Origin of the sequence: Chengkuizengella marina (assembly GCF_009910845.1) — a bacterium.
GTDB lineage: Bacteria > Bacillota > Bacilli > Paenibacillales > KCTC-33759 > Chengkuizengella > Chengkuizengella marina.
Map to the genome: position 1 here is coordinate 1 of NZ_SIJB01000030.1, position 57671 is coordinate 57671.

Annotated in this window: 57 protein-coding genes and 1 pseudogene (1 of these 58 running past the window's edge); 42 read left to right on the forward strand and 16 right to left on the reverse strand. The window is 31.5% G+C overall.

What is annotated here, in order from left to right; genetic code table 11:
- The first annotated feature begins 179 nt into the window (after positions 1-179).
- The gene (locus tag ERL59_RS14640) at positions 180-929 is read left to right on the forward strand and encodes a class I SAM-dependent methyltransferase (RefSeq protein ID WP_160646975.1); all 750 of its coding nucleotides are present in this window, start codon (positions 180-182) and stop codon (positions 927-929) included.
- A 135-nt stretch (positions 930-1064) separates the two neighbouring features.
- On the opposite strand, the gene ERL59_RS14645 is transcribed toward ERL59_RS14640, so the two are convergent.
- Positions 1065-1301, reverse strand: a complete 237-nt coding sequence (locus ERL59_RS14645; protein WP_160646976.1) for a helix-turn-helix domain-containing protein — start codon at positions 1299-1301, stop codon at positions 1065-1067.
- An 823-nt stretch (positions 1302-2124) separates the two neighbouring features.
- Here ERL59_RS14645 and ERL59_RS14650 point away from each other — a divergent pair.
- The 4 genes from ERL59_RS14650 (at position 2125) to ERL59_RS14665 (ending at position 5139) form a co-directional block, all read left to right on the forward strand.
- Positions 2125-2514 (forward strand): BlaI/MecI/CopY family transcriptional regulator, encoded by a 390-nt coding sequence (locus tag ERL59_RS14650; protein WP_160646977.1) that lies wholly within the window; start codon positions 2125-2127, stop codon positions 2512-2514.
- 50 nt (positions 2515-2564) lie between these two features.
- Positions 2565-3965, forward strand: a complete 1401-nt coding sequence (locus tag ERL59_RS14655; protein WP_160646978.1) for a M56 family metallopeptidase — start codon at positions 2565-2567, stop codon at positions 3963-3965.
- A gap of 233 nt (positions 3966-4198) precedes the next feature.
- Positions 4199-4396, forward strand: a complete 198-nt coding sequence (locus ERL59_RS14660; protein WP_160646979.1) for a hypothetical protein — start codon at positions 4199-4201, stop codon at positions 4394-4396.
- A gap of 251 nt (positions 4397-4647) precedes the next feature.
- Positions 4648-5139: a small multi-drug export protein gene (locus ERL59_RS14665; protein WP_160646980.1), complete on the forward strand. Its 492-nt coding sequence runs from the start codon at positions 4648-4650 to the stop codon at positions 5137-5139.
- Between the two features lie 1208 nt (positions 5140-6347).
- Here the strand turns inward: ERL59_RS14665 and ERL59_RS14670 are convergent.
- From ERL59_RS14670 to ERL59_RS21445, 3 genes are all read right to left on the reverse strand, one after another.
- Positions 6348-6986 carry a YdeI/OmpD-associated family protein gene (locus ERL59_RS14670; protein WP_235929910.1) on the reverse strand — a complete coding sequence of 213 codons (639 nt, stop codon included), beginning with the start codon at positions 6984-6986 and terminating at the stop codon, positions 6348-6350.
- Positions 6905-7846 carry an alpha/beta fold hydrolase gene (locus ERL59_RS14675; protein ID WP_160646981.1) on the reverse strand — a complete coding sequence of 314 codons (942 nt, stop codon included), beginning with the start codon at positions 7844-7846 and terminating at the stop codon, positions 6905-6907. The genes ERL59_RS14670 and ERL59_RS14675 overlap by 82 nt, the downstream gene beginning before the upstream one ends.
- 97 nt (positions 7847-7943) lie before the next feature.
- Positions 7944-8933, reverse strand: coding sequence for a helix-turn-helix transcriptional regulator (locus tag ERL59_RS21445; RefSeq protein ID WP_328699958.1), 990 nt, complete (start codon positions 8931-8933; stop codon positions 7944-7946).
- Positions 8934-9456: 523 nt separating this feature from the next.
- Between ERL59_RS21445 and ERL59_RS14685 the strand changes: the two genes are divergently transcribed.
- The 15 genes from ERL59_RS14685 to ERL59_RS14755 all read left to right on the forward strand — a co-directional run bounded on the left by ERL59_RS14685 (position 9457) and on the right by ERL59_RS14755 (position 21517).
- Positions 9457-9606, forward strand: a complete 150-nt coding sequence (locus ERL59_RS14685; RefSeq protein ID WP_160646983.1) for a hypothetical protein — start codon at positions 9457-9459, stop codon at positions 9604-9606.
- 309 nt (positions 9607-9915) lie between these two features.
- Positions 9916-10083: a DUF4083 family protein gene (locus ERL59_RS14690; protein ID WP_160647120.1), complete on the forward strand. Its 168-nt coding sequence runs from the start codon at positions 9916-9918 to the stop codon at positions 10081-10083.
- Positions 10084-11020: 937 nt separating this feature from the next.
- Positions 11021-11506 (forward strand): GNAT family N-acetyltransferase, encoded by a 486-nt coding sequence (locus tag ERL59_RS14695; RefSeq protein ID WP_160646984.1) that lies wholly within the window; start codon positions 11021-11023, stop codon positions 11504-11506.
- Between the two features lie 320 nt (positions 11507-11826).
- Complete coding sequence (locus ERL59_RS14700; RefSeq protein WP_160646985.1) at positions 11827-12312, forward strand: HIT family protein; 486 nt, start codon at positions 11827-11829, stop codon at positions 12310-12312.
- Between the two features lie 190 nt (positions 12313-12502).
- A complete protein-coding gene (locus ERL59_RS14705) occupies positions 12503-13072 on the forward strand; it encodes an adenylate kinase family protein (protein WP_160646986.1) in 570 nt (189 codons plus the stop codon).
- Between the two features lie 86 nt (positions 13073-13158).
- A complete protein-coding gene (locus tag ERL59_RS14710; RefSeq protein ID WP_160646987.1) occupies positions 13159-13407 on the forward strand; it encodes a hypothetical protein in 249 nt (82 codons plus the stop codon).
- A 488-nt stretch (positions 13408-13895) separates the two neighbouring features.
- The gene (locus tag ERL59_RS14715; RefSeq protein WP_160646988.1) at positions 13896-14036 is read left to right on the forward strand and encodes a hypothetical protein; all 141 of its coding nucleotides are present in this window, start codon (positions 13896-13898) and stop codon (positions 14034-14036) included.
- Positions 14014-14232, forward strand: coding sequence for a hypothetical protein (locus ERL59_RS14720; RefSeq protein ID WP_160646989.1), 219 nt, complete (start codon positions 14014-14016; stop codon positions 14230-14232). The genes ERL59_RS14715 and ERL59_RS14720 overlap by 23 nt, the downstream gene beginning before the upstream one ends.
- Before the next feature lie 912 nt (positions 14233-15144).
- On the forward strand, positions 15145-16341 hold the full coding sequence (locus ERL59_RS14725; protein WP_160646990.1) for a DUF4085 family protein: 1197 nt from the start codon (positions 15145-15147) through the stop codon (positions 16339-16341).
- A 702-nt stretch (positions 16342-17043) separates the two neighbouring features.
- Positions 17044-17646, forward strand: coding sequence for an RNA polymerase sigma factor (locus tag ERL59_RS14730; RefSeq protein ID WP_160646991.1), 603 nt, complete (start codon positions 17044-17046; stop codon positions 17644-17646).
- Entirely contained in the window at positions 17643-18050 is a 408-nt protein-coding gene (locus tag ERL59_RS14735; protein ID WP_160646992.1) for a zf-HC2 domain-containing protein, read from the forward strand. Before ERL59_RS14730 ends, ERL59_RS14735 begins: the two co-directional genes overlap by 4 nt.
- 44 nt (positions 18051-18094) lie before the next feature.
- Positions 18095-18391 carry a hypothetical protein gene (locus ERL59_RS14740; RefSeq protein WP_160646993.1) on the forward strand — a complete coding sequence of 99 codons (297 nt, stop codon included), beginning with the start codon at positions 18095-18097 and terminating at the stop codon, positions 18389-18391.
- A 6-nt stretch (positions 18392-18397) separates the two neighbouring features.
- Positions 18398-18640: a hypothetical protein gene (locus ERL59_RS14745; RefSeq protein WP_160646994.1), complete on the forward strand. Its 243-nt coding sequence runs from the start codon at positions 18398-18400 to the stop codon at positions 18638-18640.
- Between the two features lie 73 nt (positions 18641-18713).
- Complete coding sequence (locus tag ERL59_RS14750; protein ID WP_160646995.1) at positions 18714-19400, forward strand: DUF4386 domain-containing protein; 687 nt, start codon at positions 18714-18716, stop codon at positions 19398-19400.
- 1067 nt (positions 19401-20467) lie between these two features.
- Positions 20468-21517, forward strand: a complete 1050-nt coding sequence (locus ERL59_RS14755) for a hypothetical protein (protein ID WP_160646996.1) — start codon at positions 20468-20470, stop codon at positions 21515-21517.
- 258 nt (positions 21518-21775) lie between these two features.
- Here ERL59_RS14755 and sph read toward each other — a convergent pair whose 3' ends face one another.
- Positions 21776-22726: a sphingomyelin phosphodiesterase gene (gene sph / locus ERL59_RS14760; RefSeq protein ID WP_160646997.1), complete on the reverse strand. Its 951-nt coding sequence runs from the start codon at positions 22724-22726 to the stop codon at positions 21776-21778.
- 1012 nt (positions 22727-23738) lie between these two features.
- Here sph and ERL59_RS14765 point away from each other — a divergent pair.
- Both ERL59_RS14765 and ERL59_RS14770 read left to right on the forward strand, forming a co-directional pair.
- On the forward strand, positions 23739-24464 hold the full coding sequence (locus ERL59_RS14765) for a hypothetical protein (RefSeq protein WP_160646998.1): 726 nt from the start codon (positions 23739-23741) through the stop codon (positions 24462-24464).
- Positions 24465-25019: 555 nt separating this feature from the next.
- A complete protein-coding gene (locus ERL59_RS14770; RefSeq protein WP_160646999.1) occupies positions 25020-25667 on the forward strand; it encodes a peptidase inhibitor family I36 protein in 648 nt (215 codons plus the stop codon).
- A 418-nt stretch (positions 25668-26085) separates the two neighbouring features.
- Here the strand turns inward: ERL59_RS14770 and ERL59_RS14775 are convergent, their stop codons facing one another.
- On the reverse strand, positions 26086-26373 hold the full coding sequence (locus ERL59_RS14775) for a hypothetical protein (RefSeq protein WP_160647000.1): 288 nt from the start codon (positions 26371-26373) through the stop codon (positions 26086-26088).
- 575 nt (positions 26374-26948) lie between these two features.
- Between ERL59_RS14775 and ERL59_RS14780 the strand changes: the two genes are divergently transcribed.
- Positions 26949-27380 (forward strand): VOC family protein, encoded by a 432-nt coding sequence (locus tag ERL59_RS14780; protein ID WP_160647001.1) that lies wholly within the window; start codon positions 26949-26951, stop codon positions 27378-27380.
- Here ERL59_RS14780 and ERL59_RS14785 read toward each other — a convergent pair.
- Positions 27369-28322, reverse strand: a complete 954-nt coding sequence (locus tag ERL59_RS14785) for a helix-turn-helix transcriptional regulator (protein ID WP_160647002.1) — start codon at positions 28320-28322, stop codon at positions 27369-27371. The genes ERL59_RS14780 and ERL59_RS14785 overlap by 12 nt on opposite strands.
- A gap of 83 nt (positions 28323-28405) precedes the next feature.
- Here ERL59_RS14785 and ERL59_RS14790 point away from each other — a divergent pair, with 83 nt between their 5' ends.
- Complete coding sequence (locus ERL59_RS14790; protein ID WP_160647003.1) at positions 28406-28849, forward strand: VOC family protein; 444 nt, start codon at positions 28406-28408, stop codon at positions 28847-28849.
- 106 nt (positions 28850-28955) lie between these two features.
- Here ERL59_RS14790 and ERL59_RS14795 read toward each other — a convergent pair whose 3' ends face one another.
- Both ERL59_RS14795 and ERL59_RS14800 read right to left on the reverse strand, forming a co-directional pair.
- Positions 28956-29993 (reverse strand): ketopantoate reductase family protein, encoded by a 1038-nt coding sequence (locus ERL59_RS14795; protein ID WP_160647004.1) that lies wholly within the window; start codon positions 29991-29993, stop codon positions 28956-28958.
- A 114-nt stretch (positions 29994-30107) separates the two neighbouring features.
- Positions 30108-30986: an acetoacetate decarboxylase family protein gene (locus ERL59_RS14800; protein ID WP_160647005.1), complete on the reverse strand. Its 879-nt coding sequence runs from the start codon at positions 30984-30986 to the stop codon at positions 30108-30110.
- A 418-nt stretch (positions 30987-31404) separates the two neighbouring features.
- On the opposite strand from ERL59_RS14800, the gene ERL59_RS14805 reads away from it, so the two are divergent.
- The 4 genes and pseudogenes from ERL59_RS14805 to ERL59_RS14820 all read left to right on the forward strand — a co-directional run bounded on the left by ERL59_RS14805 (position 31405) and on the right by ERL59_RS14820 (position 34434).
- Positions 31405-32370, forward strand: a complete 966-nt coding sequence (locus ERL59_RS14805) for a helix-turn-helix transcriptional regulator (RefSeq protein WP_160647006.1) — start codon at positions 31405-31407, stop codon at positions 32368-32370.
- A gap of 72 nt (positions 32371-32442) precedes the next feature.
- Positions 32443-33072: pseudogene (locus ERL59_RS14810) on the forward strand (type 1 glutamine amidotransferase family protein).
- A gap of 594 nt (positions 33073-33666) precedes the next feature.
- Positions 33667-33912: a hypothetical protein gene (locus tag ERL59_RS14815; RefSeq protein WP_160647007.1), complete on the forward strand. Its 246-nt coding sequence runs from the start codon at positions 33667-33669 to the stop codon at positions 33910-33912.
- A gap of 12 nt (positions 33913-33924) precedes the next feature.
- Positions 33925-34434, forward strand: a complete 510-nt coding sequence (locus ERL59_RS14820) for an AAA family ATPase (RefSeq protein WP_160647008.1) — start codon at positions 33925-33927, stop codon at positions 34432-34434.
- A gap of 272 nt (positions 34435-34706) precedes the next feature.
- Here ERL59_RS14820 and ERL59_RS14825 read toward each other — a convergent pair whose 3' ends face one another.
- The 4 genes from ERL59_RS14825 to ERL59_RS14840 all read right to left on the reverse strand — a co-directional run bounded on the left by ERL59_RS14825 (position 34707) and on the right by ERL59_RS14840 (position 40707).
- Positions 34707-35852 carry a Vps62-related protein gene (locus tag ERL59_RS14825; protein WP_160647009.1) on the reverse strand — a complete coding sequence of 382 codons (1146 nt, stop codon included), beginning with the start codon at positions 35850-35852 and terminating at the stop codon, positions 34707-34709.
- Positions 35853-36282: 430 nt separating this feature from the next.
- Complete coding sequence (locus tag ERL59_RS14830; RefSeq protein ID WP_160647010.1) at positions 36283-37251, reverse strand: alpha/beta hydrolase fold domain-containing protein; 969 nt, start codon at positions 37249-37251, stop codon at positions 36283-36285.
- A 177-nt stretch (positions 37252-37428) separates the two neighbouring features.
- Complete coding sequence (locus ERL59_RS14835; RefSeq protein WP_160647011.1) at positions 37429-37707, reverse strand: hypothetical protein; 279 nt, start codon at positions 37705-37707, stop codon at positions 37429-37431.
- Between the two features lie 591 nt (positions 37708-38298).
- Positions 38299-40707, reverse strand: coding sequence for a fibronectin type III domain-containing protein (locus ERL59_RS14840; protein WP_160647012.1), 2409 nt, complete (start codon positions 40705-40707; stop codon positions 38299-38301).
- 543 nt (positions 40708-41250) lie between these two features.
- Between ERL59_RS14840 and ERL59_RS14845 the strand changes: the two genes are divergently transcribed.
- Positions 41251-41745 (forward strand): GNAT family N-acetyltransferase, encoded by a 495-nt coding sequence (locus tag ERL59_RS14845; protein ID WP_160647013.1) that lies wholly within the window; start codon positions 41251-41253, stop codon positions 41743-41745.
- Between the two features lie 197 nt (positions 41746-41942).
- Here ERL59_RS14845 and ERL59_RS14850 read toward each other — a convergent pair whose 3' ends face one another.
- On the reverse strand, positions 41943-42422 hold the full coding sequence (locus ERL59_RS14850) for a DinB family protein (RefSeq protein ID WP_160647014.1): 480 nt from the start codon (positions 42420-42422) through the stop codon (positions 41943-41945).
- An 861-nt stretch (positions 42423-43283) separates the two neighbouring features.
- On the opposite strand from ERL59_RS14850, the gene ERL59_RS14855 reads away from it, so the two are divergent.
- From ERL59_RS14855 to ERL59_RS14865, 3 genes are all read left to right on the forward strand, one after another.
- Entirely contained in the window at positions 43284-45260 is a 1977-nt protein-coding gene (locus ERL59_RS14855; RefSeq protein ID WP_160647015.1) for an alkyl sulfatase dimerization domain-containing protein, read from the forward strand.
- A 452-nt stretch (positions 45261-45712) separates the two neighbouring features.
- The gene (locus ERL59_RS14860) at positions 45713-46165 is read left to right on the forward strand and encodes a GNAT family N-acetyltransferase (protein ID WP_160647016.1); all 453 of its coding nucleotides are present in this window, start codon (positions 45713-45715) and stop codon (positions 46163-46165) included.
- A 119-nt stretch (positions 46166-46284) separates the two neighbouring features.
- Complete coding sequence (locus ERL59_RS14865) at positions 46285-46821, forward strand: ATP-binding protein (protein WP_160647017.1); 537 nt, start codon at positions 46285-46287, stop codon at positions 46819-46821.
- Positions 46822-46890: 69 nt separating this feature from the next.
- Here ERL59_RS14865 and ERL59_RS14870 read toward each other — a convergent pair whose 3' ends face one another.
- Positions 46891-47418 (reverse strand): CueP family metal-binding protein, encoded by a 528-nt coding sequence (locus ERL59_RS14870; RefSeq protein ID WP_160647018.1) that lies wholly within the window; start codon positions 47416-47418, stop codon positions 46891-46893.
- A gap of 400 nt (positions 47419-47818) precedes the next feature.
- Between ERL59_RS14870 and ERL59_RS14875 the strand changes: the two genes are divergently transcribed.
- The 3 genes from ERL59_RS14875 to ERL59_RS14885 all read left to right on the forward strand — a co-directional run bounded on the left by ERL59_RS14875 (position 47819) and on the right by ERL59_RS14885 (position 49592).
- On the forward strand, positions 47819-48097 hold the full coding sequence (locus ERL59_RS14875) for a LysM peptidoglycan-binding domain-containing protein (protein WP_160647019.1): 279 nt from the start codon (positions 47819-47821) through the stop codon (positions 48095-48097).
- Between the two features lie 142 nt (positions 48098-48239).
- Positions 48240-48695 carry a staygreen family protein gene (locus ERL59_RS14880; protein ID WP_160647020.1) on the forward strand — a complete coding sequence of 152 codons (456 nt, stop codon included), beginning with the start codon at positions 48240-48242 and terminating at the stop codon, positions 48693-48695.
- Positions 48696-49025: 330 nt separating this feature from the next.
- Complete coding sequence (locus ERL59_RS14885; RefSeq protein WP_160647021.1) at positions 49026-49592, forward strand: hypothetical protein; 567 nt, start codon at positions 49026-49028, stop codon at positions 49590-49592.
- 275 nt (positions 49593-49867) lie between these two features.
- On the opposite strand, the gene ERL59_RS14890 is transcribed toward ERL59_RS14885, so the two are convergent.
- Entirely contained in the window at positions 49868-50686 is an 819-nt protein-coding gene (locus ERL59_RS14890; RefSeq protein ID WP_160647022.1) for a DUF1259 domain-containing protein, read from the reverse strand.
- A 479-nt stretch (positions 50687-51165) separates the two neighbouring features.
- On the opposite strand from ERL59_RS14890, the gene ERL59_RS14895 reads away from it, so the two are divergent.
- The 7 genes from ERL59_RS14895 to ERL59_RS14925 all read left to right on the forward strand — a co-directional run.
- A complete protein-coding gene (locus ERL59_RS14895) occupies positions 51166-51549 on the forward strand; it encodes a MarR family transcriptional regulator (protein WP_160647023.1) in 384 nt (127 codons plus the stop codon).
- A 323-nt stretch (positions 51550-51872) separates the two neighbouring features.
- Positions 51873-52541: an RNA 2',3'-cyclic phosphodiesterase gene (gene thpR, locus ERL59_RS14900; protein WP_160647024.1), complete on the forward strand. Its 669-nt coding sequence runs from the start codon at positions 51873-51875 to the stop codon at positions 52539-52541.
- 358 nt (positions 52542-52899) lie between these two features.
- Positions 52900-53727 (forward strand): isocitrate lyase/PEP mutase family protein, encoded by an 828-nt coding sequence (locus ERL59_RS14905; RefSeq protein ID WP_160647025.1) that lies wholly within the window; start codon positions 52900-52902, stop codon positions 53725-53727.
- Between the two features lie 15 nt (positions 53728-53742).
- Positions 53743-54795, forward strand: coding sequence for a bifunctional transcriptional activator/DNA repair enzyme AdaA (locus ERL59_RS14910; protein ID WP_160647026.1), 1053 nt, complete (start codon positions 53743-53745; stop codon positions 54793-54795).
- A 261-nt stretch (positions 54796-55056) separates the two neighbouring features.
- Positions 55057-55662 carry a YdbC family protein gene (locus ERL59_RS14915; RefSeq protein ID WP_160647027.1) on the forward strand — a complete coding sequence of 202 codons (606 nt, stop codon included), beginning with the start codon at positions 55057-55059 and terminating at the stop codon, positions 55660-55662.
- Positions 55663-55897: 235 nt separating this feature from the next.
- The gene (locus tag ERL59_RS14920) at positions 55898-56614 is read left to right on the forward strand and encodes a hypothetical protein (RefSeq protein ID WP_160647028.1); all 717 of its coding nucleotides are present in this window, start codon (positions 55898-55900) and stop codon (positions 56612-56614) included.
- Positions 56615-56971: 357 nt separating this feature from the next.
- A protein-coding gene (locus ERL59_RS14925) for a LuxR C-terminal-related transcriptional regulator (protein WP_235929911.1) crosses the window boundary here: on the forward strand, positions 56972-57671 show its beginning. The gene runs 1844 nt beyond the window's last position; the window shows 700 of its 2544 coding nt (coding positions 1-700); it begins with the start codon at positions 56972-56974; its stop codon lies off the right edge, out of view.

The following is a 57671-nucleotide window of genomic DNA, read 5'->3' on the forward strand; positions in this document are numbered from 1 at the left end:
TAGTTCCATATGATTTTAGAAGACAACAATCAAATGTACTTACTGGGAATCCTAACATTTATGGGCTTTGAACAGTGTCGACAGTGATTAACATATTTTTAAAACCAAGGCACTGGACTGTTTTATTGAGCAAGTTAAAAAGCCTTGGTTTTTTATATTTGAAAGGTGGATATATTAAAATGAATGAATTAAAATATCAAGATTTCTATGACATAGTTGGAAAGGAAAATGGTTGGGATTTTAGTAAATTGAAGTGCACCTCAGAAGGAGTCAAATGGAATTTTTATGATGAAGTAATGAAAAAGTGCAAAAGTTCAGAAATATTACTTGATATTGGTACAGGTGGAGGAGAAAGTGTATTGAAAATTTCCTCTTCAGTATATTTCGTAGTTGGAATAGATATATCTAGTGGAATGATGGAAACTGCTCAATCAAATCTAAGGAAATCAAATGTATCAAATGTACGGTTTTGCCAATTAGATTCAGATGATTTGCAATTCCCTGTCGGTTTTTTTGATATAGTTTCATGTCGTCATGCTCCATTTAATTCAATAGAAATTTCAAAAGTATTAAAGAAGGACGGAATTTTTTTAACTCAACAAGTCAGTGAAGGTGATAAACTAAATCTTAAAACAGCATTTGGTCGAGGCCAATCATTTGGGGAAGAGGACGGAACATTAAAAGAGCGATATGTACAAGAACTAAAAGAAGCAGGTTTTTCTAATGTTCAAACATTCGATGAAAATGCTTTTGTATATTACGAAAGACCAGAAGACCTTATTTTTCTATTAAAACATACACCTATTATTCCTAGATTTGGAGAGGAAAAACAAGACTTAGATATATTGAGGAGCTTTATAGAAAAGAATAGTAATAGTAAAGGCATTTATTCAAATTCCAAGCGTTTTCTCATAATAGCTACTAAATAAAATATAATATCACATAGGATATTCTAAAGTTTATCTTCAACAAAGTGGCGCTTTTCTCTAAGAGAAGCGCCTATCTTTATGATTCGTGCCATATTTTGAGATTAGTGAATACCTCGTAACATTATATTTAATATTTCATTCTTCCCTATGTATCCCAAGCAACCAGTCTACACTTACATCAAATATATAAGCTATCTTAATCAACATATCAATATCAGGCAATTTATCTCCATTTTCATATGCTGTTAGTGTCGAAAAATCAATATCTAAATGATTAGCTAACTCCTCACATGTTTTATCGTTTCTTTTAATCAACCATTTTATATTGTTTAATAAAATGGTTTGTATCTCCTCTGAATTTCTTTTATACAACCTTTTACCCCTTTTCTTTTTCATTATGCGTATTATTATAACTTTCATAATTACAATCGAGGAATAATCTATACATACCATTCTTCTAGTCCATGAAACCCACTTTTGGAAAACATAGCCAACAAATTATTATAAATACCAAAAAAATTATTTTTATAAACTTTAGGAGTATCTGTAAATGTTGTAAGACTGACATGAAATAAGTACTAAGAGGAGTGGCTATCTTATATAAGTCCATGTCACTTCTCATTTCAATCGATTTGGGATGTATAACATTGATTTAGATCGAAAACCATCTGAACTTCCATTTGCGTTTCCAGCTAAATAGTAGGATTTATTAGTGGGGTAGTACTAAAATACAGCGAACGTGATTTCAAAAAGAATGATCAAAACTTCATGAATTAGTCATGGAGCAAAATTAGTAGTGAACAAGTAGAGTTTATGGAAGTTTATTCTTAGATACATATATAGAAGCATTGCAATGGTTTAAAGAAGTAGTAAAGAATCATATGGAATGTTATACCCTTTTGAAGAAGATACAACGTTGTTTTAAATTTGATTCAATAAATTACCACATCAAATTACATATTACCACTACCATATAGGAGTCAATCCATTATATAATACTTATGTTAGTTTTTGTAAACTAACAATTTATTGAAATACATTTGCACATGAATATGATATGTCCGTTAAACCATTATCAATTTAATAATATAATTGGTTATTTTTACATGGAACCTTGCTATTGACAATATAATATTACGATTGTAATATGAATATATATTACGCGCGTAATATTATAGTTAAGGAGGTGTTTCATATGGATACGAATCAATCAAAAATATCGGATGCTGAATGGAGAATCATGGAGGAGGTATGGCAAGATGCTCCCCTAACTTCAGCTGAAATTATTGATCAACTAAAAGATACAACAGAGTGGAACCCTAAAACTATTCACACTTTAATTAACCGTTTAGTATCAAAAGAAGTGTTGGGTGTGAAAAGGGAAGGTCGTTTTAAACAATTTTACCCTTTAGTCTCTGCTGAGGAATGCCGTAAAAGTGAAACGACATCATTTTTAAAGAAGATCTTTGCGGGTTCACGTCAAATGTTTATTTTAAATTTTATTAAAAATGAAAATTTATCGAAAAAAGAAATAGAAGAACTAAGAGAGGTTCTGAATCAAAAACAGGAAGAAGATAATTCTTAAAAAATTTAATGATCGATTTCCGTACCTATATAAAAAAGTGTGGTGAAGACATGGATGTTCAAGACATCTTTTCATTTATTTTAAAATTTTCTCTGATAGGGAGTATAATAGCCATTATCATTCTCTTTATAAAAAAAGTACTCAATAATAAACTTGCTGCTCATTGGCACTATTATATTTGGCTTTTATTAATCATCAGGCTTATGATTCCTTATAGTTTTGAAAGTTCATTGAGTATACCTAACTTGATTCCTTCAATGACGGAATATACTCTAAACAAATCTGTTCAAAATCCGGTAAAAGTAAGCGAACCTGTAACATTGACGTCTAATTTAAATAAAGAAAACATCGTTGTAGGAGATGAGCATTCAACCTTTACAAGTCACACTGGAAACCAGTCAGAAGTTAGTTCTTCCATTTTTAACATATTAGGTATGGTGTGGATCATGGGTGCTGTGGTTATGTTTTTATTCATTTTGATGGTAAATATACAATATAACTGGAGATTATCCAAAAAAGAAAGATGTAAAGACGAGGAGATATTAACACTTATAGATAAATGTAAAGAAGAATTAAATGTACGTACCAATGTACAGATCATCTATGATGACAAGATAGAATCACCTTCAATAACAGGTTTTTTTGTACCTAAAATTAGTATTTCAAAAAAGTTATTTGAAAGCTTATCAAGAAATGAAAAGAAGTATGTATTATTGCATGAATTAACTCATATTAAAAAAAAGGATATCCTGATTCATTGGATGAGTATGGTCGTACAAACCATTCATTGGTTTAATCCCATCATTTGGTATAGCTTTTATAAGATGAGAAAAGATTGTGAATTATCCTGTGATGCTTCTATCTTATCACGTCTAAAAAAAGACGAACAAATTGTGTACGGAAATACGTTATTAAATGTTTTAGAAAGAGTATCAAAACCAACCGTCATTCCCTGTTCTATAGGAATGTCCGCTAGTAAGTCAGATATGAGATCAAGGATGGAGAGAATTAATATGTTTAAAAAACAATCAAGGAAATGGATTATTTTCTCAAGTCTGTTAGCCCTAGGAATCATCATTTGGGGATTCACAGCATTTGGAACGTTTAATTCAGCAAATACACCAGAGTTTGTTGATTTACAAGGAAACAGTTACGTTGAGGAGAAACAATTAGAGTTAATTATAGAAAAGATCAAAAGACTTCAGCTTCAAAATGGAGAATACGTCTATGATATCTTCAATGATAATTTCATTAATCCAGAATGGATTATTGCCAGTCTAGATAGTTCTGTATTTCATTTTAAAGGCACTTATCAAAACAAAGAGTATTATATTGATTTCTATGATTGGGATCGTAGGTGGATGGAAATTAAAGTAAATAATAAGGAAGTAAGTAAAAGTGAGTTAGGTGATTACTTTGATAATCTAATCAACGAATTAACTAAAAACTAATCTGATTTAAATTTAATTTATTAAGGTGAATCTGGACTAAATAAGCAGAAGATGAAATATTTATGGTTTTAAAATAAAGTTGCACCGTTTATAAAAAAGACGAACTGTTTAAAATAAAGTTAAACCGTTTAAAAAAAAGATTCACCGAAATATTTTATTAGTAAAGCAGTTTTGTTAAAATGAATAAGTTTTTATAAAAACGAATATTGTTTTTCTATAATAGTGGAGAAGTGATGAAAGATCTTGTATTTTATTCAATGGCATTTATAGGAGTTTTAATCATCTTTATTAGCGTTATTAATATGTTCATTATAGACATGAAAAATAAGCAGAATAATCAAAAGAAAAGTAAATCAAGACATATAAAATTAGCTGTTTTTGGATTTATTGTTTTTGTATTATCCCGTATATTACATGGACAAATTCTTTAAAGTGTAGGTTTGAAATAAAGCTTGACTAAATGTATAAAAGATTGAATAACACTCATGAATTAGAATGTGATTCATGAGTTTTTTTAACTCTTATATTCAACAATTGGGCCATATTATGGATGTAGGGAAGTCAAATAAAAAAATGGATTAAAAAGGAAAAATAATTATCTAGTTTTATGTTGACAATCCAATTAAGTTAATGCAATACTAATGATTTAAAAAGTATAAAGTGTAACGTTTGGGAGGGAAATATGAATTTCTTTGAATTATTGTGGGCATATCTACTTGTGTTTATATTCTCTGCGATCCCTTTGTTTGAAGCATATGCAGTGATTCCCATTGCCATTGTTGCTGGTTTATCGCCTATACCTGTTGTGATCATAGGGTTATCAGGGAATATTTTAACCGTATTTTTGTTGATTTTATTTATTGAGAAGATTAAAGAGTGGAGAAATAAGAAAAATAAAAAACAAAAGGTTACTAATAAGCGTTCCTTAAGAGCAGAAAAACTATGGAAGAGATATGGTTTGATCGGGCTTACCCTCATCGGACCTCTATTAGTAGGTAGTCATCTTACGTCTTTCATGAGCCTTGTATTCGGGGGAACTAAAACAAAAACATTATATTGGATGATTATTAGTATCACGATGTGGAGTCTTCTTTTTTCAATTTTAACCTATTTTGGTGTCAATATGTTTTTACCAGAGAGTGATGGGTTTCTAATTAAATATTTCAATAACTAAACGTGTTATTTTTTGGGGAGTTAAATCAAATTTTTTGACCGTGGCTTATTATTTTCAACACTCTGGCGCTTTTCTCTAAGAGAAGCGTCTTTCTTTATGGTAAGGGCTATATTGTGGAAGAAGAGATTTATACCTCATTAGAAGTGAAAATTGAATAGACACTAAGATATAAAGAAAAGAGTTCGCATAGTTGCATTCATAGGATTAATGCAAGATAACAAACAAAATGTATAGGCACTTAATCAAAAAGTGAAAGAGTAGGAATAAATATAATGTGACATAGTTATTTTGCTATTATATGATTACATTGGTCAAATATAGTTAAACAAATATACAGGAGTGATAAAGCATGTAAATAGTAGGTGTTTTTTATGTTTAATTATATTAATATTAAAGTGGAAAAATTGTTTATGATGATTTTCAAATTGATACGAAATTACCATTGGAAAAACAGATAGATAATTTTTGAAAGAAGACATGTTTCAAGTTGAATTTTTGAATAAGTATTTAATAGATATCGGCTGGTACTATTAATGGTATGTTTATCATTTATATCATTAAAGAATATAAATGAGAAGAACCATTGTATAAAGAAAGTTGTAGAAGTATTGAGGAATTAAAGCAATATGCAATATTTAGTTACTGTATAGATATTATAGAAAATCAACTAAATACTTAAGAATTATGAACAAATCATATGCAATACGGTGCTTTTCTCTAAGAGAAATGCCTTTCTTTATGATTTAAGCCAGATTGTGAAAGACCAAACTATTTTTATTTTTAAAGGATAAAAAAGAAGATGTGAAAATTTAACCTGATACAGTAATATAAACATATGTGCAAGGAGAAGGGAGAGTTTTTAAGATGTTCAAGATTTTCCGTTCATTATATCAGAGTTGTGCAAAATAAAACAAGAGAAAGTCCATAGAGTCCGAATGATTAGATTCCATGGATTTCTCTTTTTAACATGTTTTTACACATTAGCTTGGATGAGCTGTTTCATCCCTTCTTCATTTAGCGATTTGATCTATGCTTCGCATTTAAAACGTTCTGACTTTTGATGAGAATTAAACCCTAAATGTTTGAGAAATACAGTAGCTTCTCTCTCCTAAAGATCAGGGAAACAATACACCCAGATTTATGCAGTACCCAAAACCCTTTTAACGATTCCTTTGTTATTTTTCTTTCCTTATTCTGTAATATTTTTATTATTTCTTTTGCAATGTTGGAATTTTTAGCCCTTCTTCAGATGAAGCGATCAATATTCCAAGCCTTCTTAATCGTGTTTCTTCTTTCTTGGCGCTCATTACCCACCAGATAGAATCTCTTTTATAGGATGGTGCTAAATTAGTGAAGAATAACCAGGCTGTTTGATTTGCCTTGATTTGTTCTTCATATTCTCTGGCAAGTTCCACGTTTCTTTGTTCAGAGGAATAGCCTTGTGCATCGGTTCTGTTGTTAAAGACGTGCATTCCTTCTGATCTCATCTTTCCAAGTTGTATTAGTGCTTTTACCTTCTTTACGTTCACAGAACTCCATACACTATTTACTTTGCGTGGAGTAAAGCGAATCTTATAGCTTTGTTTATCAATGGTTTTTCGTATACCGTCAATCCACCCAAAACAAAGAGCGGCATCTACTGATGCAGACCAAGTAAGGTTTGCAGGCCCTGTACTTATCCTGAAATAGCCTACCCAAATTTCACTAGCTTCAGCATGATGTTCTTCTAACCAATCGTTAAACTCTTCTTGGTTGTTGAAAAAAATTACATCTCCCATTGTTCCAACCATTTTAAAATCGCTTGGTTTGTTTCTACTGGCTTTTCTTGCTGGATCCAATGACCGCAATCTAGATTTACCACTTCAACATTGGGTACGAACTCTGTTAGTTTTTCAGACTTCGCGACCCCATCCCGGTCGCCATAGATCATAAGTGTAGGCTGTTGGATGATAGGGTTCACGTCCGCCAATAAGTGCCAGTTGCGATCAATGTTTCTGTACCAATTTATACTCCCCGTGAACCCTGCTGATTCGAAGGCAGAGACAAAAACAGACAGTTCACTGTCACTCATTATGGGTTCACCGAATGGTGTTTCTTCTTTGGCGAGATTGATCAACGCCATACCAGGCTGAGGCTCTCTGAATGGCTCATTCTTTCGGTACATGTTGCGAAGAAACTGGGATGTATCTTCTTCGAATACAGCGTCTGCGACACCTGGCTTTTGATTGAAGTGGACAAAATAGTGGTCAGCCCCAAACATATCTTCTATGAACTCGACCCAGGGTTTTTCTCCTCGATCGAGGTAAGGCACGCTCAGGTTTATCACTTTATTTACACGGTTTGGGTGCAATAAAGTCAGTCCCCAAACGACAGTTGCACCCCAATCATGACCGACAAAGATAGCATCTTCGTATCCGTAGTGATCGAGAAGTGCGATGAGATCACCCGACAAGTGTTCAATGTCATAATCGGTTACTTCAGTCGGACTGGATGAGTTGCCATAACCCCGTTGGTTTGGGACGATGACATGGTAGCCTGCGTCGACAAGGACGGGCACCTGATGGCGCCAAGAAAAGGCATGTTCTGGCCAACCGTGACAAAGTACAATAGGTTTTCCTACATTTTGTTGGCCTGCTTCAAAGACTTCGAGTTCCACACCGTTGACTGAAATAAGGGTAGGGTTGGGAAAATCAGTTTTATTAATCATCATATTACCTCCTATACTAACTGTACTAAAAGACTGTTACAGTTAGCATAGTAGCATAGTGGTGTGACACTAGTATGTCAGGTTTGGAAAAATAATTTTATTGATATTTTCCATGCATCGATTTTATTCTAGATGCAACAGCTTGGCGTACCCTTTCAGGACCTAACACTTCGACGTGTTCGCCAAAACTGAATATCAATGCGAAATACCATTCCTTCTCTGGAAATTGTGCAGTCACAATCAGTTCACCTGTGTCTAGAATTTCAATATTTTCTTTGTCAAAAATATCTTCAACTCGGGACCTCACCTGGGGTACGAATTTTAATGTAATGCTGGTTAAAGAGACCTGCTTCTTTGATGCCTCTTCAATTTCTTGATATGACTTTTCTCTACGCTTGAATAGTACATCTTCAACCTGCAAGTCAATAATGCGTGAAATCCTGAATACCCTGAAATTTGTTTTTAAGTGACAATAGCCAAACAGGTACCATGTATAACCTTTAAAGATTAATGACATCGGTTCTATCTGCCTTGTACTTGTTTCGTTTGCATAGTTTCTATATATAATTGTAATCAATTGTGATTGAGTGATAGCATTCCGGATGTTTTTGACCAGCTCTTTTTGGTTTGAGGTGTATGCCCAGGGCTGCATACCAATTATGATTTGCTCCATATGCAGGTCAAGATGATGAGTTTTATCCTGTGGAATAATATTTCGCAGTTTTTCTATGGATGACTCAAGCTCAACATCCTCAAATGTTGAGTTAACACCTTTAAGTGCTGAAAGTATGGAACACAAATTGTTTAGTGTCAGTAACTGATGGTTTAATTTATAATTCTCCCTAATACCAAAACCGCCATTATTCCCAGGGTATGAAATAATTGGAATACCAGCCATATTAATAGCTTCAATGTCTCTGTAAATCGTTCGAACTGAAACTTCAAACTTTTCCGCAAGTTCTTTTGCCGATATTCGACTTCTATTAAGTAAAATAACAATGATTGTCAGCATACGGTCTATTTTCATATTCTTCTCCTTAATATATGTTTGGCATATTCTAGAGTATAAGGTATTTTTGTCAAAGATTTTTTAACATATCAGGCCTTAATAGATTCATCTAGAATTTCTTTTAGTGGATCTATTGAATTACCATGAATAATAGTATTATATTCTAGTTCTTTTGTAAGCAACTTTTTGAGGGGAGATAACAGTATCCTGGATCACTTTTAAGTATTGGCTGAATTCAGGAATGTTTTTAAGTACAGATATCGCTTTTTCTGTGTTTCCTAGGTTTTTTATTATTTTCTGTTTTACTTTTCCATCTTCACGATATGACTCAGCGATACTCCAATATAAAGTTTCGTTTACTTTCTTTTTTTCAAAAACATTTTTGACACTACACCCCCAATATTTTGACACTACATAATAAAAAAATTCAAAACATAAAGTTCCTATTATTAATTTGTAATAAGAACTTTATCTATATTTTACCTTTTTTTTGCCTATTGTCAGTTAGAAGACTGAAATAGTATTAGTTTTAATTAAGTAAAAGTGAGAGGAAAGAAGAAATAATGGGAATTGAAATTATTGCTGGCTTAGAGATATGAGTTTGGTACTTAAACAAAAAGATCCACATGCAACTTTTATGGATAAATCAATTCATTACATTTTCCCATTTCAAGATGACATATTAGAAATTGCAGCATGGGGGGATTTTAAAGTAGAAAGTATAAGTTTAAGGAATATTATTTTATTTTGATCTACAACAATATGACGCATTTTTCTAACAGAGAAGTGTCTTTATTTATGAATGGGGCTAGATTGTGGAGTAACAAATTAATATACTAGAATTAGGGAAGAGTTTGATGGAATGTACTTTAAAGTAAGGTGCAGGTTTGTTGAACAAATGAACAGAGAAAAATACCTTACCCAATAAACTACTGATTCTATCCATTTTTCTATTTCTTACTTTTTATTAAAATTAAAAATATGTTAGTATATTCCTAATCATAGAGAAAAGGAGTTTTGAATATTGTTAACTGTTACAGTAGCAGCAAAGACAGGTTTTATTTCATTTTTGCCTTTATTATTTTATTTACTAATCATCCTATTTATAGTTTCTTTTGTTCTTTTTATTCGTAGACTACTTATTAATTCATCTGCTAAAGTAGTACACAACGCTGAAATTAATAAGAAACTTGACAGAGTAATTGAATTACTTGAAAAACAAGATTAGAACTAACTGGCTTATAAAGATTTTTTTATAAGCTTTTCATTAATATTCATAAAATTATCTGAACTATTTATTTACAAAAGAGGTGTTTTTCGCAATTATGGAAATAATAAAATTAGGATTGGCATTTTTAATTTTTGTACTAGTTTTCTCATTATTTTTTAGTGTATTGCGAGATATAGTCGACAGATATATGAGTGATTTCTATCGAGAACTTTTTAAAAAAATCGGGAAACTTTTTAATTTATTGAAAAAGTTTTTTCGAGTTAAAGAATAATGTAATAAAATTCTAGTTTTAGTGTTTAAATTACTTCAACCATTTACTCTACAAACTTGTTTATCTCACTTTTTCATAGATATAGTCCTGTAAATATAAGAACAATGATATAATATACTTTGCTTTTAAACTTACATAAAGGATTGATTTTATCTTGAACAACGAACATAATACTAAAACAGAAAAATTAAATCCTTGGACAACAATTATGTTTAAACCACGTGCTACAATCAGATAAATAATTATTTATTTCTCTATAATCCCCAATCTCTTCAGTTGAAATTTTAGTTTTATCGAATAGCTTAACATTGGTAATTAATCTTTAGATATTTGTTACCAGCTTTAAGACATAATAATCATCGCACAAATATCCATTCCATTGTCTGATAAATTCATCACCTTGTTCGTCATAAGTTTTTCCATCTTTAACTGTCTCTTTTACTACTTAGAACAAAATTTATATTATTAATAAATAAATACAAAAGCTTGATGAAAATATTAGAACTTTTTTTAAAGAAAGTGGTTAATTTCAGTAGTTTATATTTAACAAAATGGCGCTTTTCTCTAATAAGGGATGCGTCTTTATTTATGATTCAGGACATAAGTGTTCAACATAAAGAAAAGATGTTATAATATTCAAAATTATTTGGGATGGTTGATATAATGGGATGTAGTATCCGAAAAATGAAAAAGGAAGATATTCATCAAGTCCAGCAGGTAGCAAAAATAAGTTGGAATTATACGTATGAAGGTGTTATTCCCCTAGAGATTCAAGAAAGCTTCTTAAAGTCTGCTTATAATGATGAGATGATGCAAAGACGATTAGAGCGTTCATTTTTTTTCGTTTCAGAAGATGATGGTAAAATTATTGGTTTTGCTAGTTTTTCTCCTTTAAAAGAAGGAGGAGAGGTAGAACTTGGGGCAATATATTTATATCCTGAGTATCAGAAGATGGGAATAGGAACTTCTTTATTACAAGAAGGAATTAAAAGCATAGATGGTGTAATGAAAATTTTTGTTAATGTTGAAAAAGATAATAAAATTGGTAAAAATTTTTATACAACAAAAGGTTTTGAAGTTATATCTGAATTTGATGATGACTTTGATGGTCATATTTTAAAGACAGTAAGAATGGTATTAAAAGTGTAAAGCTCGTCTTAATTACTTATTATTTAAGCTTTGAGCTGTAACCATTCTAATGGGAAGATTTAGTGGAGGTGAAAGTTTTTATCTATGATAATATTTGTGTTCGATTTTAGCAATTATATTTTGTCTAAATCTTGTAGAAATAATAAAAAAAGTAAAGGTAGACCAACCAACTACCGCTAACACATTCTGGTTAACAACATCTTTTGTATTAATAGTATGGAGCAAAGCTATTATGTCCTTCTAGTAATCTTATGTTTTAAGTGAAATAGAATTAAATTAAATTACAGATTATAGTAAAGATGATAAAGAGGGAGATAAATTTGAGGAAAATTACCTTATCAAATGGAAAAACAGTAGAGGTTGAGTGTCTCAGTTGTGTTTTAACAAGTGGGTTAGTTGAACCAGATGGAGGTGTTATATTTGAAACAGAGTACTTTCATGCACACCAGGATGTCGCATATCCAATTAGAGGGTTAGTAATACTAGCTTCAAAACGACATATCAAATGCTTTGATGAATTAACTGAAGCTGAAAGTTTAGACTACATAAATATTTTAACAAAGATACGAAAAGCACAAAGAGAAGCTTTAGGAATAGAATATGTCTATTATTTTTACAATGAAGACACCACTCACCATTTTCATACTTGGATGGTTCCAAGATATGAATGGATGTATGAATTCGGACGTTCCGTTGAGTCTGTTCGACCAGTATTGCTTCACGCTAGAAATAAAATGAATGATAAGAAGAATGTTCAAGAAGTAATAGAAGCCATTAACATCCTTACTGAAGTGCTAAATAAATAAATTTAATAATCTTAATTCGTAATTCTTTATTAAGCATAGAGCATTTCTTAAAAGTATCCAATTACGAAAATGATATTATTAAACAATTTGGTGCCAATCTTTAAGAAGGGTGCTTCTTTTAGATTCGAAGGCCATATTGTTAAGTAAAGAGAGAGAAATTAAAGTTTAATTAAAGAGGAGTGGTGAAATAATGATTATTTTAATTTCTGGTAACAGCAGTACTGGAAAAACATTAATGTCTCAAAATTTACTTGAAAAATATAAGATTCCTTATTTTTCTATCGATCACCTTAAAATGGGTTTGTTTCGAGGAGGAAAAAATTGTGGTTTTACACCGTTAGATAGTACCGTGGACATTGGTGAAAAATTATGGCCAATAGTCAAAGGGATTATTATGACAAATATTGAGAATAATCAAAATCTAATTATTGAAGGTTGTTATATATTGCCTCATCATATTAAGGACTTTGATCAAACCTATTCTAATAAAATAATTTCAGTTTTTCTAGGTTTTTCAAACAATTATATTAAGGAGAAGTTTACTTCCAATATAGTTGAGTATAGGAATGCTGCAGAAAATCGTAATTATCCAGAAGAAAGAACTATTGCTGATCTGATCAATGAACATAGTGATTTTAGAAAAAAATGTTTAGACAACGGTATTAATTACTTTGAAACTGATAAAGATTACCAACAAGAAATTATGAAAGTCTACAACTTTATAGAGAACCAAATGAGTGTAATTGAAGCAAATTTATAGTAGGCCTGAGAAAGAATAAATAATTTACTTTAAATATGCTACAAAATAGTAAAAAACAATAGTTAATTGTTCAAGGTTGTGATTCTATGGGATTTGATGTTATGTTATATGATAAAAAAGGTCGCGAGATCGAATTATTTGAATTAACAGAAAGTCTGCATAATGAGATATTTAATTCCAATAAGATATGGCAGACTTATAAAGAACTTAGAAGGCTCAGTGATTATTATGTGACTGATGAAACATTATCAGGCAAAAGACTTACAAACCTTATTGCTGATCTTAATAATTATCAAAGAAATATTTCACAAGATAAACTAAAGGAATATCAATAATTTATCTATAAAATATCAAAACCTGTTATTGATAAGGTTCATATTGCAGGAGATTATGGAAATCCCTTATTAAAGCTATTCAACAAAATGGCGCATTTCTCTAATAGAGAAGCGTCTTTATTTATGAATGGGGTTAGATTGTGGAGTAACAAATAAATAGGAAGAGTTTGATGAAATATACTTTAAAGTAAGGTGCAGGTTTGTTGAACATAGGAATGGTATAATTAAGCAAAAAGTGGAGGGCACATTAATAACTATCTTCAGCAAAATAGCGCTTAAAATATCCGATTATTCTATGCTTGGAATCTATCGACTTTAATAGTATAAATTTATATATTTGACTAAAGGGGTGTTTAAGTGTGGATTAATAACTATATTCGAATTTAATGAAATTTATAATCATATTATCTCTAAGTATTTTATTAAGTTCATGTAGTAATATTGAAAGGGTTGAACATATTGAGGTATTTATAATAGAAGTGTCAGAAATGAAAGAAGAATCCCTTCAAAAGGCTGAATACAAAAAAATCAATGCAATCACGACACTTCAAGAAAGTGAATTTGAAATCACTACAGATTTGAAAACTATTGAGGATTATTATGATTATGAAAACAATTATTACTCATAGTAAGGCTCAATTCTCAAAACTAAATCGAATATCAAAAGAAACTTATAATTTGAAAAAAGACATTCAAGAACCATCAACAATCCTAATACCTGAAGATTATACGTTTATGTTTTCACTTAAAAACATGACCGTTCAACAAAAAGAACAAGTTAAAAAACATGTATTATCTTATATGGATATCCTAAGTGAGAAATAGGTTTAACTAAGCTATTCAAGTTAACAAGACAAAGTATATTTTACTTTCATTTCTCTTCAGTAAGTAAGTTCTTTATTTTAGTTTCAGTTTGGTGAAAAATTTTAGCTAAAGAAAGAAGTTTTAGATTTAAATAACGAAAATCAGTAATATGCTAAAATTTAAGTAGAATTGTGAAAGAATGCATTTTAAGTAACGTGATTCTTTAGAAGAGGTTAGGGCATTGCTAAAAATATCTTTATCTTCAAATATGAGAATTGAATTACGGAATAAATATAAAATAGAAAATACTAAACAATTTAACGCAATTGTTTTAAAAAGATAAAAGGAGTATACCTCTACTACCTTTTATTTGTTATGCACGCGCGCAGTATAAATTTACAGATTTGAGACCTATCAAATTCCCTGGTATACCCCTACATGGAGTGTCCCACTTTTTACAAATCATTAAGAATAGATTGAAGCACAAGCAAATATAGTAAATCTAGCATATTCTAATAGAAAAGGGGGTGAATTTTATGTTTTTTTCTGGCATTATAAGTGGATTTAGAAGCATAATTAGTAGAGAACCATTACCTTATAGAACAACGGTAGGCGTAATAATAGTTACGCTATTCCTTCTGTTGGTTATGGGACTGACTGTAGTTTAAACTCTATTAGTAGAGTAGTATGTTTATCTTCCACAAAATGGCGCATTTTTTAATAAGAGATGCGCTTTATTTTTGGGCCATATTGTTGAGTAACGAAGACCTGGAATCCACTAATTTTAGGTTGAGGTTGGCAAATAAAACAATCGTTTTTTCTACATACAGAGTAGTAATTTGAAACATTATCCAACATATTCGTATAGGTATAGATTTATAATAAACGAAAGAACTAAAATAGACAATTATATTAACTACTTGAGGTGATGTTATGTGGAATTTATCAAAAAAGGATAAAGATAGATTTTTAAAATCTAATCTACTACCAATTCAAGAATGTGACCAGGATTGGGAAATTGCACTTAAAGAAGCAAAAAAAGAAGGTGAGAATCTCACTGAGCGTTTAAAAGCAGAACTTGAAGAAGTAAAAGACGAATTGCTACACGTCTTGCCTAACCGTTTCATTCCATATATAGAAAATAGTACATTAAATCAACCGACATTACCTAAACAAGTACGTGAAGATTATTTACAATGGATTCGAGAAAGGCACAAGGAATTTGAACAAATTTTAGATGCTGCATATGAACAGACAAAGTGGGGGGTTACATATTTACCAACTACAGTTCAAGAGGTCTTTGCAGAAAGTTTGCATGATTCAACTATACAAAGAATCGAACGACAGAATAATACACTTCATCTATACATTAATACAGAAGGTGGATTTTCATCCAAATCATTTGTGCATTTCATTTTTAGAAATATCATTTCTGAAGAAACAGATGAACCAATTCAAGTTGGACAATGGTTAGTTTACAAAGAGCTAAAGAAAATAGATGATGGATTTGCTTTCCGCGTGTTGTTTGAATGTCCTGATGCTGAGTGGACAATTACAATGAAGGAAATGGATGCTCAGTATTTTTATCGCCCTATTGTATATACAAACTTGAAAGATGAGAATAAAATTGAAGAGACATCATTTGCAGATTACGTTGCACAGTTAAATCCAGAATATCAATATTGGTTAATTACACCAGATGTGAAGTGTTCTATTAAATCCTTTTCGGGAGATTTAGTATTAGAAAACGGAAAGATTGAATTTAAACAGAATAGAATGGTTGTTACAGTTGGGAATGAAAACTTTATGTATGAGTTAGAAGAGTACAATCCAATAAAGTTCATTTACACAAACGTATATGAAGATCCGTATGCATATTTTAGTAAACCTGTGCCATCAGAGCAACTCGAAGAAGCAGCGTTAAGTAATGATATAAAATTGAAAGTTCGTGCATGGAATACTATGCACGCAAATCCTGTAGAACTTGCAAATATTATCAATCATATACTAGGGAAAATGAAGATTACGGAAGAAAATGAAATGATGGTAAGTGTTTTTGTGAATCATTGTTATAAAGCAGGGATTTTGTCAAAAGCGGTCATTGAAAAGTATCGTACAGTAATTGATTAACACTTTATTTAGTAGCATAATTATTGGGAAGAAATGTATTTAAAGAAGATTATTTCTAACCTCCTTGAATAAAGAAAGCCTAATTTCTCGTTTGAAATTTAGAGAAACTAGGCTTTTTTTCTTTTCCTTAACGTTGTAAATCTGGGTTATCTGAACTTCGATGAAAGAAACATTGGAATATCAATGGCAATGGTTCTTTCATTGATTGAAAAAGATCACCTTAATCTTTCTTGCTATATTCAAAGCTTAGTTTACAAAAAAGATTAAAACTGTACAACTAAACCATTAAATTTTTGAATTCCTGTACCCCTTCATCTATTTTATTTAGTAACTCTCCACTAACTACTTTTGTTCTATAATTAAAAATAAAAAAATTTTCACCAGTTTTATTATGAAACTAATAATTAACTTCACATGGTTCTAAATTTGAAATTGTTAATCATGTTTCCTCAAAAAGATGACTCCTAAGGCTAATGTCGAATTACTAAGTGGACACTCAGAAGAAGTGATCAAACACTTATTAGATATAAAGTGGATATGTCTATAGTAGTCAAAGAAAAATGGGAGGAAACCAAAATTATTTTTCATCATTTATTAGATGCAGGCTATTGTTTATTGTTCCTGCCTTACACCGATTAATAGGAATTAATAAAAATGTATTAAATAAAATGAACCTTTTTCACGGAATAAACGACTAAGTTTATGAGTCATGAGATTGAAAGTAGGTGGTTGCATGGATTTTTACCAACCGGCGTTATAAATGAGGAAAAGCGCCGGAAACAGTTGGTGGCAAAAGTTTCTGAAGGAGATATGGATTCGTTTCAAACCCTTTACAAAGAATTTGTGCAGAAAGTAACAGGATATCTCAAGTTAAGACTGAATGATCCACATATAATTGAAGATATTTTACAGGAGGTTTTTCTAGCGGTTTGGAGAGGGGCTGACAAATATAATAAAAAATCAACGGTATCTACTTGGATTATTAGTATCGCAAAACATAAACTAATGGATCGCTACAGAAGTAAATACAACAACGAAAAAAATACACGGCTGGAAAACTTACAGAATTTTCCTAAATCTGAAGATTTTTCGAATCAAATATTAGATGAAATTTCCATTCAAAAAGCGCTGGAATCTTTAAAGTCTAATGAACAAGAATTAACTTATTTGGTGTTTTACATGAAGATGTCCTACAAAGAAATATCAGAGCTTTTAAAAATACCAGAGGGAACTGTGAAAAGCAGAGTATACCAACTAAAGAAGCAGTTACGAAAGAGCTTAGAGAAAGGGGTGTTGAAGCAATGAATGACGTATGTGTTCAAATGCAAGAACTCATCCCATGGTTAATAAATAGAACATTAAACAGCAGTGAAAGGGTGTCTGTTTATCAGCATGTTGCAACCTGCGGTCATTGTAGAAATGAACTTGTTTTTTTCATGGAATTGAATAAAAAAGTAGAGAAACTATCAGTTACAATGGAACTTAATAAGCAATTTACTGAAGATTTATTTACAAAAATAAAAACTCAAATCCATACAGACCAGTTTGAAGAATCAGAAGTTTCTAATTTAAAAGTCCAGTTGCAAAATAATAAAATATTGAATCCATTTGATGCAGTAAATCATATTTTTAAAACGTTAACAACAACTTACAAAGGTGAATTCTCCCAGTTAACTAAAAGTTTAGATCCAATTCTAAGAAATCATTAACATGTTTAGGGTCAGTTATAAAAAAATTAAAGGAGTGTTTTTCAATGACGAATCATAAATACAATGAGCATGAAAATTATGCCTCAGTAAAGGAAATAGCTGAATTATTGGAGATAACTTCCAAAAAAGTACCTGAATTAATCACAAATTTACTAAATACTCTTTATTCTCAAAAATCAGCAAGTGATATGGGAAAAGCAGTAGGGACATTATATAAGGAATTAGTGGATTCAGGTATTCCGCAAGAGGTAGCTGTACAGATGGCCAAGGACTACATGTTTTCTCTTAAAGATGTAATGAAAAGTTTTAATGATACTCATTCTGAACAACAAGGAGAGTAAATATCAATGAAATGGATAAGGAATACAGTTGGATATGTTCAAGTATTAATGAATTCTGTATTATTTTTAAATAAACTATCCTTTTTGTTTGTGAAGTTAAAAAGAAATAAAAGTAATGCTGTAAAGGTATTTGATGAACAGCTTAAACAAGATGAAGTCCCATTAGAAATAAGAGAAATACTTACAAAGTCATATGAACAAATGATACCTTTGGAGATTAAATTTTGGAAAAAATTTTTAAAAGGATAGATCGATCGAAGCTTCATTCTGTGGTAAGGAAATCTTAAAACATTTGGACATTCAAGTAAAGGAGGAATGAATTATGAATTCTAACAGAAAAGCAGCCATAGCATTTGGAATATTATTAATCATAGGAATAGTTTTTGGTATATTATCATCGGTTCCAGCTTTAGAGCAATCGGATTACCTTATTAAATTATCATCAATCAAAATGCAAGTATTGATGGCTGCATTTTTTCAATTTACTATGGCCACTGTATATGTGTGGATTGCGGTTTTATTATATCCAATAATTAAGAAATATAATGAAGGAATTGCCCTTGGGTATTTCGGATTTAGAATTATTGGAGCAGCATTTCTTTTTGTTGGAATAGTTTCACTTCTGCTACTATTATTCATAAGTGAACGTTTTGTAATAGAAGGTCAGCCAAATCCATCTTATTTCCAAACTATAGGAGAATTGCTTAGAGTAGGTAGGGATTGGATGAATCATATTGGAATGATACTACCTTGGAGTTTAGGTGGATTAATACTATATTTTAGCTCTTTTCGAATGAAACTTATTCCAAAATGGCTATCAGTCTGGGGTTTTATTGGCTCTATTTTTACTCTAATAGCAACATTTCTGTTGATGTTTAACTTAATTAAAATAGTAACACCAAGTTACTTTATAATGAATACACCATTAGCTATATTTGAGTTGGTTCTGGCTGTTTATCTGATAATTAAAGGCTTCAATCCAATAGTTAATGATTCAAATAATAAATGAGACAAAATATCTTAAACAACGAAAGCTTTATGGTACACTTCTAGGAGAAGTGTGCTTTTTACATTTTAGGGGCCATATTGTTGATTAACAACTGTTAGTTTTAAAAAAATGGAAAAGTAGTTTATGATGATTTTCAAATTGATCAAAAATTATTATTTGAAAGCCAGAGGTACAATTTTAAACAAGATATGTTTCAAGTAGATTTCTTAAATAAATATTTAATAGATATTGGATGGTATTCTGATTTCGATAAAAATGGCAAGTTTAAAATTGTGGTTATTAAAGAATATAACTGGGAAGATCCATTGTATAAAAAAAGTTGTAAAAGTATTGAGGAATTAAAGCATTAAAAATTATGAACAAAATCATATTATTCTAATTTTAAATTATGTAAGGGGCTTCTTATACATGACATTGTTTGAAGAATGTATTTTGGCTTTAGGAAATGAACAGAAGATAATGACAGGAGAAAAGTCCAAACAATGTTTTGAACAATTAGAAAATATAAAATTATAAAAATATAATACATCCATATTGTTATCAATTTAAATAAAAGAAGAAACATGATCATGGTAATATTAATGTCAGAAAATAAAAGAACATAACATGAGTCATTATACTAAAAATTCATAGTAAAACCATCTTTTTTTAGAAATAATCATAAGCCCCATAAACGACCGTTTAGGGGCCTAGGGGGAACCTTCAAATCATCTTGTAGCTTTTAACTTTTATCTCCAATCATTCAATAAACTCATTATCACCATTAATATCTTAGATTGTTTAAATTAGGTATATTATACTAAAATAGTGTTTAACATCAAGAAATTGAAAAGCTTTTCAAAAAAAGAACGCTGCTAAATTGATTCTTTAATATTAGCATTTTTACTTGAAAAACCTAGTCAAATCGGTTCTGGTGCAAGAATCAATTGAAAGAGATATTGAATCTATATTGTATGTACTAATTTAATAAAAGCTTTTCATATAAATCCTAGATCGAATCATGAGAGGGGATGGTACCAAACAATCTCAAATAAAATCAAAAATACGAATTTTCGGAGGAAAGAAAAATGAAAAATTATGGATTGAATATTACAAAAAAAAGAAAGCGCTTACTTGTTAATCTTTTTTTAACTTTTAGTTTGTTATTTACAATGGCAGCAGAATCGGGAGCTAGCAGTTACATTACAACGAAAGATTTTATGCTGGACGACAACAGAGATATGATAGAAATGGGTGGATTTTCTACCCAAGCATCATTACTCCCACCACTGGAAGAGTTATTACCTTGGAATTCTTATGATATTGGACTTCCTTCAAATACTAGAAATTATACGAATCAAGTAGAAGATGCAAATTTAATTGATTATATAGCAATAGATATATACAGTAGAGGGAATAGTATGTCTTATGGTGAGTTTCTTGAACTTACTAACCCTTATTTAGATGATATGGAGTATATATTTGCTGATGGAGAGGGAGATACTTGGATATATACTTGGTCTAATAAATCCTGCGTTGGAGGTTGTCCCATTGAACATGAGATTCCAGATGATGTAGGTTTTCCGTTTGAAGATATTCCAACAAATCCTGACGGATTTTTGGCTCAAGCTCGGTATTATAGTGATACACAAGCAGCACAAGAATCAAAAGTTAAATTCGAAGGATATTGGGAATTAGTCGATGGACAAGCTCTACAGAGTAATAATGGTGGGAGAATCTCTCAAGCATACACTGTAACCTCTGGAGTAGATATTAGTGCAGCGTATTCACTAGCTGAAACTATTGGAACAAAAATATCAACAGAATCTGGATTTCTTTTTGGAAAAGTATCTACCGAAATAAACAATGCTATAACTGAAACTTTTTCTTTTGCTAGAGGCATTAGCCAATATTCCTCAGCTACTACTACCTTTAATTTCGGGGATATAAATCCTAACGGAATACCCTATATTGGGGGTATATATCAATTAGTTGGTACGTATTCTGCTGTTCCTGGTCAAAGAATTAAGAATTTAATTAATAATTTAAACAGAGAATTTTATGCTAGACATAAATCTGAGATTTCAGTTCAAGATGTATTATATAGGCAAGTTCAAATTGATTATATTGAACCCTAGTCTTTAAGTTAAAATATATATTGCAGTTAAAACTAAAAGACCATCCTGCAGGATGGTCTTTCATTATTCAAAATAAGATTAAGTTAGATTCTTTTTTCTAATTCATAAAAACTTTCTGGCCATATGTTGAAGAATGATTATAATAATCTAATAATTTGAAATAAAAAAAATCAACGCACATTTTAAATTCTCATTTATATCTTATTAAAAAAAATGACTGCTACCTCCTAAAGAGCACAGTCAATATTGTTTACTGTATTATTCTGAATAACCAGCTACTGAATAATGATCAGAATAGTCATTATAGGTATTAATTATCGCTTTCCAATCAGGTGATTTATCATTCATTATTTCATTTATCCAAAAGGAAGGTTGTGCGTGATCTTTTTCAACAAAAATATAATCTAAGTAATGAGGATCTTTATCTGGGTGTTCTTTTGCTAAAATACTGTTTGTTTCTGGGTCCCATGTTGATGAATGCCCCCTATATTCAGGTGAAGTTACATTTAGTTTTTCAAGCATTGCAGCGTATTCTTCATCATTATTTTTATTCACATTAAAGTCTCCACCAATAAATACAATTTCATCATCTGGAATATTCTTTTGTATAACAAAATTTCTAAGCTCTTGAAATTGAGTGCTTCTTACAGATTCTTCCTCACCATTACCACATCCAGTATAATTTGCTTGTGCATGTGTCCCAATAATGTGATAGTATGCATCGTTTTTCTGAATTTTAACATAAATAAAACCTTTATTAGAATAATAATCTATGCCACAACCATTTTTATAAACGTATTGAATTTTTTCTATAATAGGCCATCTACTCATAATGGATACTCCACCATCCTCTGGAACGTAATTAGAATAATAACCTAACGTTTCATCCCAATCATTTTTACTTCGACCTAATACCGGAGTATGGAAAGGATACTCTTCTTTAAGTTTGGAAAGTAATGTTTCAGATGTTTGATTATCATATAATTCGTTCAATATAACTGCATCATGACCTTTCATATATTCAGCCTCACCGATGAATTTTGCACGTTCTGTTTGTCCCCAGCTAGTAATGTATGTAGGCATCAAAAAGACATTTTGCTGTACTAACTTAAAATCATTTGGATAATGATCACTGTCATTAGCTATTGAGTTATTGTTTGGAACTGACCAAATCATAATCACTATTAAAATGAAAAAAACTTTATTCACATTACAACCTCCTACAATATATGATATTTTATGTATTTAAACCAATACCATTGTATTCAAGTTGTAAATTCTTAATGTATTATTTTAAAATTACATAATTAAAATAAAAGAAAATCGGAGTTTTCCTATCTTTCTGGACCCAAAGTATTTATCTATTGGTTGTAAGTTTTTGAGTGTTATGTAGGAATTAACTAGAAAAATAGAGACTTAATTACAATTACTTCCGACACACATATATTAAAGACTACCTTAAAGTTAGGTTTGTGTTCTTCAGAAGTATAGGATGGGACAGTCGAAAATCGTCAAAGTGTGGCTATGCTTGGGAAAAGCTTTGATTGGAAGTGGATTGATGTTCATACTTCTTTATAGTTATAGAGTATTGCTGGTTTTATACCAATATCAAATTCTACTTTATAGTAATAAAATTATAAAAGTAAATTCCCTTAAATTAAAGATTTCTTTTTTCAACAATGCGCTTTTCTCTAAGATAAAGTGCCTTTCTTTATGATTTTGGCAAGATTGTTGAAGAACGAAATTATGGTGCGATCTGAGCAATGAGATTCCCTTTTTACTAAGAGGTGATGTATATAATTAAGAAACCCAGCTAATCTTCTAGTGTAAAGTTAACTGGGTTTTTAAAGTTGGATGGGTAAAATAACACATAAAATATACGCAAGTTATTGATCAAAGTGACAGGATGGTTTTTGATAAAGTTGTATTCAGTAAATTACAGCTTATGGTGCTAACTTTAATGAGCTAAGGATCTACTGTACGGTAAATTGTATCTTAGTTCTCATATGGAGAGTAAAATTATCTAATTTAAGTTTTTTTCTTAAGAATTTCTTTACGGTTTCTTATAAGAATGTTAAGGAATGAGTATTACAATAAATTTATACTTAATAGATAGGAGGTGAAGCAAGAAAAATATTGTTTATTAGAAGTGACAGATGAGTAGTAATATTAAATTAAAAAAGCACATAAATACAACTAATTTACAGGAGGAATTTTAATTATGAAAAAAATAATCGCCACAACAACACTTGCTTCTACAATTTTAATCGGTGGTCTAACAGGATTTGCTTTCGCAAATGATAACAACGGCAGTATAACAGAATTAGCTTTAGTAAATGGTATCAACAGCAGTTCAGATCCAATAATAAATGAAATTCATTCTATTATTGGGAGCGAAACATTGCATACAACTGAAAGTGTAGACAGTTTAGTTACCAGTGATGGTACCGTAGTATTAAAATATGATGGGAAAGGTGGAATATTTGATACAGAAGGAAATGAAATAAGTAAGGAGGACTACTTCCGCATACTTGGAACACATCCCTTTAGCATTGGTCCAAAAGAAGGGGTAGGTGAGGACACTCCTCAAGAGGTGATTTTACAAATGAATATAGCATTTTTTATTGTAGATTCGTCTGGAAAAACAACGGAAGAAATATCGGAAGAAATATCAGAAGCTCAGGATACGGTCGGCACATATAGAGAGGCTCGTAAATTAGGGATTAAAATAGGAGACAAACCAGTAGATCAGGTGATGAATGAGATAACTAATCTACGTCATGAAGGAATAACTGAAATAAATGATCCCTATTTTACTGCTAAGGAATACAATGAGACATTAAACTTAGCAAAAGAAAATGGGATTAAAACAGACGAAAAAAGATTCCTCAAAATACAGCAAGAATTGGCAGAAAAACTAAATCTACACAGCTATAAGACACTTTAATGATCACCATTTTACGTGTATAATATTTAACAAAGTTGCACAGTAGTACATTGGTTATTTTTTTTCTCGGCAATACCTGCTAATAAAAGCTCAAGAGATCTTCCACAATCTGGCGCGATTATGGAATAACATGAGTAGAAAATGATCCATCTTTTTATAAAAAACATGTAGTTAATATCCAATCTAGAATCCATTTTGATCAATCTTTCTTTCAAAATGGATTCTTTTTGTTTGCAATAGAATATAGGTTTGCATAAGTTTTAGATCAAACTTTATTTTAAATCTACACCAACAAGAAATCTATCTGTCTTATTGGAATTTTTAGAATATGTTGCAGTCAGAGAGGTATATCATTTTTAATATTGCTATTTTTGATTCATAGATATTATGAAAAGAATTAAACTCAATATTTCTATTACAGAAATTTTATTAAATAAATACAAAGGAACATAATCACCATAATATAACAATAATTGAAATATATGATATGATATAGTAAAATATTGTCTATTAAAAGTTGATAGATATTATAAATCATGAATATGGAGATGAAGAATGATGAAGAAAAAAGGAATTTTAACTCTCTTTTTAGCTTTTATTATGGTTTTGTCAGTAGGAGGATATTTGGAAGCAGATGCTGGACCTGGCTCTTTGGATGGGGTATATCTCTATGAAGATTATGATTATGAAGGAAGGCAATTATATTTTCCATCTCCTGGAGAATATAACTTAGACGATGATTATGACTTTAATGATGAATTAAGTTCATTAAGAATTATTGGTGACTACGCAGTAGTGATTTATGAAGATGATGATTGGTCAAATACCAGTTCATATTTTGACAGTGGTGATCGTGTATCTGATATATCGGATTATAAATTAGGAAATGACGAAGCATCGTCAATTACCATTTACAAACTTCCTAGTGATAATGGAGGACTTCATTTATTTGAAGATTATGATTTTGAAGGAGATCATTTTAGATTTGGTCCAGGTCTATACGATTTAAAAGATTTTGATTTCAATGATGAAGCAAGCTCCTTTTATATCAATGGTCCCTATAGAGTAACATTCTATCAAGATACTTTTTCAGGAGCAAGTGTAACTGTAACAAGTATTACTTACTTAGAATCGGAAAAGTTAAAATATTTTGTAATAGGCAATGATACAATCACTTCAGTATGGATAGAGGATTTAAGATAAGCATTCTTAGGTTAGTTTACGTAGGTTCGTTCTTTTTCCTTTACTAGAATAAAAAGATAAATCCATTCTTAAATAGAAGAGTGGATTTTTCTAATCATAATTTTATAATGATGCAACTGGAGTTGATTAGAGTTTTAAATTATAACTTCTAAAAGATTTCAAACTTTCTGATCTTCAACAATATGAAGCTTTTGTACCTAATTTTATGATTTGGAACAGATTAAGAGAATAATGAAATTTTGAAAAAGCTTCCACATATCGAGTGGAAGCTAGGTTAAATGCTATATTTTTTAATTCTCTTTATGATTTTCTTTTATTAAGGAGAGCTTGTTTTTTAGATCACAACGGATAACAGCATATTGATTCATCCCAAACCAGCTATGCTTTGTTTTTGTGTCTAATATAAAGTCTCTTAATTTTATGACAAAATCACTTTCCAATTACCTTTGAGGTCTCCCTCATACACTGTTAAAACCTTACTATTTTTTATTATCAATGCTATCTGATATTCATAACTATATAAAACTAGTGCATCTGTTTCTTCGTCTAAATATGGAACACCATAAGCCATAGTTTCAGCATATTGTTGTTCAGAAATTTTTCTGTCATGAGCCTGTACGAGAGCATGACTTGTTGCTTCAAAATAAGTTTTTTCGCCTTCAGTAATATCATTGTAAATTAATTTTATTACGTCTTCATTTAGCATAATATTAATTACCTCCTAATAAGGTTCCTACTAACAAGCATTAATAAGGATACCCATACCACTAAGATCATAAATTTTCGTTATTAGCAGTTTGTCTAGATTAATTGAATCAACTTAAATTTCTCAATATATGTGTATTATTTTTTCTATGAATGTTAGAGAACCAAATATCATTTTTTTATTTAGAGATCACAAGGGATATTAAGCATATTGGTCTATCCGAAACCAACTATGCTTTGTTTTATATCTCTATATATAAAGTCTCTTTAAGATATCGAAAAACAACCCTAACAATGTTTATTCCCCTTATCTCTATATGTTTATAAATAGATTTGTTTATTTTTTTAGAACTTGTGTACGATATTACTAAAAAAGGTAGTTTATTAACATTGGGTATACTAGGAATAGGTTTAGGATTTTTTTTAAATTGATAAACATGTATAAAAAAGGAGAGGGAATTCAATTAAGAATACAAAAGATTTTACGTCAAGGATATTTTATGTTTATAACAAATTGATGATTAGAGCATCTATTATGAGAACTAAACAGATTCATTTTGAAGGAGTGATTAAACCATGAAACAATCAATAGTACATATTGCTTTACTTGTTAGAGAGTATGATGAGGCTATAGACTTTTATACGAAGAAGCTTAATTTTACATTAATAGAAGATAGTTATCAAGCAGAACAAGATAATCGTTGGGTTGTAGTTTCTCCCCCTGGTTCCGTTGGAACAACAATATTATTGGCTAGAGCATCTAAACCTGAACAAGAACAATTCGTAGGTAATCAGACAGGTGGGAGAGTATTTTTATTTTTAAATACCGATGATTTCTGGAGAGACTACAAAGAAATGATGGCTCAGGGTATAGAGTTTGTTAGAGAACCTAAAGAGGAACCTTATGGTAAGGTGGCTGTATTCAAAGACCTATATGGTAATTTGTGGGACCTTATTGAGCTGAATGAAGACCATTCAATTTCAAAACGAATAAAATCAACACTGTAAGTTCATTTTATTTAAATGCGTAATTAGTATATGTAACTTGTTTTGAATTGAAGCTTTTAATGTGGGCGGGCTAATTGAAATAATAGACTTACCATAACGTAAAAAATAATCTGAAATAAAATCTTCTTCATTCCAATTGTAATAACCCGATATTATATAGTTATCATCTGTTTTTTGAATTGACATTGATGGATAATGTTCCTTGTCATATAAATCCTTTCCTCTATCTGTTACAATTATCGAGAACTCAATAGCATCAGTTTGTTTGTGATGATTCTCTACAAGTGATAATAAATACTCTAATCTCATTGAATTCTTATTTTCAACCACTTCTAGTGATAAAATTTTATCACACCGTAGATTTTGGACTTTTTGTATATCAATATTGTAAATTTTAGAATACCATTGCCCAAATTTAGAGTTAATTTTAATAAACTGGCCTGTTATTTGTATTTTTTCTTTATTTTTTAAATAGGATACTAGATAAATTTTTTCCTCAACAATACCTTGAATTAAATCTTTTAAATAAGGATTGAAATTGCTATGGTTGGTAATTTCCAGGTTTATCAACCCCTTCATTTTCTCAATATTATCTTTCACTTTACTTGGTAATACTTGGTTGAATTTATTCTCCAATTTAATTATTTCATATTCAAATGGTTTTGCTTTATATCTTTTTAAAGTCAACATAGCAAAATACATTGCATACATTTCATCCACAGTAAAGGTAATTGGAGATAATATTCGGTTATCTAATACTAAATACTTCCCATTTCTACCTTGTTCAGCGTAAATTGGCATTCCTAATAATTCTAATGACTGAACGTCTCTAATTGCTGTACTTCTAGATATGTTATACTTTTCCATCAAGTCCTTAAGGTTAAAAGCCTTTTTATCATTTATGAATTGCAACATATCATTTAATCTTTCAGATTTATTCATATTAAAACTCCTTAAATGGTGTCATGATTTGATACTTTTTAAATGTATACTAAAAGTGTCAAAAATAAAAGGAGGTCTTTACATTGACATTAGAGATTGCAGTTTTTTTATCTATGAATGGAAAGGCAAATGATGCAATTAGTTTTTACAAGAAACATCTAAATGCTAAGGAGTTATTACTTGTGACATATTCAGATATGAAAAAAAGTGATAGTTCAATTGTATTAACAGAAGAAAATAAAGATTATATTTCACATTCGGTACTTCAAATTGGAAAAACTAAACTAATGATTGCTGAAGAAACAATGATACCTAATGAGATTTACAATGTAGGTAATAATATCTCGCTTTGTATTCAAAGTGCAAACTTTGCAGAAGTACAAAGTTTTTATAATAATTTAATAAGCGATGATAGAGTTCAAATTATTTTCCCTCTTTCTAAGAATAGTTTCAGTGAAGCTTATGGTATTGTCCAAGATCCTTATGGTGTTCAAATTCAACTTATGTATGACACTCGTTTAAAATAGCACATGCCTTTCGATATGTGAGACTCATTTACTTTTGTGATCAGCCAATTCTTCAATACTGACCACTATGTGTCTTTGAGTCTCCTAAGGTATTCGTCATACAATTCTATTTATTCATTTCCTGTTCCACCTTTTCCCACACTTTCTCTACATCAAGTGGTTGAAAAGGGGTTTTCTTAAACCCTTCTTTACATAACTTGTATATTGCTCGATTGTAAGGAGCTTTAAGATTTGCCATATCTGCTAAGTGTATAAAATATCCATTTAATGATTCCAACTCGGAATCACTTTTCCCATGTTGTATAATGTCTTGTCCCATACTACTCATCACCATTTTGGAAAGATTCTTTCTAAAGATCCCATCTGTTAGGAAATGAGGTAGCTTTACAGCCACAGTCATGGTTAACCAAGAGGGCATATCACCTAGACGGCATTCCTTATACCCTGATGCTTTAATAATTTCTACACCTTCATACAGTAAATGGATTAAGATCTTTTTAAATAAACGAAAATGGCTAATTTCTCGATAACCATGACCTACTAAGGTTGTGAAAGAATTTGTTAGATTAACAATCATCTTTGAATGAGCTGCATTCAGTAGTTGGTCTGTGATGACCGTCTCTACTCCCAAATTAAATATATCTGAAACCAATTTTATTTCTGTTCTCAAAGAATTGTCTGGTGTACCTACAATGAATGGCCCTTTCTTCTGATATCCTATTACACAAGGCTCATCAATCCAAGCGTTATAGCTGACTACTCCATAGATGATTTTTTTAAAATATTTGGGGAGTATTCGTTGGTTTTCCACTCCGTTTTGGAGAGCAACAATAATGGTATTTTCATCTAGTTTATCATGTATAGCTTGAGCTACTGAATCTAAGCTATAGTTTTTCACAGCTAAGACCACAATATCGACTCTTTCTAACTCTGACAAGTCACTAATAGATTGAACACGTATCGTTTCTACCTTCTCTTTCTCCCCTTGTTGATAAGCAATGATTCCCCTATTTTTTAGTTCCTTTGCTACTATATCACGATCGAGCATATATGTATTTTTGTATTTAGGACTAAGCCATGCACCTAGTGTTCCACCTATTGCTCCAGCTCCCAATATAACCAAATTTTTTTCCACACTTCCCATACGATTTCCCCCTTGATCAATTATCAAAGTTATTGTGTTTAAGCTTTACATGAATGGGCTCAAATAAGAAAGACAAAATGATTGTTTTTTGCTAATTAGGTTATGAGTATATTTTTAGAGAGGTGATTTATAATCAGAGTTTGGCAAATCAAAGGCTGCTGTCATTCCCATCGTAAAACGTGTTTGGAAAGGTTGTTCTTCAATTTCGAGGTCCTTTAGCACTTTCCCGCTTGGTGTGTTTCCGATTTTCAAATAAGTTTGATCTGGTTTTACATTTTTATTAAATAGTAGTTTTATGTTTTTATTTACATTGAAGATAGATTTGAAGTTCGTCTTACTTTGCAAAAACTGGTTATTAAAACGTGAATATAAGTTAGAAGTAACATCAAATTTAGTAGGATTGCCATTCATAGGGACAGATAGTTCAAAGTACGGTTGGCCATCTTCCTCTTTTGCCACAGTAATGCATTTTCCTTCTTTCTCAAAGATGTCTATTTCTTGAGTTACTTTCGGAAGTCCCCAAATCTTATGACCCCGGATTGTATTTTCAAGTGATGTAACAGGCATAGAAAATACATAATAACCAAAATTTTTAAACATTTTCTCTAAGACCATAGGAAGAATGGGAGGGTTAAAACCTGGGTCAACTAAGATGGGAATGCTCATTGCTATTTCGTTGTATCCTGGTATACCCAGAACATTTTTGTATTCATAACAGGAGAAAACTACGATCGTACGACCTTCAGGCATTCTTACTGGTTTCATTCGTGGGTGTGGCATTAGTCTCTCAGCCTTCTGGTAGTTACACATAAATATACCAATGGCACATGTTACATCCCCGTAAAAGGTAGGGAATAAATAGTTTTTAGAGAGGTTTTCATCTAATTGAATGGGTTTATCAGCGTGCCTAAGTTGAAAACGCAGGAAAAACTCGTCTTTAAAAAGTTTTTCATTCTTGAGTATTGTTTCATCATACTGCATAAGTTTCTTCATTTTCGTATCCTCCGAATTAATCTCATTAGGTTTGTATCAATTGTGCTATAAAACCTCTAGTTTAATCTATGAAGATAGTTGGTGATTTGAAGAAATCCTTCATGTTGAGGATTGATCTTGAATTAGTTATAGCTAGCATATCAATTTGTAATGAATCTAACAACAACTTTCTTACATTTAATTCCATGAAGTATAATCAGTTAACTTTCAGCTAAATGTAGATTGCTAATCACTACCTTCCGCAATATGGCACTCTTTTAGAGAAGATAGTTAATAGAATGATCAAACTTTATTTTAAACCAAGAAACTTATTTTTTGGGACATTCAAGTTAAATTTAAATGATAAATATAGTAAAATTTACTTAATTACTAATTTAGTCAAAAAAGTTTATTATGATAGATAAAAAGGTGGATTTGTATGCCTAAGATTGACAATATACTTGCAATACTATGGATGCTAAGTTCAGGTGAAAAAATTACTGCAAAGCAAATTTCAGAAAAGTTAGAGATGAGTATAAGGACTGTGTATCGTTATATTGATACACTTTCAACAAGTGGTGTACCTATTATTTCAGAGACAGGACATAACGGTGGATATACTTTATTGAACAATTTTATTGAAGCTCCTCTTTTTTTTGATTTTGAGGAGCAAACCTCACTGCTTCACGCTGCTATTTTTGCAGAAGAAGCCGGATATTATGGAGGTGAAGCACTTAATAGGGCTATTTCAAAGCTAGGCAAACATTCTAATCAAGAGCAGGAAACAAAGATAAACCAACATTTAACCAATCTTGAAGTAATAAGTCGATTAAGTTCTCACTTTATTGAACCTCTCTTGAAAGAGTTGGAGCAGGCCGTAGCTGACAGATACTCTGTAAAAATTCTATACTACAAAAGTGGTGAAGAGCAATCAAAGTATAGATTGGTTGATCCGTACAGAATTATCTATTGGAATAATAAATGGTATGTGATTGGATTTTGCCATCTTAGGAATGATATCCGTAATTTTAGAGTAGATCGAATTGAAAGTTTAATGATAACTGAAAATAAGTTTAACCAGCTAGAAAATTTTTCAGCACGTGAATTTTTCATGAAAAACCTCCTTCCAACTATGGAAGATAAGGAAGGGATAATTTCTTTAGTTATTAATGGAAACACAACGACGTTGGATGATATTTGCCAACATTGGTTTTTAGGACATTATTTACAAAAACGGACTTCAAATCAAGCATGGTTTCTTCTTGAACAAGATATAATACATACGCATGTACCTTATTTACTTTTACCGTATGGTAAATCTATTCAAGTTATTGAGCCAATAAGTCTTAAGAAAAGACTTATTGAAGTTTTGTCGGAATTAATAAAATTTCATCAAGTAAAATAACTTCACTGACATTAACTGTCAGGGAAGTTATTTTATAATAGTCTAATCAATTGTGATTGGAGTGTTTATCAGATGCAAACAAAAGTTTATCTTTATGTATTTCATACAATGTCAGACTGGGAATATGGATATTTAATTGCTGAACTAAATTCAGGAAGATATTTTAAAAAAGATTTAGCACCTTTAAAAGTAGTTACAGTAGGAAGTAAAAAAGAAATGATTACTACCATGGGGGGACTGAACATACAACCAGATATTTCACTAGATGAGTGTACTCTTGAGAGTAATGATCTTTTAGTTTTACCTGGGGGGAATACTTGGGGAGAAAATATTCATCAACCTATTTTGAAGAAAATTGGCCAAGCTTTAAAGGTTGGCACTATTGTTGCTGCAATTTGTGGTGCTACTGAGGGATTAGCGAATATTGGATACCTAGACTCTAGAAAGCATACAAGTAATAACTTAGAGTATATTAAAATGGTCTGTCCTAATTATAAAGGAGAAAATTTTTATGAGATGGGACCTGCAGTATCTGATAAGAATTTGGTTACTGCTTCAGGAATAGCTCCTCTGGAATTTTAACTGGAAGTACTGAAATTATTAGATGTATTTGCACCGGATACATTGCATTCATGGTATAACCTAAATAAGACGCTTAACCCTAAATACTTCCCCCATTTAATAAATTCAATAAATAGATGATCTAAAAAATTAACTTAGCAATTTTGATTAGTTAAATGATTGAGGCATTCAGATAAGTACCTATTATCATGTATTGATCTTCAACAAATTGGCGCATTTCTCTAATAAGGAGAAGCGTCTTTATTTATGATAAGCCCAGATACTGCAATTGATATTACCCAAAAGATTACAGCGTACATTTACCTGACCGTTCTTCTCTAGGTAAACTTATTAAGATTTTTGTCAATCATGTTCTGAATGCCCCCATTATATGTACTAAATACTAATATGTAAAGCGTTATTTTCATGCTTAATTATATATTTTTTAAAATTAATTTCAATTTGCAGGGTTTTTTTGGTTTTTTCATAAACATCCATATAAGGTTGTAACTAGATAGAAATTTAGATTTTATATATAATTTATCTCACATCATAAAATTACTTACAAAAGGTATAAAAAATCAAGGTCTCATTAGATGCCAACGATAATAGGGTTGAGAAAGGGAATACTTGTGGAAAAAGTTTATTTTAAAAAGAATTAAGAAGTGATTTTAGTTTCGTATTTAAGTGAATACATCTACACAGTGAACTAAATAAATGGAGGAGATTAACAACGTGAATAAGTATTATATTGAATTGCCTTACATTGGAGTTTTAAAGGTTGAAGTTAACGCAGAAACAGAAGAAGAAGCACTTGAGAAATTAGTTGAAGCAGATAAAGAAGAAATTTTTAAAGGCAAAATTGATGATATCTCATATATTGATGAAGATTGGAATTATCAAGAACAAGTTACACAAGGTAATAATTCATATGCAGTTCAGTATGATATGTTTATAGAAGAAGTAGAGAAAGATAAGTAAGTGGTGGTTAATTTGAAAAAAGATATTCCTGATAAAATCCATATTATAGGGTCAGTCGGAAGTGGAAAGACAACTTTAGCAAGAGTTTTATCAAATTCGTATAATATACCATATTATGAATTAGATAATGTGGTATGGGAAAGACATAAATCTGGAGATATTAGAAGAACTGATGAAGAAAGAGATAATTATCTTGAAGAAATAATCAGTTCTGATGTTTGGATAATAGAAGGTGCTCATAATCATCAATGGGTAGAAAAAAGCTTTCAGAATGCTAATTTGATTATTTTTTTGGATACACCTTATCCAATAAGAATAGTAAGGATCATAAAGAGATTTATCTTGCAAAAAATGGGTTTGGAAAAGGCAAATTATCATCCAACTATAAAAATGTTTGTGAAGATGTTTCAATGGAACGCTGCATTTGAGAAGGAAAGTAAACCAAAGATTTTAAATATGCTAAATGAAAATAAATCTAATTCAATTATTTTAAAGGATAATATGAAAATCCCCTCACTTTGATGGAAGTGAGAGGATTTATATTCTTCAAATCAATATAGATCGACAACAAACTTCTCCCATGATCCGATCTTCGATCGATTGGCATGTGCTTCGCCATCGTTTTCTCCTACAACATATTTGCCATGTACACTTTTTAAAGAAATTTGGTCGCCGTCAACTAAACATCCCGTACTATCGGTATGATTGATGAGGGTAAATTCTTCCCATGAGTTGGATTGAGACGCTCTGGCATCAAGGCTACCACCTTCTGTCGCTCGGAGATAATAACCGGTTCATGTTTCAATATTTACAATGTCACCGTTAAGAATACAACTACTTCCATCTGGGCTATCGACAACTTTAATATTGAACTTTTCCCATGAATATACGTTTCCACGATTTGCATTAACATCGTCGTTACCATCGTTTTCTGCTACTAAATATTTACCATGTGCAGATAGGAAGGCAACATTGAATAAGGAAGTTGCAGGGTCACCAAATGCATTCGTCCAATTGCTATTTTCATTAGGTCCAGAGGGTCCGCTACTTAAGACGCACAAATCAAAAATATTACAATCTTGTTCTAGATTTCCCCAACGGTGAACGCCACCGGATAGAGGATCAGAAGGATCTTTTCCGGATTCAGTCCATGTATTGTTAGAACTTAACCACGCAGGCCATGATGTATTTGACAATCCTTCTTGTAAGTCAAAATCATAGGCTTCTACAGCATTCCATGTATCCCATGCGGTTCCTTGGCTTGTCTCATCCACTAATTCATCAATATATAGGTCATTGTACACATGGTCACCTGGATCTTTCCAAGTTCCATGCGAGCCTTTTGCCGAATAAGTTACAATGTGTGTTTCGTCTACAGTTTCAAAATCAGTCCAGTTGTACTGTTTGTTTGATGAATGATAATTTAATTGTACTTGCATAGGTTTTCCATTTACGAGTCGAATTTGCATGCCTTCCCAGTCACCAACATGATGACCGTATTCTGAAAGCAGGGAGCCGAGGAGCCAATCAATATTGGAGGGTAGTTTCCCGCGATTGTATGGATACCAGATATAGTATTTGATATCAATCGTATTAGGGCCTGCTTCACGCCATCCAGCGTAGATACGGGCATTATCAAGATCACCACTAAAGAAGTCGAGTACGTCCTCAGCATCATTCAGTTCTTCGATTGTTTGTAAGGAGTACTCATTACTTCCAGATGGCTGATAGCGTTCCATATATTGCGCTGACCACTCAACTGAAGAGGGGAAATATTCTTCTTCATCATCAAACCAGATACGAGGTGCATACTTTGTAACCAGCGCAAGTTTCTCTTCGGCTGAATACGTTTCTGTACTTTGTTCGATTGCACCTGCATCATTGGGAAGGCCAAATCCCAATACAAGTCCACATAAAACAAAAAGCAATATCTTCTTCACTACATCAACTCCTTTTGAATATTAAGAATAATGATATCTAACAATCATCTGATGCGTTGATAAATTAGATTGTAAGCACTTTCATTATATCATTAAATTTCAATATATTGGGTTTTATTGTAATAATTTCAATCTGAATTTCCAGCCAATATCATGGTAGAGCATAGCTACGTTGAAAGAATGAATTTTAAATATCAATATAATTCAACTACTTAGCGCTATTCTCTAAGAGCTGCGTCTTTATTATGATTTTGGTCAGATGTGTTAAAGAACGGTTATGAATATATACTCATAAAGCCGCCAAAAGGCGGCCTAAGTGTACTAGAGATTATTTACATTTGAAAAGAATGGAGCACAGTTGTTAATGATTTGGTTACTTGTGCAGATGGTCCCAATTGCTCGAAGATATTGGGAGCAAACGTCCATTCACTTAATTATGGATGTTTAAAGCTCTTAGTAAAGCATTTAAGCTATTATCTGCATCTTTTTTACTATGAAAAGCGTTTGGAACTGTTAACCCTAAATGATGGTAACCAGGATATACATGCAGTTCTGTAAGTACTCCGTCATACATTAAGCGTTTTGCAAAATCCAATGTCTCATCAGCAAACAATTCAATAGAACCTACACATAAATATGTGCTAGGTAAACCTTTAAAAGTCTTAGCTCTTGCGGGGGAATAATATGCTAAAACGCCATCAGTTCCAGGCTCTTGATTAAGAACAGACTTCCACCCAAAATAATGGATAGCATGATTGAAAAAGTATTCACCATTAAAAGGATGAGCCTCTTTGATAGCTGTACGATCATCTAGCATCGGTAGGGATAATCGCAAATGATGAATATTAAATTCCTGACGATCACGAATAAATAGTGCCAGTCCACCAGCTAATCCGGATCCAGCACTTTCACCAGCAACAGCGACTTTTTGGGTATCGATATTTAATTCTTTAGCATGGTCGATACACCATTTAATTCCTGAATAACAATCATGCAATTGAGCTGGTTGGGAAAATTCAGGGGCTAAACGATAGTCTACAGAGACACCAATAAAATGATAGTGATGTGCTAAAAATGCATGTGTTTTATTATCTAATTCTGGACTACCAACAATCATACCACCGCCATGCATAGAATAAATGAATGGATATAGTTGCTCAGGTTTATTTTTCGGTTTTGTAATGACCAACCTTACTTTAGAATCATCAAATATATTATCTATCCAAACTTCTTCTCTTTCTATATCATATCGCTCTTTCACATTAGAAGAGAAAAACGATTTCATTTGTTCTCGTACTTCTAAATAATTTTCTGGTGTTAAACTCATACTACCCATTTCATCTATAATGCCTCGTATTTCTGGATCAATTAAATGTTCACTTCGTTTAACTGCTTTCATAGTACACCTCCAAATTTAAAAGTGATATTATGCCAATTTTTGTTTTTATAACTACGTAACAGGAATAGTCTATGTCTGTTAGAAGAATATCATTTCATTTAAACATTCAAAGAAAGCCTGTCTTTACAGGCTTTCTTAATCATTTTTCAATATGTTTAAAGAATCGAATATCTACAATTACTTTAAGTATAAGTATCCTTCAAAGATAAGATATGCACCCGAAATTGAGTTCGGATAACAATGTGTTAAAGGTAAATTTCCTGCATATGTCTTTCCATCATGTACTTCTTCATAATACCATGAAAGTGGGGCAGCCCAGCAGCTAGTCGGATAAGAAAATCCATGTTTTGAATAGACTCGATCTACTTCAATATTTTCAGATGCTATTCCAGTAGATATAGGCACGGAAAGAAGTAGAGAAATAATTAGAAAAGTAGAGAAAAAAGTCTTTTTCATTTATAACACCTCCCTTCATTTTCATATTTTATAATGATTACTACATTTCCTTTAGTGTCCTTTTGGATAATTGCTGTCTATTGACCCCCAAAATATATCCAACTTCAATTAGCTCGTGGTAAAAACAGAGTTTTAATAACTAAGAGCAAGGTTCAAAGGTTTTTATATTTCATATTTTACTTCCCTTCTTTATAAACCCATAGACACTTTAGTGTTATTTTTCCAATATGGAAGTGTAAGTTACCAAAAAAATTTGACCCGTTAAACTCAAAGAATTACTTAAAAGACCAACATCACTTTGCGAGGTTAAGGTTGATCCTATCTGTTCTTCTATTCTGAAAAATTTATATTCTACAGTAAACACTAGCTAAAGCTATCCTTTGGCCATCAATGTCAAAAGCAAAGTTACGATTATCAAGAGATTCATCCACGGACCAAAGGACCAGGCCTATTTTAACGCTTACTGTAGCAATATTAAAACAAGGAGGTTATCATAATAGAGTATGCTGTAAAAAGAGGCTGCCAGAAAGTCAGTTTTCACTACTTTCTAGACAACCTCTTTCCTTATTTTCAAGTTTTTAGTTAAACGAATCATTGAGTTGGCATTGTTAAATATTCATAATATGATTCATATGTGGACCCATTACCATCTGATGGTTCTAAAATTACTTTCACACGATAATCTGTACCATATTCTCCCTGAAAAACATATCCATATGGAGATCTAACCACGTCTCGTTTTTGATCTACCCAATTTCCATTCAAGTCTTTTTTCTCCCATTCAATATAAACATTTCCCAGTTGAGTTGATGGTGATTGCATATTTAACTCAACCACAACATTTGTATCAACATCATTATAGACTTTTGTAATATCTACAGGACTTAAGGTTGTTACCGTCATTGCATTACTTTGTTCAGAACGGTTCCCTGCTTTATCTAATACTTTCATCGTATACTTATATTCTACATTGTGTAAATCCACGTCATGATCTACATAGCCACCCTGATTAAATTCAGGAGAATCACTTGGAATAATGAAGCTCACCATTTCACCTGATTGAAGATCCTCACGAATAACCTCCACAGAATCAATTGCAATACCAGCCGTTTCTGGAGTAATCCAGCCAATTCTAACGACACCATCTGCAAAATTAACTCCCGTTATTTGTACATTTTTCGTTAATAAATTTTTAGTATTAATTTGTATTACATCACTCATTTCAGATGCATTGCCATCACTGTCTATAGCTCTAATTTTATATTTTAATGTTGTATCCATAGGCAGCAATGAATCTTCAAAACCATTCACGATGAATTCAGTACTATCATTCTCAAAAACTTGATAAGGTTCATTGTCTGATATATCTTCTCTATACAGTTCATATTTTACAATGTCAACATCCTCAGTAGCAGGTGGCATCCATGCTAATCTAATCGTGTTCTGCTCAGATTGTTCCGTAGGGAAGAATGTCATTTGAGGAATTAAGATATTGGAAGTTTTAGCAGTGACAACCTCACTTCTTCTCTCTGTTCCTGCCCAATCTGTCGCTCTTACAACATAAGTGTGTTCAGAATCTAGTTCTAATCCTTCATCTCTATAAAAACCATTGGTATTAAACAGCAGCTCAGATGTGATCTGAATCATTTCTTCATGTTCGGTTCCTTCATCTCGAATTAATTCATACGTAATATTTGGATACAATGAATTTCTTTGTCCTATTTTAAAATAAATACTGTTTCCTGTTGATCCCAATTCCTGTAGAGGCATATCTAAATCTCGATCCCAGATAGAATATACGCCTTTTGAGGTACCACTAAATACCCCACCATCACCCTGATGAATTTCGATAATTCTTTCATTACTAATTTTTTTCAATGTGATGGCTGGATCACCTGTAGGAGCTGTGTGAGAATAGGTTCCTGAGCTATTCCATTCAATTTCTCCATTTTCTGATAAAAACCCTGCTCTATATACTAGTGGATCACCAGATTCCGGCGCGTAGTTTGCCATCACAAACGTACCATCGTCCGTTAAAACTACTGCAGGATGTGTTCCATCATAAGTCGTTAAACCTAGGGAATATGGCTCGTCAATGTTAAAAGCCATATGTTTATTTTGAAAATCCCACTGAATCGTATTATCATCTAATAATTGACCTACACTATAATAAAGTTTATTTGTATCTTTAACATGTATTTCTACTAATTTTCCGCTGCGAGTAATATCAACTGTAGTATCTTTACTATCGCCATCATTCACTAATGTATACTTTCCAGACCAGTTAATGCCCGTAATTTCTCCATTTTCTGAGGCTATAGTTCCAACAGCATAGTCTTTATCAGTACCTAGAAATAGTTTTCCATCTTTAGTAAATGATACATTGTCAGGATGAATGATTTTACTTGATCCTCCAAATATATCCTCTTCTTTCACATCAAATCCGTAAACCATTCCATTTTTCATTGTGACAATAGAGTATACGATTCCATATTTATAATTGTATGCATCACTTTTATCAGTGTTTGATTGAACGATCAGAACCTGATCATCGTTTAACCATGTAGCTACACCGCCACTTAAATCATTTAATTTCGTCCCTATGCTTCTTCCTTTAATTTTATCATAGTTATTCCAAACGATTTCATCTTCCACGATTGTTCCCGTATTATAATAAGCTGCACCACCGGATTTCGTTCTGTGTATCTCAAATACTTCTCCTTTGCTGTTCACGGTAATATCCGGATCATATACATTATCAAAATATGTATAAGTCGCCCCCTGTGCAATAGGATCAAAATTTAGTTGTTTTTCAATAGAGTAACCAGGCTGAATCATACGATAAATATCAGAATAGGTAATATTTGTACCTGGCAGTGTTTCAGCTGCATATGCTGTGTTCATAACTCCAACTGTTCCTAGAACAGGTGCACTACTCACAAGAAGTGCCATAGAAAGGCCTACACCAGTGATTACTTTTTTGATTTGAACTTTTTCCATCATAATTCCTCCTAAAATATTTAATATATTTTTTTCATTACTAGTTTTGATAAAAGCGTTTAGCCAGTCGGCTAATGTACTATCTATATTAAAACTAGAAAGTGATGAAACTATGAAGAAGTTGTGTTGAAAGTAAGAAATTTCTTTTATTCAGAGGGGTTAACATGAGACGTGATAATTTGAAACTTATTTATATTGACTTTAGAGGACGTAATGAAGTATTTATATTTTTATATTAATATGTTAAGAAATATCTTTGTTATTTTTTTTCAAAAAGAGATATTATGGAAGGTAGGATTCGTGAAGATTTGTTAATAAAAGATAGATGGCGTGATTCTTTACTTTACAGCATTTTGGAACGCGAATGAAAAAATAATATAAACAAATTTTATTTAACAATTTGGCGAGTTTCTATGATAGAGAAACACCTTTTTATGATTTGGGTCTTTTTATAAAGAACATAAACAGATGTTTATGCTATGATTAGGTAAATATTATACATAAATTAAGTAAGAAATGATGAAGTCAAGGTGAGGGATCAGATTGATTAGAGAAATCTTAGTCTCAGATGCTGAAGAGTTCTTGAACTTAAACAAGAAGCTTGATCTTGAGACAAAATTTATGCTTTATGAAGAAAATGAACGTACCACGAGTATTGAAGAACAAGCTAAAATGATTGACTCTATATTAAATTCATATAACTCTACTATTTTTGTATCTCAACAGGAGAGCAATTTAGTTGGCTATATATTAATACATGGAGGGAAAATGAATCGGATTAAGCATAAGGCAAATTTAGTAATAGGTATTCTTAATAAGTATTGTAATAAAGGAATAGGGAGACAGCTCTTTCAACAAACGGAAGATTGGGCTAAAACTCATGGCTTAAAACGATTGGAGTTATCTGTAATGGCTCACAATAAATCAGCGATTGCTCTTTATAAAAAAATGGGATTTAAGATTGAAGGAGAGCAAAAATGCTCCCTAATTGTAGATGGTCAAATAGTAGATGAATACATTATGGGTAAGCTCCTGTAAATTATACCAAATTAGTATAAAGTGTTTTTGTTACGCAATATGGCGCGCTTCTTGAAGAAGGGTGCTTTTTTAATTCAAGGGCCATATTGTTGACGGTCAGAGGGGGAAACATATTATAAATTACTAATTTAATATGATAATATAGAATAAGTTGCATAAAAAAGACTTTGACTAAGTCAAAGTCTTTTTTAAAACTATTAATCCCATATCTTAGGGCGGTCAATACCCATTGTTCTCATATAATTTAACAACTGACCTGTGTGAACAGATTCATGATAAGCAATGCGTAATAACATATCCCCAAGTTTTTTAACATAGCCCCCTGCATCCAAAAGATCTATTTCTATATTTTCTAAGTCTTCTATACTAAATGTTTTAATGTATTTCAAGAACTCTTCACGATAAGGCTGTGCAAATTCAAGTTCATCATCTACTGATGTGAATTCTTTTGTCTCAAAGGGATTAAACAAATTAGCTAGTGCTTTACCACCTCTCCCTATAAGTACTTGGTGAAATAGAAACTCACCTTGTAATATATGCCTAATCATTTCAGCACAAGTAAGAGCGTCTTCATCAGGTTTCCAATTTAACATTTCTTTGGGTATAGCTTTCCATACTTTTATACTTCTACTCCTAATTTCTTCAAAATTTAAAATTATTAAATCAGTTACATGCATCTAAACTCCACCCCTTTACTTCAATTTATTGGTAAAATACCAATATGATTTTTGATGGAGAAAAATCAAACTATCTAAATGCTCCTTCCTTTAATTTTTAACCATTTGTATGTCATTCTATTATGTGTAATAAATTATAGATAAAATCTAGATTTATATCTAGTTGTAACCTTATATGGATGTTTATGGAAAAATCAATAAACTTCAGAATGTTGAAGATAATTTGAAAGTATACATAATTAAGTATAAAAATGACGCTTTACATGTTAGCTTGTTAGCATATATAATGGGGCCATTCGGAACATGGTTGACAAAGAAAGCGTACCCAAATAAGAACGTGAGGTTATGTACGTTTAAAAGAGATATGAAAAGAAGAGTAATACCAGTAGTATTTTAACTTATATAGTAAGCCAATTGGAATTTAATAGATTACATATAGATATGATGAACTTATTGAAGATGGTAAAATAATTAAATGTGTTTGTCCACTCCTAAATTCTCCATCATTTAATCCGATTTACTGTAGACATCACCATCAAGTTAAAAAAACAAACACCCCCGATTGGAAAAATGGAATCACAGCACCAAAAAAAGAAAATTGTACGTTTAAACACAATATAGATATAAAGACCCGGTTGCCTTTACGTTAAGAAATCGGTTATTAAGTATTCCGTCAGAACCATATTTTCATCTCCTTTCAAATTTATCAATTTAATAGAAAGTTATTAATGAAAGAGTTTTATTGAGAACATACAAAATAGTTCTATAGGTTGATAAAAGTAACAAAATAATTAGTGTATAATCAATTACGTCTTCCTTTAATTGGAATTTAATCAAAAAATTGAAAAAAGGAGAGGTTGAATGTTTAAGATGAGAAGGGGAGTTATCTTTTTCACAATCGTATTATTAGTGGTGATGATGGTTTTGCCGAGTGTTGGTGCACAGGAGAATCAACTTGTGGAGGAGGTACAAACAGAATTAGAATATAAGCTGGTAGGTGAAGAAGAAGGGCACTACGCTTATCAGAAAAATCATAAGAACGACCCAATAAATCCGGAAGTATCTGTTTCGAAAAATGGAAATCCAATGGTTCCAGAGTCATCTTATGAGCATTCAGATTACTTAAATGAGGATGCAAAAGTATTTAAGGCAGCTGACAATGTCTATTCCTTTTCAGGTTTTGGGTTAGCCAATACAGTTATGATTGAAGGAGAAGACGGAATCATTATTATTGATCCCAATTCGGACATGCATGTTGGAGATATGGTATATACAGCGGTTCGAGATATAACAGACAAGCCTGTAAAAGGGATCATCTACTCACATAATCATATAGATCATGTTGGAGGGGCAAGGTCATTTGTGACACGTGAGCAAGTCGAAAATGGGGAAGTTGCGATTGTAGCTCATCACAAATTAATGGGGAACATAAAGAATATTTTCTCCGTGATTACTCCAATCATGGTTCAACGGGGATCATACCACACAGGAGAATATTTGGATTGGAACTATAAATCAGGTAAAGATAGCGGGTATGTACATGGAGGTATTGGAGTTCCATTCCAAGGAAGACATGAAGAAGAGAAGCAGGAGGAAATTTCTTTCTTTAAGCCAACGATTATGGTTCCAGATGAAGGTTCGACAATGACAATTGCGGGTGTAGAAATGGAAATTATGTACGCCCCATCAGAAACAGAAGATGAACTGGTATTTTATTTACCAAAGGAGAAAGTACTTATTACATCTGAAGTAATCAATCCTACATTCCCTAATTTATATAGTCCTAGAGGTACAAAAACAAGGGACGTGGGACAATGGATAGAATCGATTGATGAAATGAGGTACCGATTCGATGAAGCTAAATACATGGTCCCTACACATGGGAGGCCTGTGTATGGTAAAAGGAATGTAAACAAACGTATGACAGACTATCGAGATGCCATATCTTGGGTCTATCAACAGTCCATTAGAGGAATAAATCAAGGGTTCAATAAAGATCAGTTAGTTGAATTTGTCAATTTACCCGAGCGACTCAATGATCCTTGGGATCACGGGTTAGGGAATCATTACGGAGATTATAATCTCTCTGTGAAAGCCATCTATACGGACTTTTTAGGATGGTTTGAAGGAGATCCTACTGAATTATCCAGAGCCCCATATGAAACAAGAGCATCAAATTATGTGGAAGTAATGGGCGGCTTAGAAAAAGTGAAGAAAGAAACAAGGGAAGCTATCGATCGAAAAGAATATGAATGGGCAGCTGAATTAATTACATGGGCGGTGAGAGCCTTTCCTGAGGATACTGAGTCCAAATTATTAAAGGCCGAAGCACTCGAGGAACTGGGGTATCTATCGACGGCAGCCAATGTCAGAGGTTTTTACTTGAGCGCGGCACAAGAACTTAGAGGTGAATTAGAATCAAATGTTATTGATCCCGGTCGAGGAGATATATTAAAAGAATTAGACTTTTCTTCGTTAGTTAGCATGATTACGTATAATTGGGATGCAGAAAAAGCAGAAAAAGATGATGTCAATCTTGGGGTCAAATTTGTTCTAAAGAATGGAAAAGAGAAAGAAAAAGCAGCAATCTTGGTAAGAGGTGGCGCAGTGGAATTTGTATCAGCAGAACATGCTGATTCACTTGGATTATTTGATATAAACTCCATAGTAACGGTCACTAAAGAAAGTTTGGAGAGTATATTATTAGAAGAGTCTACTATAGAAGAAGAAATAGCAGAAAGAGGAATGGAAGTATATAATGTGATAGGTTTCAAAAAATTCATTTCTTATTTGGATGGTAAAATTGCCTACCGAGATATAAAGTTAGCAGATAGATAGTGAAAGCAGTGGTTGCTTAATTTCTGATCTTGTTTGGAAGGAGGATTAGTGGATTTTCCTTTATACAGTACACGCTCCAATCTAATCATATTAACTTGAATAAACTAATAAAAAAATGAAAAGGACGTGTTAATTTTGGAATTTTAAATTGCCCCAATTCATAAAGAAAGGCACTTTACTTAGAGAAAAATGCCATTTTGTGAAGATGAATATGTTATGATCAGTTTCGTAGACGCAGCAGTCACAAATTGACTCATCTATTAGAAATTGTAAAAGAAAATAGACAGAGAATGTAACCCTTTTATAAACAGCAAGTAGTCAAATTCAAAGTTAGAATCCATTTTGATCAATCTTTTTTCAAAGTGGGTTCTTTTTTACCATAGAATGTGGTTTTTATTGTAGAATATGTGGGAATGGAGCTAATTGAAAGTAAGCTTCGAGGAGGTATAAATATGAACAGAAAAAAGTGGATTATACGAAAAGCTATTGTTGATGATGCTAAGGATCTTAAGGATTGTATGGATGCAGCCTACTCAAAGTATTTGTCTAGACTTAAGGGAAAACAATTACCACCTATGAATATAGATTATGAAGAGGAAATATCCTCTTTTCCTGTCTGGGTCGTCGATTCCGAAAAGGAGATTGTTGGTGGATTGATTTTAATGTTTGAAAATGACTATACTAAAGTAGCAAATGTGGCGGTACATCCTGATTTTCAGGGAAACGGTTTAGGACGAAATCTTATGGATTTTGCAGAAGCAGAAGCAAAAAAAAGAGGTTATTTTGAGCTGCGGTTAGCAACTCATATACTATTGACAGAAAACATTTCCTTTTATCTTAATTTGGGATGGGAAGAGATTGATCGTGATGATACTCGTGTATACATGAGAAAAAACATTCTATAATAACAGTTAATAGGAGAAATTATTGAAATACACGATCTAAAACAGCTTATAAAATAATTCTATATCCCATTGTATCACCTAATTGTGAAGCAGCAAATTAGCTGATGGAGGAGAAAAAATTGTATAAAAAAATTCATATTTTTGGTGCTTCTGGTTCAGGAACTTCGACACTCGGAACTGAATTATCCAAGGAACTTTCTTATACTCATCTTGATACCGATGACTATTATTGGATAACTAAGTTTACACAACAAAGACCAGTACCTGAAAGAAAGGAATTGTTAAAACACGATTTATCAATAAATCAAAGGTGGATTCTTTCGGGGGCAATATGTGGTTGGGGTGATAACTTTAAACCGTATTTTGATTTGGTTATATTTTTATGGATTCCTCAAAGTATAAGAATTGAGAGATTACAACAAAGAGAATATCAGAGGTATGGTAATGAGATATTAGCTGGTGGTAGCAAATACGACCAATCGAAGGCTTTTTTGGAGTGGGCTTCTTTGTATGATGAAGGTGGGATGGAAGTTAGAAGCAAAACGTTACACGAACATTGGATATCAAACTTAGTTTGCCCAATATTAAGAATTGAAGGTGACTATACGGTTAAGGAACGAGTAAATATTGTCCTAAATTATTTAAGTTCAAATTAATTGCAACTAACAGGTGTTTTTTTAGTAATAAATTTCAATACGAGAGAAAGAGGAATATCTAATTCCTCTTTACAATAATTGCATTGTTGTCACACAAGTTCTATCTTCTTTAAAAGTTGAGAGGTTGCTTTCTGCAATTTTTCCATCATACTTTATCCGTACTTGGTATTCTTTGTCTCGTGGTAACCACATATCAAAAAAGCCATTCTTCCCAGATACTAAACTTTCCTCAACGATAACATTCCCTGTTGAATCTTTTATTAAAACTTCAAATGTTTCATTTACCAGTTCACCTTGACAACTAGTCAAGTTATGGTTAGTGCATGGGTGTGTGTTGTTTATATACGGTGCAATTGAAACGAAGAATTCGTCTGCTGGTAAATCATACATACGTTCTTCCTGATTAGTGTGCTTTACAATCAGATGTTCAGATGTGATGGACGCAGTCTCCACCTTGATGTTACCTACGCTGTAGTCATAAACTAGATCTTTTATAGATTTTGAGTCCATTTCTTGTTGTTCTTGTGCCCCTTCTTCACCACATGCAGTTAAAAGAAAAATTGTTGTGAGAATTATTAGTAATAGATTCTTTTTCATAGATATGCACTCCTTAATAGCTTCTAAATAATATTATATAGTATATTTTTTTAGTTAGAATAAGAAAGAATAGTTTATCACTGAAATGTCACAATTCACTTAAAATTATATTTTAAAATACAATCATGATGTCTATAAAAAGGTAAAAATAAAACTATTTTGGCAATAAAGCGCTTTTCTCTAATAGAAGCGCCTTGCATCTTTCTTAATGATATGGCTGAATTGTTGAACCCTTGTCGATACAGACAAATGCGGAGTTTTATATAACCCTAGACATAAGTCCACTCATGGATGACATCTCATTCATACGATATCAAATAAAATAATTGATGGAGCTGTTCACTATGGGATATTTAGATCAATTCATCTGTGATTGTTGCGTCTATTAGGAGGTGAAATAATGATTACTCATATTGTCAAAAGAGGTGAGAATTTGTTGACCATTTCACAAAGATATGGTGTATCTATTAGATCCATAGTGGATCAAAACAAAATAACAAATGCAGAAACTTATGAAGGTGACAGATTGAGTATTCCAGTATCTACTGATTCAGAGTTTTATCAACAAACTAAAATGGCAGATGCCAATCAACTCACAACTCCAAAACCTAACATCCAACCTAGGCCAAAAAAACCGTCCCCTTTCTCTAGAAAAAGAAAACGGTTTTTTTGGGCTTAGAGAGAGAAGTGTTTATCCTTTCACATCTGCAATCTATCTTAACATGATGATCTTTTAAATGGTTACTTCAAAATAAGTAATAGCACATGTACTGCGATATGAATAGTATAACTCAAATGACTCCTTGGAAAGGATGGCACATATGAGAATTTTTGATCCAAATAAGCTAAGTGTTACTTTCTTTAATGGTGTCACTGAAAAGATTTTTCCGCGATATTATACATTAACACATTCAGATCTTACGGGGGAACTTTTTTTAGACATTGGTCCAACTTATCGAGTAGACAAAATTAATGTAAACATGCGTGATGAAGTGCTAGGGCATTGGTATATTACAAATGAATGTTTATTTTTTCACGCATACGTATATGTATCGAATGGTGAATTCGATAAAGAAGTGTCGAAAGTAAGATATGAGATTTTTAAAAGAGAACTTCCACTAGCATTGAAAGCAATACGTTATGGTGATCGTCATTTATTTGATCTATATCCACAACTAGATGAAAAAACAATTTGCATCTATTTTCAATCAGTTTATCCAGAATATCATGGTGTTGAGAGTTGGGGGGAATTTAAAGATTATAAAATAAACATTTGATGTGTATCGACATCACCCAAATATTAAATTTTCTGTAAAGGAAACAAACAATACTATTTTGAACTATATTAGAATAGAAGTTCAAGTCATCTTTAACAAGCTGGCGCTCTTCTCGAAGAAGGGTGTCTTTTACATATAAGGGCCATTTTGTTTAATATCGGTATTAGTGAATGATCAACGAAATTTCAATAGGAACTTCGATTAAGTCTCCCTTTAGTAAGTGTTATATATATTAGCTTGCATTTTTTTCTATTGATTAAAAATAATTTCTTTTTCTATAATGAATTGTATACAACAGCTAAGACCTACAATACAGAGTGAGGTATTATTATGGCAAAAGATACAATTGAAATTTATTCACCGAGAAAAAATATAGTCAAGCTATTTATTTTAACAATTTTTATAAATTTAATAGGAATAGTCATGATTTTTATATCATTTAAATCCATATTAATGATTTCCTCATCCAATATACTCATGCCTATTTATTTGTTTTTCTTTTATTTAATTATAGGACTTTCATCAACAATTGGTAATCCATGTACATATTATTTAAAAAGATTAATCAAACCTAAACCATCTTTAATTATAAATAATGTAGGCATTTATTTCGATATTCATCAATTCATTACAGGGACGATAAAATGGGGGGGAATTAAAGAAATATCCATGACCGTATACAAAATAAACTGGTTACCCTCATCCCTAAACATAAAAATAAATCGTTTAAATAAACTCACATCTAAGCGGAATTTTTTTTTGGAGATAATGCTTAAAACAAAAATATTATTTAGAGGGAATTCAATTGAAATTCCAGAATTCATGTTTTCAATGCAACTGGAAGAAGTAATGGGAATTATTAAAAAAAACCTAGATGAATTTTATAAGCATGAATGAACCTGTATGCTTTTTTCTGTTGAGTTTTCATCCCCAAGCCATTCTTCCAATCTCTTATTCAACAATATGGCGCGATTGTTTAAGAAGAAAGTCTATAAAATGATCAAACTTTTTTATAAAAATTAAGTAGACTACCTCATATTTAGAATCCAATTTGATCAATCTTTTTTTCAAAATGGATTCTTAATGTTAACCATAGAATTTGGTTTACGTGGGGTTTTGATCAAAATTTATTTTAATGAAGAATAACAAAAGTCGTTAGTTTTTGTATATTCTCAATTTATTCCTTTAACGATTTCAGATGATTTTCTAGCAAAAACAAATGGATTAGTTATAGCTTGATAGGTGACAATTGAGGAAGGTGGGCTAGAAAAACTAAAAAAAGAAGATGCATTCCCTAGTATAAATCCTCGTTTTTGAATTCGTTTAACTACTTTATTTATCTCATCTTCAAACAAATCCAATCTAGCTAGGCAAAGAGATTCTGTTTTAGAGATAGGTGTAAAGGAAAATAGCAGATCATTAAAAGCTACATTTAATCTGCCTAATATTTTGGACTTTCTTGATCTGTGTAAACGAATAGTACAAAAATTATTAAAGCAAAAAGGGACAAACATATTTCCAAAAACTGAGGCTAAGCGTTTGCATCTTCTTTCTCCCCTTCTAATGCGAGTAGGGAAAAAATTAATATTTGCTCTAATAAAAGACTTCCGAACTATTTTTGCAAAAATAACGGGATTTTCAACAGCTTCAATAGTTAAAGTGAACACTTTTGGGTTACTTTTTAAATACAATTGTACAGCAGATCCTATTTTTATTGATTTATAATTACTCAAAAATCTTACAAATGGGGTCAATTCTGATTCTAATAAACTAATTTCTCCAAGGCACAACGCCTTCCCTTTTTTATCTAATGATTGAAAATCTAGACCAACTACTAAAGCATTATTCACTTTAGATGAATCTACACCTTGAATTTTCAATGGAAAAGGGCGTGTTGCTACACTCGTACAAGAAATGTTTGGGTCAACAAATGGCGTACCCCCTAATATCGTTGTAAATTTATTACAGAATATATCAAATCGTTTACTCATATATTAACTTTCCTTTAGTTTTAATTTTATATGGTTCTACCTACCATTTTATTAAGATTGTGAACAACGTATGGAAGGAAGTTATACACCATACTATGCAATCTATTAGTTTCATGTATGTGCAAATGTTCTAGGACAGTTACATCAATTTGATTCCTATCTAGCGCCTTTCTTATGATTTGTACTATATTGTGGTAAATAAAATGGGTCATTTTGTAAAAATTAACATTTATAGATAAAAGATTATTTTAATTTCAAAGGTATAATTACCTATATTTAACATTATTATGAAAATATTTAAACTAACAATTTTGATATCTTTCCTTTATAATTGCTCATAAATAAAGGCTAACCAATCCAATAAATAATTTATCAAAAAGGATAAGATTAAATTAATTTTATATCATAAACTTACAGTTCATTCTGCAATGAAACGATTACAAGAGATAGTCTAAATTCAATAATAGGGGGTAACTTATATGGGAGCATGGGGTACTGAACTTTGGGAAGATGATTTGTCTTGTGATATACAAGATGAATGGAATGAACTAATAGATGAGGGGAATAGTCCCAAAAAGGCTACTAAAATAATTCTTGATTCATGGTTAGATGAATTTCAAGATGATGATAATGAAGAAGATGTTTTAGCTGATTTATCAATTCTATATATCTCTCTTGCTGCTTTACAAATGAGGCAAAAGGCATTGCAAAATAAAATTAAGAAGAAAGCATTGGAATACCTTGAAAAAGGAGCAGACCTTCATCTTTGGGAAGATGGTAATGAAAAAGATTTGAAGGATAGAAAGAAAGTTTTATACGAATTTAAAATGAAATTGATAGCATTTAAACCTAAATTATTATAAAATCGAGTTCTATAAATCAACTAAAAATAGATTGTTAAACATAATTTAAATCAGATTGAATTTGAAAATCATATAAATATAACTTATGAAGTAGTTGCTTATTTTGATGTTTCCAATTCTTTGTTGCAAAGGTCTATTACTTTTACAAGAACACTGTTGACCTCTTAAGATGCTCATCTTTAGAGGTTTTTTTTATCAAAAAAGATACTATAAAGGATAATAATTTGACGAAAGCAAAAACTAAAAAAACAAAGAATATGATTTGGAATACATAATATGACATAAATGAAAAGGAGATAGATGACTAAGAAAACTTAATCCGGATGAAATTAAACAAAAGTTATGCTGGCCTACCGAAATTATTTTTCTACAACCTTGATCCAATTTCAGATATGGATAAAACTTTATATTTGTTGGAAAGGAACTTTACTATGAAAGAAAACTTACCTCATTATTTTTTTGCCATACCATTACCCCAGGAAATCAAATCATTATTATATGTTTTTACGACTTCGTTAAAAAAAGGAAAGATGGAATTTAAGCAGTGGGTTTTACAAGAGGACTATCATATTACTCTCTGTTTTTTAGGGTCTTCAAGTGAGCAGCAACTAGAAAGCTTGGTTTCTCACATTCAGCAAATAACAAGTAACTATGCTCCTTTTTCTCTACAATTATTTGATATTCATACGTTTGGACTTACAGACGCGCCCCGTGTTCTTTGGGCAAATGTACTAACTGGAGAAGAACTATTTGTTTTGCAAGAAAAAGTGAAGGAAGCATGCAAAACAGTAGGTTTCCGTCTTGATGAGCGTCCTTACACACCACATATTACATTAGCAAAAAGATGGACAGGTGATGCCCTATTTCAAATAAATCAAATGCCGTCTTTAAATACAATGGATTGGATTTGTAATAAAATCATGCTTTATCAAGTTGCCCCTCGACGTATACCAAGATATATTCCCGTTTATGAATTTCCACTTGATTCATAGTCAGCTCTATTTGTAATGACAATATGTTTGACAAAGAACTAAAAATTTGTGAAACCTAAGTTATAGATGATCTTCGATTGGATAACTCCATGGTTTTCCGCAGCAAAAATTGAATATAGAGGTTACCGTTTTTCATGAAATAGATTTAAATGAAGGAAATACCATATGATTATTTTAATTGAAGATGTTTATACAAAATTATTAAATATAAAAAGTGGGTGAAGGGGAATTTATTAAACAACATATACTATTTTCGCTCTTTTGCAAGACCATACAAAAAATAGGTGTTCATTTTTCGTGTCCTCTATTTCAGTTAATCTTTTATAATTTTAATACATATAAGGAAAGGAGACATATAATGAAGACTTGTGAAAAAGTAAAGCTATTTAGAGAATTACATCGAAAAGATAAACCAATGGTGTTATTAAATATTTGGAGTGTGGAGAGTGCAAAGGCTTTAACTAGCACCAATATCAAATTAGTTCCAACTGGAAGTTATGCAATGGCTGATAATTATGGGTATGAAGATGGAGAAAACATGCCATTCGAAGAAATAGTTACTTATATTAGTCAATTGCAACCGTATGAAAATTTTATTACTGTTGATATAGAGTCTGGCTACGCAACTAATTTAAGTGAATTAGAAAAAAACATAATAACACTAACTGAAAATGGTGTTGTTGGAATAAATATAGAGGATAAAGTAAAGGGAACATCTTCTTTATTTAATATCAATGAACAATGTCAAAGGATATCCTTTATTCGTAAAGTCTGTGAGAAAATAGGTAGCGATATTTTCATAAATGTAAGAACAGATACTTATTTTATGGGAGATATTCTGAGCAATAATCTAAGTGATGAATGTCTACATCAAACATTAACTAGAATGAAAGCTTATGGAGAAGCTGGAGCTGATGGAGTTTTTGTACCAGGATTAACCAACAAAGAACATATTCAAAGCATCACAAATAGCTCTATAGTGCCAATAAATTTAATGTTGGATATAAAAAAAGATAATATGGTGGATTACTTAAATTTAGGTGTTGCTAGGATTAGTTTTGGACCATCTCTTTATTTTTCATATAATGAAAGTGCTGATAAAGATCTTGATAAGTTTTATAAAAATATTTTAAATAAATTAAACAGTTATCATGAAAATAATCAAATAGAACTTTTAATGACCTAAAATGAGGGATTTCAAATGATTAATGATGAATCTTTAAAAGAACAATATTACAAAGCACTGTTAGAAAGAAATTCTAAATATGATGGTATTTTCTTTGCAGGAATAACGACAACTGGAGTATTTTGTCATGCGACTTGTCCAGCAAGAAAACCTAAATATGAAAATTGTAATTTTTATGAAACTGCTGAGGAAGCACTTTTGTCGGGGTTTCGTCCTTGTAAAAGATGTTGTCCAATGTCCTATCCTAAAGAAATATCTCCACTAGTACATCAAATGATACATCTTGTTGAAGAGCATCCAGAAAAAAGATGGAAAGATGCTGATTTCTCAGAGCTAGGATTTCATGCAGCTACTGCTAGAAGACAATTTAAAAAAATCTATGGAATGACATTTGTACAATATGCAAGGGCTAGAAAAATGGGAATTGCTTTGAAATCCATAAGAACAGGTGAGAAAATAATCAATGCTCAAATAGATGTAGGGTATGACTCGTCTAGTGGATTCCGTGATGCATTTTCTAATATCATGGGTAAAGCACCAGTTAATTCTCAAAAAGTAATAATTCTTTATGCAAGCTGGATAGACACTAAATTAGGACCGATGGTAAGTATAGTAGATGAAGAATTTTTATATTTACTTGAATTTGTCGATCGTAGAGGGTTAGAAAGAGAAGTTGAACAGATGCGTAATAAGTTAAACGCTTCAATCATTCCAGGGGAAACTAAAATATCAAAACAAATTGAAAATGAATTAAAAAATTATTTTAATAACAAACTAAAGAAATTTGAAACGCCTATTATATTTTTTGGTTCTGATTTTCAAAAATCTGTATGGAACGAACTGTTAAAAATTGAAATAGGAAAAACTACTTCTTATAAGGAATTAGCTACTTTATTAAATAATCCAAAATCTGTCCGAGCAGTTGGTAATGCAAATGGGGCAAATCAATTATCGATTATAGTACCGTGTCATAGAGTCATACAATCTGACGGAAAATTAGGTGGATATGGTGGAGGACTAGAAAGAAAAAAATGGTTACTTCATCACGAAAAAAATTATAAAAAATAATTTTAGATAGAAATAGTTATTCCACGATCTGGCGCATTTCTCTAAGAGAAGCGTCTTTTTTATGACTAAGGTAAGGGACAGATAGTGGATGAAGTTATTTTGAAACTATACATAAACCGATACTTAATTTTAGAATTATGAGAGAATGCTATTTATTAAGGGTTGAGAAAAGGTTTCTTTATATTTATGAATTAGAGATGATAGATAAGGTGTCCCTTTTTTTGTGTTAACTAAATCAAGAAGTATGTAGAGGGTGAAATAATGTTAATTAAATGGATTGTGTGTGATGTACCTAAACATAAAAAAATAGACTTTTCTAACGCTCAAGAGAAATGGAACTCACTGGTGAATATAGACGGGTTTTTAGGTCAAATTGGTGGCTGGAACTTAAATAAAACTTCAAAAGCAGGGATTATCTCTTTATGGAGGGATCAATTATCTTATCATAAATTCATGGATCAAGAGCATGATAAGATTTTAAAAGAAGGAAAACAAAAAGATACCTATGAACATATTTCAGTAGAGATATTCAATAAGAAATTTAATATTAATAAATTCCAAGTCACACCGTTTTTAAAAGAAGTTAAAATTCTTTGGGTTGTAGATTGTGTAGTTAAAGAGGATAAACAAGAGTACTTTGAAAATTTGCAAAAAAATATATGGAACGAACAAATGTCTAAAAATCAGGATATGCTAGCAGGTGTTTTTTGCAAAAATGACCAAAATAAATACTTAGTAGTTTCATTATGGGGGAGTAAAGATGCACATCAACTGGATGTTGAACCTATTTTGTCTAAATTAACAGATGACGTAATTAAAATTCATGGAACAGTATTAATTTTAGATGAGAATTGGAGTGTCGTTTAAACTTTATTTTTAAAAAGAAAGATGGATTAATACTCATGAATTAGAAAGTGAATTATGAGTTCTTTGAGATTTTTTGAAAGATCATAAGTTATTCAGGAATTGGGCGCCTCTTTCTAATAAGGCGCTTTTACCAGTGCAATATAATTGTACAAGTTTATTGAATATTGATATGAGGACATAATAATTAATATATTAAAGCTTTTTGTGTTGTTATTTTAAGCTAGGAGTTGGTAATTTGAAAAAATTAAAAACAATGTTTCTTTCTATCTTTTCACTAGTTGCCATAGTTATATTAACATTAGGGATTTTTATATTGATTGAAAGGATTCAAGATAAATTATTTGTACCTCAGGAGTATTTAATGTGGATTTTTAAATACCCAACTTCAAGGTTAGTGTTTATGTATTTGTTATATGTATTTGCTGTATTCTATTATATTTTTCAAAAGAAATTTAAGAGAATATTACCTACGGAAGCTTATAGTTCAAAAGATAGTTTTCTTAAAAAACATAGAAAATTAATTTTTTCTATATTTATAGTGCTCAATATACCTCTGTTTTACATCATTGTTACAGCTGTTACTGTTATAACTAATAATAAAATCATTGATTATTCTTTCCTTTCACCTAAGGGTAGAGAATATAACTACAACGATATTGTCATGATTAAGACGGGAGTGTATGGGGAGAGATTATATTTACCGTTGACTCATTCAAAGGGTGACTTTTTTTACATTATAGAATTAAAAGACGGTTTAAAAATTGATTTATCTGAAGTTGGCGGAGTAAAAAGTGAAGAACATGAGTATTTTATTATTGAAGATCTTGACAGACAATTTGTTAATATGAATATTCCCAAAGTATCTAGTATGGAAAATTTTGATTACAGTACCGAACATTTAGCTGAAATTTATACGGATAAAATAAGAAATATATTAGAAAACAACAATTAAAAGTAATGGGCTTATTTTAAGGGGTAATAGTTGAAAATTCTACATTTAACAAACATATAATGTTCTTCTGCAATCTAGCGCTGTTTTCAAAGAGTGCCTATCTTTATGATTTGTGTCATATTGTTGAGTTACGAAGATAAGGATATATGCTAAAATTAGGAAGAGATTGTGAAGGAATGTACTAAGCTTGTCTTCTTAATAGAAAACTAAAATTAAATAAAACAAGTGTAATAAGAAGGGAGATAGTGGATGAATAACACCATCTTATCTACTAAACTTAGTATCCCAAAAGCTAGGCGAGAGTTAGTTATCCGCAACCGTTTAATACAGCATTTAAACGATGGGATGCATCGACATTTGACGCTCATATCTGCTCATGCAGGTTTTGGGAAAACGACGTTAGTGAGGGAATGGCTTGCAAGCTGTAATTATGCTGTAGCATGGCTGTCGTTAGAAGAGGGGGATAATAATCCAAATTCTTTTCTCACTTATATCATTGCGGCATTACAGACGTTAGAGAAAGATTTAGGTAAGGAGCTCTTGAGTTTACTCCGATCTCCCCAGCCACCCAAAATGGAAGTTATTTTGACTTCTCTTCTCAATGAAATCACTTCAATTCCATACAATTTTATTCTTGTACTTGACGACTATCATACGATTCATACTCAACCTATAAACTATGCTATGACATTCCTGTTAGAAAACATGCCCTCACAGATGCATTTGGTCATAACTACTCGAGAGGACCCTAAGTTTCCTTTGGCGCGTTTACGTGCGAGGGATCAGTTGACAGAGGTACGGGACTCAGACTTACGTTTTACCAGTTCTGAAGCTGCTAGTTTCCTTAATCAAGTAATGAATTTGAGGCTATCAAATAAAGATATCGTTGACTTGGTAACTAAAACTGAGGGATGGATTTCCGGTCTTCAATTAGCTGGGATTTCAATGAGCGGACATGATGATCCCTCAAGCTTTATAAAGACTTTTACAGGTACTCACACTTTCATTATGGACTACTTAGTTGAAGAAGTTCTTAAGCAACAGTCAGTATATATCC

Coding starts and splice junctions, on each gene's coding strand:
- ERL59_RS14665 (WP_160646980.1), top strand. CDS start 4,648: ATGAATTTCTTTGAATTATTGTGGGCATATCTACTTGTGTTTATATTC.
- ERL59_RS14695 (WP_160646984.1), top strand. CDS start 11,021: ATGGGATGTAGTATCCGAAAAATGAAAAAGGAAGATATTCATCAAGTC.
- ERL59_RS14725 (WP_160646990.1), top strand. CDS start 15,145: ATGTGGAATTTATCAAAAAAGGATAAAGATAGATTTTTAAAATCTAAT.
- ERL59_RS14750 (WP_160646995.1), top strand. CDS start 18,714: ATGAATTCTAACAGAAAAGCAGCCATAGCATTTGGAATATTATTAATC.
- ERL59_RS14875 (WP_160647019.1), top strand. CDS start 47,819: ATGATTACTCATATTGTCAAAAGAGGTGAGAATTTGTTGACCATTTCA.
- ERL59_RS14915 (WP_160647027.1), top strand. CDS start 55,057: ATGTTAATTAAATGGATTGTGTGTGATGTACCTAAACATAAAAAAATA.
- ERL59_RS14770 (WP_160646999.1), top strand. CDS start 25,020: ATGATGAAGAAAAAAGGAATTTTAACTCTCTTTTTAGCTTTTATTATG.
- ERL59_RS14740 (WP_160646993.1), top strand. CDS start 18,095: ATGACGAATCATAAATACAATGAGCATGAAAATTATGCCTCAGTAAAG.
- ERL59_RS14720 (WP_160646989.1), top strand. CDS start 14,014: ATGAAAACAATTATTACTCATAGTAAGGCTCAATTCTCAAAACTAAAT.
- ERL59_RS14660 (WP_160646979.1), top strand. CDS start 4,199: ATGAAAGATCTTGTATTTTATTCAATGGCATTTATAGGAGTTTTAATC.
- ERL59_RS14775 (WP_160647000.1), bottom strand. CDS start 26,373: ATGCTAAATGAAGACGTAATAAAATTAATTTACAATGATATTACTGAA.
- ERL59_RS14765 (WP_160646998.1), top strand. CDS start 23,739: ATGAAAAAAATAATCGCCACAACAACACTTGCTTCTACAATTTTAATC.
- ERL59_RS14890 (WP_160647022.1), bottom strand. CDS start 50,686: ATGAGTAAACGATTTGATATATTCTGTAATAAATTTACAACGATATTA.
- ERL59_RS14705 (WP_160646986.1), top strand. CDS start 12,503: ATGATTATTTTAATTTCTGGTAACAGCAGTACTGGAAAAACATTAATG.
- ERL59_RS14675 (WP_160646981.1), bottom strand. CDS start 7,846: ATGATTAATAAAACTGATTTTCCCAACCCTACCCTTATTTCAGTCAAC.
- thpR (WP_160647024.1), top strand. CDS start 51,873: ATGAAATTAAACAAAAGTTATGCTGGCCTACCGAAATTATTTTTCTAC.
- ERL59_RS14850 (WP_160647014.1), bottom strand. CDS start 42,422: ATGCATGTAACTGATTTAATAATTTTAAATTTTGAAGAAATTAGGAGT.
- ERL59_RS14805 (WP_160647006.1), top strand. CDS start 31,405: ATGCCTAAGATTGACAATATACTTGCAATACTATGGATGCTAAGTTCA.
- ERL59_RS14735 (WP_160646992.1), top strand. CDS start 17,643: ATGAATGACGTATGTGTTCAAATGCAAGAACTCATCCCATGGTTAATA.
- ERL59_RS14755 (WP_160646996.1), top strand. CDS start 20,468: ATGAAAAATTATGGATTGAATATTACAAAAAAAAGAAAGCGCTTACTT.
- ERL59_RS14885 (WP_160647021.1), top strand. CDS start 49,026: ATGGCAAAAGATACAATTGAAATTTATTCACCGAGAAAAAATATAGTC.
- ERL59_RS14895 (WP_160647023.1), top strand. CDS start 51,166: ATGGGAGCATGGGGTACTGAACTTTGGGAAGATGATTTGTCTTGTGAT.
- ERL59_RS14795 (WP_160647004.1), bottom strand. CDS start 29,993: ATGGGAAGTGTGGAAAAAAATTTGGTTATATTGGGAGCTGGAGCAATA.
- ERL59_RS14780 (WP_160647001.1), top strand. CDS start 26,949: ATGAAACAATCAATAGTACATATTGCTTTACTTGTTAGAGAGTATGAT.
- ERL59_RS14910 (WP_160647026.1), top strand. CDS start 53,743: ATGATTAATGATGAATCTTTAAAAGAACAATATTACAAAGCACTGTTA.
- ERL59_RS14880 (WP_160647020.1), top strand. CDS start 48,240: ATGAGAATTTTTGATCCAAATAAGCTAAGTGTTACTTTCTTTAATGGT.
- ERL59_RS14655 (WP_160646978.1), top strand. CDS start 2,565: ATGGATGTTCAAGACATCTTTTCATTTATTTTAAAATTTTCTCTGATA.
- ERL59_RS14650 (WP_160646977.1), top strand. CDS start 2,125: ATGGATACGAATCAATCAAAAATATCGGATGCTGAATGGAGAATCATG.
- ERL59_RS14840 (WP_160647012.1), bottom strand. CDS start 40,707: ATGGAAAAAGTTCAAATCAAAAAAGTAATCACTGGTGTAGGCCTTTCT.
- ERL59_RS14640 (WP_160646975.1), top strand. CDS start 180: ATGAATGAATTAAAATATCAAGATTTCTATGACATAGTTGGAAAGGAA.
- ERL59_RS14870 (WP_160647018.1), bottom strand. CDS start 47,418: ATGAAAAAGAATCTATTACTAATAATTCTCACAACAATTTTTCTTTTA.
- ERL59_RS14745 (WP_160646994.1), top strand. CDS start 18,398: ATGAAATGGATAAGGAATACAGTTGGATATGTTCAAGTATTAATGAAT.
- ERL59_RS14835 (WP_160647011.1), bottom strand. CDS start 37,707: ATGAAAAAGACTTTTTTCTCTACTTTTCTAATTATTTCTCTACTTCTT.
- ERL59_RS14785 (WP_160647002.1), bottom strand. CDS start 28,322: ATGAATAAATCTGAAAGATTAAATGATATGTTGCAATTCATAAATGAT.
- ERL59_RS14730 (WP_160646991.1), top strand. CDS start 17,044: ATGAGTCATGAGATTGAAAGTAGGTGGTTGCATGGATTTTTACCAACC.
- ERL59_RS14800 (WP_160647005.1), bottom strand. CDS start 30,986: ATGAAGAAACTTATGCAGTATGATGAAACAATACTCAAGAATGAAAAA.
- ERL59_RS14710 (WP_160646987.1), top strand. CDS start 13,159: ATGGGATTTGATGTTATGTTATATGATAAAAAAGGTCGCGAGATCGAA.
- ERL59_RS14860 (WP_160647016.1), top strand. CDS start 45,713: ATGAACAGAAAAAAGTGGATTATACGAAAAGCTATTGTTGATGATGCT.
- ERL59_RS14855 (WP_160647015.1), top strand. CDS start 43,284: ATGTTTAAGATGAGAAGGGGAGTTATCTTTTTCACAATCGTATTATTA.
- ERL59_RS14830 (WP_160647010.1), bottom strand. CDS start 37,251: ATGAAAGCAGTTAAACGAAGTGAACATTTAATTGATCCAGAAATACGA.
- ERL59_RS14715 (WP_160646988.1), top strand. CDS start 13,896: ATGAAAGAAGAATCCCTTCAAAAGGCTGAATACAAAAAAATCAATGCA.
- ERL59_RS14905 (WP_160647025.1), top strand. CDS start 52,900: ATGAAGACTTGTGAAAAAGTAAAGCTATTTAGAGAATTACATCGAAAA.